This window comes from Bacillus sp. Y3 (assembly GCF_008123875.1).
Classification (GTDB): Bacteria; Bacillota; Bacilli; order Bacillales; family Bacillaceae; genus Bacillus; species Bacillus altitudinis.
Window position 1 is genome coordinate 57672 of sequence record NZ_VSSC01000006.1, and the last position, 57671, is coordinate 115342.

Genomic DNA, 57671 nt, shown 5'->3' on the forward strand with positions numbered 1-57671 from the left:
AATCCATTGTCAAAGGTGTAGCTGACGGATGCGAGCAGTCTGGTTCAGCGCTTGTCGGCGGAGAGACAGCAGAAATGCCGGGTCTTTACACAGAAGAAGAATATGATATTGCTGGATTTTCTGTAGGTGTCGTTGAAAAGGATGAAATCGTCACAGGGGAGAATATCAAGGAAGGGCATTTGCTGATTGGACTCAGCTCTAGCGGAATTCATAGCAATGGCTATTCTCTTGTACGAAAAGTATTGCTTGAAGACGCAGGTCTAGACCTTCACCAAACGTATGAACCTTTTACAAGACCGCTTGGAGAAGAGCTGCTGGAACCGACGAAGATTTATGTCAAGCCTGTTCTTAAACAAGTGAAAGCTGGCAAAGTTGACGGTATGGCACATGTGACAGGCGGTGGCTTTATTGAGAATTTACCACGTATGCTACCTGAAGGACTTGGTGTTGAGATTGATAATGGTTCATGGCCAGTTCCGCCTATTTTCTCCTTTATTCAAGAAAAAGGGCAATTGAAAGCAGAAGAGATGTTCAATGTATTTAATATGGGTATCGGCTTTGTCCTAGCCGTCAAAGAGGATGATCTCGTCGATGTGATTAGCGGACTTGAACAAGACGGAGAGAAAGCCTTCCTTATCGGACGAGTTCAAAAAGGAGAAGGCGTCACTTTCGGTGGTGGAAGCCTCTCATGAAAAAGTTTGCGATCTTCGCCTCTGGAAGCGGGACAAATTTTCAAGCTATTATTGATACGTTAAAAGAAGAACAGTGGCCGGCAAAAGCCGCCATTGTGATCTGTGATAAACCGGGTGCGAAGGTGCTGGAGCGGGCAGAGAAAGAGGGCATTCCGTCCTTTTCTTTTACGCCGAAGGCTTTCCCGAGTAAAGCCGCTTTTGAGCAAACCATCATTGAACAGCTGAAGCTGCATGAAGTGGAATGGATTTTCCTCGCTGGGTATATGCGACTGATCGGTCCGACATTACTTGACGCATTCAGAGGGAAAATCGTGAATATCCACCCTTCTTTATTGCCAGCATTTCCTGGACTCGATGCGATTGGACAAGCCTATCAAGCAGGAGTCAAAGTGGCTGGCATCACGGTTCATTATGTCGACGAAGGCATGGATACCGGCCCGATTATTGACCAAGCAGCCATTCATATTGAACAAGGGGAAGACCTTGAATCCATTGAAAAAAGAATGCATGAATTAGAACATACACTATATCCAAAAGTGATCAAATCACTTTTAGAATTATCTTAATGAGGTGACAAAGGCATGACGATCAAACGCGCATTAATCAGTGTTTCCGATAAAACAAATCTTGTACCTTTTGTGAAAGAACTAACAGAACTTGGCGTTGAAGTGATTTCAACTGGTGGTACACACAAACTTCTTCAAGAGAACGGCATTGATGTCATTGGTATTTCTGAAGTGACTGGCTTCCCAGAAATCATGGACGGACGTCTCAAAACGCTTCATCCGAACATTCACGGTGGACTATTAGCAGTGAGAGAAAACGAGGAGCATATGGCACAGATTGAAAAGCACGGCATTCAGCCGATTGATCTTGTCGTTGTGAATCTATATCCATTCAAAGAGACCATTTCCAAAGACGATGTCACGTATGAAGAAGCGATTGAAAACATTGATATTGGCGGACCGGGTATGCTTCGTGCTGCTTCTAAAAACCATCAGGACGTCACTGTGATTGTAGACCCGCGTGATTATGATTCTGTCGTTCAACAAATCAAAGAAGGCGGCGTCTCACTAGAGAAAAAACGTGAGCTTGCAGCAAAAGTATTCCGTCATACAGCTGCTTACGATGCCCTGATTGCGGATTATTTAACGAACTTTGTTGGCGAAACAGAGCCAGAACAGTTCACAGTCACATTTGAGAAAAAACAATCTCTTCGTTATGGAGAAAACCCGCACCAAGCGGCGACGTTCTATGAAAATGCGCTTCCAAGCAAAGGCTCTTTAGCTACTGCAACGCAATTACATGGAAAAGAACTTTCCTACAACAACATCAAAGATGCAGATGCAGCACTTCAAATTGTACGTGAATTTACGGAGCCCGCGGCTGTGGCTGTAAAGCATATGAACCCATGTGGTGTTGGGACAGGAGAAACGATTGCAGAAGCATTTGATCGTGCATTTAAAGCAGATGAAACGTCTATTTTCGGCGGCATTGTGGCGCTTAATCGTGAAGTAGACAAGCAAACGGCTGAGGTGCTCCATACGATTTTCTTAGAAATCGTCATCGCACCATCGTTCAGCCAAGAAGCACTTGATGTGCTAACAGCGAAAAAGAACCTTCGTCTACTAACATTAGATGTAGAAGCAGATCTTGGGAAAAAAGAAAAGCAGCTCACAAGTGTTCATGGTGGATTGCTCGTTCAGGATATCGACACATACGGTTTAGAGGAAGCAACGATCTCTATCCCAACGAAAAGAGAGCCGACTGAAGACGAATGGAAAGACTTAAAGCTCGCTTGGAAAGTCGTCAAGCATGTGAAATCAAATGCCATCGTTCTAGCGAAGGATCAAATGACAGCAGGTATCGGCGCTGGTCAAATGAACCGTGTTGGCTCGGCTAATATTGCGATTGAGCAAGCAGGTGAAAAGGCAAAAGGCAGTGCACTAGGTTCTGATGCATTTTTCCCAATGGGCGATACAGTGGAAGCTGCTGCAAAGGCAGGCGTTACAGCGATCATCCAGCCAGGTGGATCTATTCGTGATGAAGAATCGATTCAAAAGGCAGATGAATACGGCATCGCCATGGTCTTCACTGGCGTTAGACATTTCAAACATTAAGGGGATGACAGTGTGAACGTATTAATTATCGGCAGAGGTGGAAGAGAGCATACCATCGCATGGAAAGTGAATCAAAGTGAACTTGTCAGCCAAGTATTTGTCGCACCCGGCAATGATGGAATGACAGACGCAGCAAAGCTTGTACCGATCGACGAAGGTGATCATGAGGCGTTAATTCGTTTTGCAAAAGACAATAACATCGGCTTAACAATTGTTGGTCCAGAGGTTCCTTTAATTGCAGGTGTCGTCGATGCATTTGAAGAAGCAGGTCTCAAGGTATTTGGACCGAATGCAAAAGCCGCAGTCATTGAAGGCTCAAAAGAATTTGCAAAAGACTTAATGAAAAATTATGATATCCCGACAGCCGCTTACGCCACTTTTACATCGTTTGAAGAAGCGAAGGCATATGTAGAAGAAAAGGGTGCCCCAATTGTGATTAAAGCAGATGGGCTTGCCGCAGGAAAAGGCGTGACAGTGGCAATGACGCTTGAAGAGGCGATCAACTGCCTGCATGACTTTTTAGAGGATGAAAAGTTTGGCGATGCGAGTGCATCGGTTGTCATTGAAGAATTTTTAACAGGTGAAGAGTTTTCTCTGATGGCCTTTGTCAATGGAGAAAAGGTGTATCCGATGGTGATCGCACAGGATCATAAACGGGCATTTGAAGATGACAAAGGACCAAACACCGGCGGGATGGGCGCTTATTCACCGGTTCCACAAATTTCAGATGAAGTCGTACAAAAAGCGGTGGAAGACGTTGTCAAACCGGCAGCCCGCGCGATGGTGCAGGAAGAGCGTCCGTTTACAGGCATTTTATATGCAGGCTTAATGCTAACACCAGAAGGCTCAAAGGTCATTGAATTCAATGCACGCTTTGGCGACCCTGAAACGCAGGTGGTGCTCCCTCGTCTAGAATCAGATCTAGTCCAAGTATTCCTCGATATTCTAGATGGAAAAGATGTGGACTTGCAGTGGAAAGACACAGCCGCTGTCAGTGTCGTTCTTGCATCAGAAGGATACCCGGAAGACTACGCAAAAGGCACACCAATCGGTGCTTTGCAAACAACGGTCTCTGATGTCGTCACCTTCCATGCAGGAACGAAAAAGGAAAACGATCAATTCGTCACAAATGGCGGCCGTGTAGCAAATGTGACCGCATTTGACGACACATTTGAAGCAGCAAGATCAAGAGTGTATGAAGCGGTTGAAGAAATCATTCAGCCAGGTTTATTTTATCGCCGTGACATTGGCGCCCGTGCGCTGAAGGCTGCGGGGAAAAACGTTTAATCAAAACACCTTTCTATCTGACGAGATGGAAAGGTGTTTTTTCTTCTTCTGTTCATAGAGGGATGCGGGCAGATGATGAAGAAGTAGTATGGGATTACGAATAGATTTAGGGAGGAAACATGGAAATCAAAGCATTTATCATCTTTGCAAACGTCATGCTTGTTTTATATCTCATAACTATAAATAACATCATGGTGACTGCCATTAAGCAGAATAAATTGAAAAAAGGCGTAGCCATTAGTTATATGATCCTATCCATTTTTTCTGGCATTGCTATTTCTTCATTTTTAATTTGGAAGTTTTTCATTAGCTAAGAGGGGAATGAGTGTATGGTGCAATTGAAGAAGCTTGCAAACGAGCGTTTTTCTGCTTTGATCTGTATGGATCCATTTAATGAGCGAATTCGTTTGGATGACTATAGCGGCAGGGTGCAGGATGTGATTCAGTCCGTGCTTCAGGAAGCGGCGGACTGCAAGGCGTCTAAGGTCATTGTAAAAGTAAGGCGTGAGCATATGCCGCTTTTTTTAGAAAAAGGCTTTCGGCTTGAAGGTGTGTTTTCTCATTATTTCCTCGGAAGTGATGCATACGGCATGTCGCTCTTTCTGACCGAAGATCGAATGAACAGCCCGTTTTGGCTGAAGGAAGATGAAATCGTTACGTCTATTCAAGAAAAGCCGATTAAAAAAAATCAAGGCGTGTGGCAAGATGAGTATGTGATGAGGAAAGCCGGTCCAGAAGATGTGCACAAGCTGGCAGCGCTCTATGATACGGTCTTTGAAACGTACCCCACACCAATGAATGAGCCAGATTACATCCGAAAGGTAATGGAGGAAGGGACGGTTTTTTATGCCGTTGAACATGACGGTCAACTTGTAAGTGCCGCTTCTGCTGAAATCAATGTACCGTATGGTCATGCAGAATTAACAGATTGTGCAACCCTTCCCACATACAGAAAACTAGGATTCATGCATCATTTGATTCTAGCCCTCGAACAAGAGCTTCAATCCATGCACATTTATGTCTTTTATTCTCTTGCCCGTGCACTGTCCTATGGAATGAATCAAGTATTTTATCAGCTCGGGTATACATACACTGGGCGCTTTCAAAACAACTGCTATATTTTTGACAAAATTGAAGATATGAATCTATGGGTCAAAACGCCAAATGAATCATGAAATGGTTCTCATCTGATCAAGCAGACCAGATAGGCGGTACGCCATGATACTGAGCTGCAGCTTCATTCGATCATCAGTGGATTTGAGGCTGCAGCCTGTTCTCGTTTCAATTTGTTTCAACCGGTAGCTTAACGTATGCCGGTGAATAAACAATTCCCCCGCTGACTTTTGAATATTTTCATTGTGTGCCAAATACACTTCGAGTGTATGAATGAGGTCAGCTCCTTGTTTTTTTGTATAAAGCAGCGGGCTTAACAGCTCCACATAAAAGTCATGCAAATTCATTCCGGCTTCGTTCATTTCAAGCAGCATCCCATATAGACCGAGCTTCTGATAATGAATGATGCTGTCATCTGTTTTCAAAAGAGGAAGAAGCCTTGCTGCATACTGGGCTTCTTTTGCACTTTTGGAAAAGAGGCTGATCTGGTCGTAGGCTCTTCCAATGCCAATCACAATCGGATGGACGGGGAAAAAATAAGACCAAGTACTGCGGCATTCTTCTGATGCGCGATACCAAATTGTTTCTTGATACGTGCTTTTCCCTGCGGGTGTCAAGACGAAAATGGAATCAAGCCTTGCCTTTAATAAAAAAGGAATTTGTCTGCGTTCAAAAATGGATGTGAGCAATTGGGATAGGCGCTGCACCATTTGATGATCGAGCTGTGTGTGCTGATGCTGAAATTGAAAGTAGATGACGACTTGTTCCTCACTCATATCATATTGCAGCTTTCTTGCTTGTTCGATGACATAACTTTCTTCTGTGTATTGCTGTTGCAGCATATCATCCAATAAATGCCCCTGCATTTGGTTTTCTGTATCTTGAATGGCTTTTTGTTTCAACCATTCAATCGCATACACCGCACCGGCATGCTCAATGGCGATGGCATCGAGATGGTGCCACGTCTCTTTTTTCTTTAACGCCACAATGAACCCGAAAATATCCCCCATTGCAATCACGGGGCATGCCGCTAGAACAAACGCACCATATGTGTCATAGACGAGCCGGCCTTTTTCCTCTGCCTGCTTGAGCAGAGAAGAGGTTTCAATCGGTTCGTCATCTGTTAGAAAGCCAAAAGCAGGGGAATAGGTCACTTCGTCTGTTTCGAGATGAGCTGCTGTTTGGTGCAAAAACACATCCAGTACGACGATATTTGCCGCTGTGAGATGTGCCAGTTCATCCGTAATTTGCGTGACATTTTTATTGCTCACATTTAAATGGGTCAGTCTTTGATGAATCGCGGAAGAATATTTGAGCTGATGGAGCTGACTGCTGACGATTTGTTCTAGAACGGCTTTTGTGATGTCTGAAAAATTGACATGAGGCGGAATCTCGATGAGCGGAATACCGCTATTTTCGGCGGCTTCAATGAGTGATGCGGGAATTTCCGTTAAGTACACGCCTTTATAGATGGCAATGGCTGAAAGACGATGAGATTGAATCAATTCTTCAAGCCGGATGCGTCTTTCTTTATTTTCTGTCAGTCCAAACCCAGTTGTAACAAGTAATTCTCCTTCGGAAAGTCTAGACGTGTCTTCAATAATTTCCACAATGGTCACCCACTGGATAAGACGATCCAGTCCATTTTCTCCAGCAAGCAGTTTGGTTTCTTTCATCATATCGAGCGAGAGTGCATCTTTGACGAGAATCGCCATAGACTCATGACCTCCTTTTGAACACTCTTATACACCATGTATAAAAAACACATGTGAAATTCGGGCATATGGCGAATGGAGGATGACTGCCCTCTTGATTAAGCTAATCTTATACCAAGTATACAAAATTTTCTTGCGATTCATGTAAAAAGAAAAGTGCAGCTGCTGACAAGAGAGGGAGGAATGACAAAGTGGAGACCCGGGATTACTTAATCAAACCGATGTTAAATCAGCAATATCCTGTGGCTGTGAGAGGAGAGGGGATTTATTTATATGATCGGGACGGAAAAAAATATATAGATGGCTCATCAGGGGCAGTCACGGCAAGTATTGGACATGGCATACAAGAGATTATTGATGCGATGACGGAGCAAGCGAAAAAGGTGAGCTTTACGTACAGGTCACAATTTACGAATGAACCAGCGGAAGAACTAGCGTATGAATTGAGTACACTTTGCCCAGGTGATCTGAACTGGTCTTTTTTTGTAGGGAGCGGTTCAGAGGCAACGGAGACTGCTATGAAAATGGCGATTCAGCATTGGCAGGAGCAGGGGAAGACGGAAAAAAATCATATCATCTCAAGGTGGATGAGTTACCACGGTATTACATTAGGGGCGCTGTCAATGTCAGGTCATATTGCAAGGAGAGAGCGCTTTGAACCACTGCTTGAAAAGCATCCAGTGCTGTCTCCGCCCTATAGCTACCGGTCATGGCTGCCAAAGGAAGACAGCAAGCAGGTCGAGTGGTATGTTCAGGAATTTAAGACCGTCATCCAGCGTATAGGAAAAGAGAGGATCGCCGCATTGATTGCTGAACCGATTGTTGGCGCAGCGGGAGCGGCGCTCCTGCCGCCAGACGGTTATTTCGAAGCAATGAAGCGTGTCTGTGAAGAAAACGACATTTTAATGATCGCAGATGAAGTCATGACGGGCTTTGGACGAACTGGGAAAATGTTTGCGATGGAACACTGGGGCACGGTACCAGATATCATGGTTCTTGGAAAGGGCATGAGCGCAGGTTATTCTCCAATCGCAGCAGTTGTCTCAACGGATCGTGTGATGGCACCAATTATCAGCGGCTCCGGCTCTGTCATGGCAGGGCACACATATAGTGCCAATCCGCTTTCAGCAGCCGTTTCATTAGCGGTCATTCGATATATGAAAAAACATCAGCTTCCCGACCGGGCTGACCTTTCTGGGCGATATCTGATGAATGCTTTAAAAGATCTGCAAGTCAATCATTCCATCATAGGAGATGTGAGAGGGAAGGGATTGCTGATTGGCATTGAGTTTGTCGCAGATCGTTTATCCAAAACGCCATTTCCTGCACATGCTCAGATAACCAATCTCGTTGTTGAAACGGCAAAACAAAAGGGACTGCTTGTGTATCCAGCAAGCGCTGGAGAGGATGGAGTCGGAGGCGCAGCGGTTATGATCGCACCGCCGCTTTCCATCACACAGCAGGAAATGGATGAACTGATTGATTTATTCGGTCAGACCATCACACAAGTCGAACAAGAAGTGATCAATCGAGGATTTTTCCCATCTGCTATGTAAGGAGGAACGAACATGAACAAAACTGTGGGTTTGGATGAAGTGATGACGCGATTAAAAGATGGCATGACCATCATGTTTGGCGGATTTGGCGGCGTGGGTTCACCACCATCGTTGATTGATGCCATTTTGGAAGCAAATATTCAAGATCTGACATTGATCGGAAATGATGCAGGTTTCCCGCAAATTGGTGTGGGCAGGCTCATCACAGAAGGAAGAGTGAAAAAAATCATCGCCTCTCATATCGGCTCAAATCCCATTGCCGGACAGAAAATGCAGGCTGGTACATTAGACGTTCATTTTTATCCGCAGGGCATTCTTGCAGAAAAAATCAGAGCAGGCGGAATGGGGCTGGCGGGCATTGTGACAGATGTTGGGATGGATAGCCTGAATCTCGATGAGAAACAATTGGTTGAGCTGAATGGGAAGAATTATATGTTAGAGCCTGCGCTCACAGCGGATATTGCCATCGTCAATGCCTACAAAGCAGATGAAGTGGGAAACCTCATTTTTGATAAAAGCGCACGGAATACAAACCCGATTGTGGCGATGGCAGGAGACTGGACCATTGCGGAGGCAGAAGAAATTGTGGCAGCGGGGCAGCTCGATCCAGAAGAAATCGTGACGCCAGGCGTATTTGTGAATCAAATCGTGCAATCAAAAGGAGTGAACTGGACATGGGCATGGGAGACATCGATTTAAGACACCGCATTGCCAAAAGAGCAGCTCAAGAAATTGAAGATGGCATGATTGTGAATCTTGGGATCGGTATTCCGACCCTAGCAGCAGATTACATTCCATCAGATTATGAGGTGTGGCTGCATGCAGAAAACGGCATTATGGGTGCAGGAGCCTCGCCTTTGCAAGGGGAAGAAGATCCGAATTTATGCAATGCCGGCGGTTTTCCCATTACGTTGACAAAGGGCGGCTCGTACATGGACAGTACGACTGCTTTTGGCATCATCCGAAAAGGCATGCTGGATATGACGATTTTGGGTGCACTTGAAGTAAGCAGCCAAGGGGATCTTGCCAATTGGATTGTACCGGGGAAAAGAGTACCGGGTATGGGCGGAGCGATTGAGCTGGCGCAAAAAGCGAAAAAAGTGGTAGTGGTGATGAGCCATCTGGATAAACACGGTCGATCTAAAGTGAAAACGGCTTGTACATTGCCATTAACCGCTAAAGCGTGTGTCGATTTGATTATTACGGATATGGCGGTCATTGAGGTTAAGTCTCAGCTGCTCATTTTACGTGAAGTCATGCCGCCATTTCAGCCGGAAGATGTCATCAGGGCGACTGAAGCGCCATTAATTTTAGCGCCTGATGTCAAATCTGTTGTGTAGAAAGGATGAACGACTTGCAGCCAATGACACGTATCAGAAACTGGATGAAAGAGCATCAGGATGAAGCCATTACGCTTCTTCAGCAAATGGTGCAATGTGACAGCACCCAAGGAAATGAAGAAGAGGTTCAGCAGATCGTGGCCAATAAACTGTCCGCCATTGGCTTTGATGTAGACGTTTGGGAAATTGGCGGCGATGAATTACTAGAGCATCCTTATTTTTATTCCCCGCGCCGATCTTTTCAAGGGAGTCCCAACGTTGCTGGGCGATTGAAAGGAAAAGGTGGCGGCAAATCGATTTTATTAAACGGGCACGTAGATGTGGTTCCGGCAGGAGATAAGAATCAATGGACATATCCGCCTTACAGCGGGCATATCATAAACGGGAGACTTTATGGACGCGGGGCAACAGATATGAAAGGTGGAAACGTTTCTTTACTCTTTGCGCTTGAGGCACTGCATGCGCTTCAGATTCCCCTGAAAGGAGATGTGGTGTTTCATAGTGTCGTCGAAGAGGAAAGCGGCGGAGCAGGCACACTTGCAGCAATATTGAAGGGGTACACAGCGGATGCTGCCATCATTCCAGAGCCAAGTCATATGAACATTTTTCCGATTCAGCAAGGGTCAAAGTGGTTTAGGTTGCATATTAAAGGAAGGGCAGCTCATGGCGGAACAAGGTATCACGGTGTTTCTGCTATTGAAAAGAGCACGGTGGTCCTTTCTCATTTAGCGGCACTAGAAAAAGAAAGAAATCAGCGAGTGACGGAGCCGCTGTTTCAGCATATCCCGATTCCAATTCCTATCAACATTGGGAAAATTCAAGGCGGTGATTGGCCGTCCTCTGTCGCAGATCTTGTCACAATGGAAGGCAGGCTTGGTGTGATGCCAGGTGAGACAGTTGAGCAGGCAGAGAAGGAATTAGAAAATTGGATGACTGGACTCGCTGAAAAGGATGATTGGTTTCAAGAACATCCTGTGGAGGTGGAGTGGTTTGGTGCTAGATGGCTTCCAGGGTCAATCGACTCTGATCACCCGCTTTTAGGTCTATTGAAGGAACAATATGAAGAGGTCATGCAGCACCCGCCAAAGGTGGAAGCCGCCCCTTGGGGGACAGACGGCGGATTACTGTCACAAGCAGCGGATATCCCAATCATTGTGTTTGGACCTGGAACGACAGAGCTTGCCCATTTCCCGAATGAATCCATTGAAATCAAACATGTCATTGAAGCAGCAGAAATCATTGCTGGTACGTTGGTCAAATGGTGCGAAGCAGCGGAGTGATTCACACACAAAAAAAGAAGGCTGTCTACTCAGCCTTCTCCAGCGTGCAGATAAACCCTCGCATTCGCCCGCTGGTCTGTGCGCCGGTGCTCACGAATGTAACATTCGCTCCGCTCCGGTGCTCGCCCTTCCTAGACTTCAAAGGTTTTCATGTCACGCTGAAAGGAAGACAAAGAGTTAAAATAAAATTCATTTAAGCCCTTTGTCAACAATCTGAAGAAGGCTGTTTACTCAGCCTTCTCTTTATGTGTATTCTGCTGTTCACACATATAGGTCACTGGACAAAAACGAAGAATACCAGAACCCAATTTTAATCCGCCGAGCATGATGCTAAAAAGCAGCATTTTACTCCATGGTTTTCGAGCATATAAGGATCCAGCTACAGTACATATCGTCATTCCGCAGGCAATTCTCATGAGCGCTTCCATTAAGCCAAGATTAGGTTTCATTGCAAGTAATTCTCCTTTTTTAAATTATTTTAAGTGTGATTTCAAGAAATTGTAACGTTTCATTAATGCGTAACGTGGTTCGTTATGTTACGATAGGGCTAATACAAATGAAGGAGAGTATGTGAATGTCCGAACGTACTTTTAATTGGAGAAACAATGACATCCGCACACAAATCGATGTAGTCGACTCAAAAATAGTTCCAACACTCCTTTTAACGAATGGACTCGTGCTAAACCCGTTTTTGAAGCAATGGGTGAAGGCAAATATTTGGATACATGATGATCGAATTGTTTATGTCGGAGCAGAGCTTCCTCAAAATAAATCAGCTAAACGTGTGATTGATTGTGAAGGTAAATACATTGTGCCGGGGTATATTGAACCTCACGCGCATCCGTTCCATATTTATAATCCCCAATCACTTGCAGAATATGTGTCTCAATTTGGCACAACAACGATGGTCAGCGATAACTTATTTCTTCTTTTGCAAAGCAATGAAAAGAAAGCGCTTTCCACTCTATGTGAATTAAAAAAGCAGCCATTTCAGTATTTCTGGTGGTCCAGATACGATCTTCAAACCGAGGTCAGGTATGAAGATGAGATGCTTCCTATTAACTATCGGAAAGAATGGATTGATCATCCCGACGTCCTTCAAGGCGGCGAATTAACGAGCTGGCCAAGATTAATGGACGGTGATGATCTCATTTTATATTGCATGCAAGAAACGAAGAAGCAGAGAAAACGAATTGAAGGACATTTCCCTGGGGCTTCTGAGAAAACGCTAACAAAAATGAAGCTGTTTGGAGCGGACAGTGATCATGAAGCAATGAATGCAGACGATGTGCTCAAACGCTTGTCTCTTGGCTATCATGTGTCCTTGCGTCATTCTTCCATCCGCCCAGATTTAGTGAACATTTTAAGAGAGTTGCATGAGCGTGACTTTAGGCACTACGATCACTTTTTCTATACAACAGATGGATCAGCACCTCATTTTTATGAAGAAGGCATGATCAATCGTCTCATTTCCATTGCCCTTGAAGAAGGCGTGCCTACTATTGATGCGTACAATATGGCGACCTTTAACATTGCGAAATACTATCAAATTGATGACTTATTAGGCGTGGTCGGTCCTGGCCGATTGGCTTCTTTGAATATTTTAGATGATCCGATGAATCCAAATCCAGAAACGGTGATTTCTAAAGGGATAATCCTGAAATTAGAAGGGGAGAACCAGCATCAATTCCAAGAGACAAAATGGGAAAATGGCGGGCTTGAACCATTAGATTTAAGCTATGACCTGACAATGAGTGACTTGCAATTCTCAATGCCTCTTGGTGTCAAAATGCGAAATTCTGTCATCATGGAGCCTTATACAGTGGAGATTGATAACTCTGTCAACCAGCTGTCCTGTGACCATGATCAAAGCTTCTTCAGTCTGATTGATCGAAAAGGCGAGTGGCGCGTGAACACAATGTTAAAAGGATTTGCAAACAAGGTGCAAGGATTTGTCAGCTCATTTTCAACCACTGGTGACATTTTAGTGATTGGGAAAAATAAAGATGATATGATGCTTGCTCATAAGCGAATGAAAGAAATTGGCGGGGGAATTGTGCTCGCAGAAAACGGAAAGATTTTGCATGAAATCCCGTTGCAATTATCAGGCTGTGCATCAGCTGAATCGTTTGAAACGGTTCTTCAGCAGGAGCAAACGTTACGCGAGTTACTCATTGAGCGCGGGTATCCATTTGACTGCCCAATTGATACACTTGTCTTTTTCCAAAGCACACACTTGCCGTATATTCGAGTGACACCAAGAGGAATATTTGATGTCATGAAAAAAACTGTACTCTTTCCGTCTATAATGCGTTAAAATATAACAGAGTGGAGCTGTATCATATTTGCTAGATTTCTGACCGCTGTTATAGGGCAGGAGTGAGCAATGGATCTCTTCACTGCTAGATATGGTGACAAAGCATAGGGCTTTGACATGACGAATGAAGTGCCCAATTGTAAAATGAATCTGTCGGTTACGCTGGCCGACCAACATATTTTGAATAATTAAGCAAGGCGGGGCGCAGGTTTGTCGTCTCGCCAAGCTTTCTACACATACTGTTTTTTTAGGGAAAGACTTAACAGAGCAGAAGTGTTCTAGATATCGGAGGCAAACAAGTTTGTCAGATTGTCGCACAAGGAATATGACAAAACTTGTCGAATTTGTTTACGATAAAGAAGCTTCGGCTTACGAAAGAACCTGATGGCATTTTCAGCGTAGAACCAAACCTGTCATGATTCGTTCAAAGCTCATTGCTGAGGTTGAAAAAAATGAGTCAGGAAAGATACCGCTTTCTCGGAAAAGTCAGTGCGGAGCGGTGTGCCAATAGTAAAGGAGAAGATGTATAAAGATGCAAATTGATAAATTAAGGGGCAAAAGCTTAGATCAGCTATTCAACTCCATCTTATCCCTTAAAGACCTGGAAGAATGTTATCGATTTTTTGATGATTTGTGCACCATCAATGAAATCCAATCTTTATCACAGCGTCTTGAAGTAGCACGTATGCTTCGCGAGGGAAACACGTATCATAAAATTGAGACGGAGACAGGTGCAAGCACTGCAACTATCTCACGTGTCAAACGCTGCTTGAACTACGGAAATGATGCCTATACGATGGCACTTGACCGCGTAGCAGAGCAACAAGCAACGGACGAAACAAAATAAAGCAGCTTTCACTGCAAACATTCTTTATGATTTGTCGTTTTGAAGTTGAACAAAAAGAGCCATTTCATTTGAAATGGCTCTATTAGATATCATCAAGTTCCCCCATAAACCATCGTTCACCTTCATAGGACACTTCATCGTCATCAGTGATTACTTCCTTAAAACCGATGGTTCGCATATTTTGTGCAACAGATAAATCCCATTCTTTTTGAATATTTCTCTGATCAGAAAGGGGAAGCCATGTCTGATACTTATCTTGTCTGTTGAAGAAATCTTTCACATAAGAATCCCCTTTAAACACAATGATTTGTGAATGCCATAATCCAGGCAGATCGACTGCGACCACGACACGATATATGTCCCCGTCGTTTGGTTTCAAATCAATGAGATGCTCCGCTCTATTCAATAGAGTTTGAATGCATAGACGTTTGATCTTTTTCGGTGTTCTGTTGGACGTCATAAAATCATAAGCCGCTGGTAGAGGCAGGTGCCAGTAGTCAGAAACATTCGCCGGAAACGACTGCGTATGTGCGTTCATTTCTTTTATGATCTGTTGAGTCTTTCGTTTCATACCGCGGACCTTTTTTTCACGCATACTCTTTCTCCTTATCATAGATCTATTAAGTTCTTTATACGTGATTGAGCAAGAATGTCAACGAAAAAAGGTGCGGAAACGCACCTTTTTAAACTAGACAGACTGCTCTGTGCCTGAGAACATAGGGACTTCACTTGTCTGACCGTTTTCTTGTCTAAAAATAATATGTTTTTCGTTAAAATGAATAGGTGATTCAATTCCAGCTGCTGCGCATAAATTAAACAAACCTTCTCTAAGGGACAGGATATAATTGCAGACGCGGTATTTCTTTTCTTCAATGGATAAACCTTTTTGCAGCTTTGGATCTGTGGTGGCAACCCCAACAGGGCATTTATTCGTGTGGCATACTTGCGCCCGAATACAGCCAACCGAGAACATCAAGCCCCGTGCGATATTCACAAAATCCGCTCCCATGGAAAGGGCAATGGCGATTTTATCAGGGGAGAGAAGTTTACCAGACGCAAACAGCTTGAGTTGATCTCGAACCCCGTATTTCTTCAAAATTTGATGGACCATCGGCAGTGCGGTGAAAATGGGCAGGCCGGCGGAATCAGCCAGTTCATGAAAGGAAGCACCTGTGCCACCTTCTCCGCCATCCACTGTAATGAAATCAGGATGTTTTCCGCTTTTTTTCATATAGAGAGCAAGCTCCTCGATATCTTCTTTATGTCCAACAACTAGCTTGATTCCAACTGGTTTTCCGCCGATGTTTCGCAGTTGTTCAATAAAATCAAGCATGTCAGGAATGGAGTGAAACATCTCGAACCGGTTCGGACTGTCAATGGATTGGTGTGGCGGCAGTTTACGGATTTGGGCAATTTCTTCTGTGACTTTTTCACCGTCAATGTGTCCCCCGCGTGTTTTCGCTCCTTGTGCTAGCTTGAGTTCAAAGGCTTTTACTTCATCATGCTCACTTTTTTTCTTAAACTCTTCAAACGAAAATGCGCCATCCTCCGTTCGAACCCCAAATAAACCAGGTCCAATCTGGCAAATGATATCGGCGCCCCCTTTGAGATGGTAAGGCGAAAGCCCGCCTTCACCTGTGTTCATCCATGTGCCGCCAGCCATTTTTAAGCCGGAGGATAGAGCCGTAATCGCCCGGTCGCCTAATGAGCCGTAGCTCATGGCTGATTGACCGATTAATCCTTTGACGTGGAAGGGTTTTTGGCACGTATGTTCACCAATGATTTGTACATCTTCTTCATGGAGATAATAAGGTTTTGCTTCGACTTCTTTCGTGTGTTCACTTCTTCTCAGTAAATTGTCTTGATCGATCTGATACACTTTTGTTTGGATTTTTTCAGATTGATCGATGCGTAACTCATCTCGCTGCTTTGGAAATAGGACGTTGCGAATATAGTAACCAGGCTTGTCAAAATCACGTTTTGATCCAAAGCCCATTGTCCGGCTTTTGTACTTCCCAGACATGACAGCTTGCTCGTATTCTCTTCTTGAGAAAGGAAGCTCCTCTCGATCATTTAGAAACAGATATTGACGAAGCTCAGGTCCTATTTTTTCAAAAATGAACCGCAATTTTCCAATGACCGGATAATTTCGTAGGACAGAATGCTCTTCCTGTTTTTCATCTCGCATCCAAATCCAGATGAATAAAATGATTGGTATGATGAAAAAAATCACTAATAATGCGCCAATGACAATGAAAGTTGTTGTCACGAAAATCCCCTCTTTTCTCTATCATTACTGTTGTTATTCCACTTTTCATTGAAAGAGAAACCACTTCAACAGATTGTGACGTTTAGAAATGAAAAGGCGGGGTAACTTACAAATAAGATCATAAGGGGAGGGAACATACATGAATAAGCGTCCGAATGCGTATGTACTTGCAGGATTAGGGGTTGGTGGTGCAGTGTTATTAGCAGTGAAAAATAAACAGCATCTCAAAAAATGGGCAAGCATGTTCCGATCAGATGAAAAGGTTCCTGAAAAAGCTGGACACCCTGATCCATTAGATATTCAAGACAACAAGATGGTCGATGAAGGGGCCATGACATCTGTTCATTATTTTAATGAAGTGAGACAATAGCTTTAAAAAACCGTTTTGACCATTCAAAACGGTTTTTTCTTGTCTTTTTTTTGATGTGATATCGAAGAGGATCGACAATCGTAAAACCGATCAACCCTTCGTGATCAGGCGTCGAGAAAAGAAATTCAATGCCCGATAAATGATAGGTTGAGAGAACTTCCTGATCCGTAAAACGTAAGGAAAGCTCGTCTTCATAAACGGGTGTGTGTTTCAACACCTCTGCTTCTTCTGCAAATAACTCCAGCCCAGCCACTCGGTCCTCTTTGTCGATGTCTACGTTCACACATTCATTCACGTCTAATTCAATGGTTTCTTTGATTGTCCCGATTCGAGGCGGGATGAGATAGATGTATCCGATGTCGATCGTTTGATCATATGTGATGGTTCTTTTCAAATCATTCACCTGCTTGGTCGATAGTCAAATGTTCCTTTCATGTATAATATCATGTGATGAGATGAAGTAGCTCTCATTTCAGTTCAGTATCCATCTATTGATCTCCCTCCGCTCCTATTGAAGTGGAGCTTTTCATATAGTCTCCATTCACCTCGCCTAAAGTGAAAATCGACTATTTTCAAAAGAATGAAACTTTTAGCTGAAGGAGGTTACCCATTTTTTGCGGTGTCTGATTTTGTTATAATATTTAAATGGAATGAAACGAATGGAGGAACGTTTTTCATGTATGATGTTACCGAGTGGAAGCATGTCTTTAAACTCGATCCAAATAAAGAGATTTCCGATGAACAACTTGAAGCGATTTGTGAATCCGGTACGGATGCCATTTTAATTGGCGGCAGTGACAACGTGACAGAAGACAACGTGCTGCAACTGATGTCAAAGGTGCGCCGCTTTCTTGTGCCATGTGTCCTTGAAATCTCGACACATGAGATGATTGTGCCTGGCTTTGACCTGTATTTTATCCCCACTGTGTTAAACAGCGCTCATCCTGATTGGATTGTTGGTCTGCATAAGGATGCGATGAAGGAATACGGTGATTTGATGTCAATGGAAGAGATTGTGCCGGAAGGATATGTCATCTTAAACGAAGAGTGTAAAGCGGCTAAGCTGACAGAGGCAAATACGGCACTGGATATAGATGACGTAAGGGCATATGCGAGAGTGGCAGAGCACTTGATGAAACTACCCATCTTTTACTTAGAATACAGCGGGACGCTTGGAGACATAGAGCTTGTGAAAGAAACCAAAGCAGTGCTACATGAAACGGTTCTATTTTATGGCGGCGGTATTGAAAGCGAAGAGCAGGCGAAAGACTTTGCACAGCATGCAGACGTTGTCGTCGTGGGGAACGTCATTTATGACAATTTTAAAGAAGCGTTAAAGACAGTCGACGCAGTGAAAAAGTCATCATAGTCAAACAAGACGAAACGGGTTAAAATAGAACATAAGTTCGAATTGGCGGTGAATGAAATGAATGAAATATCGAATCATCTATTAGAAGGGCTGAATGACGCGCAGAAAGAAGCGGTCAAAGCAACAGACGGGCCGCTGCTACTGATGGCAGGAGCAGGTAGTGGAAAAACACGAGTGCTCACGCATCGAATTGCGTATTTAATGGCAGAAAAGCATGTGGCACCGTGGAATATTTTAGCGATTACCTTTACAAATAAAGCAGCAAGAGAAATGCGTGAGCGTGTACAAGCCATTTTAGGGCCTGGTGCGGATGACATTTGGATCTCTACGTTCCACAGCATGTGTGTACGCATTTTACGACGCGATATTGACCGTATTGGTGTGAATCGCAACTTTTCTATATTAGACACATCTGACCAGCTTTCAGTCATTAAGAACATTTTAAAAGAACGAAATATCGATCCTAAAAAGTTTGATCCACGTAGCATTTTAGGTTCAATCAGTAGTGCAAAAAACGAACTCATTGACGCAGAGGAATACGCAAAAACAGCCGGTGACTTTTACGATCAAGTCGTGAGCGATGTCTACACAGATTATCAAAAACGATTACTCAAAAACCAATCACTCGATTTTGATGATCTTATTATGATGACGATTCGTCTGTTTGAGCGAATTCCTGAAGTATTAGAACACTATCAGCGAAAATTCCAATACATTCATGTCGATGAGTATCAGGATACGAACAGAGCGCAGTACATGCTTGTGAAATTGCTCGCGCAGCGTTTTCAAAATATATGTGTGGTCGGTGACTCGGATCAGTCCATCTACCGCTGGCGTGGAGCGGATATTACAAACATTCTTTCCTTTGAAAAAGATTATCCGTCCAGTGAAGTGATTTTGCTTGAGCAAAATTACAGATCGACTAAACGTATTCTGAATGCCGCAAACACGGTCATTCAAAACAATTCAAACCGCAAGCCAAAAAACCTTTGGACAGAAAATGACGAAGGAGCGAAGATTGCCTATTACCGTGCGGATAATGAATTCGGTGAAGGTCAATTTGTCGCTGGAAAGATTCGTCAGCTTCATCAGAGCGGCAAGCGTAAATTATCTGATTTTGCGATCCTCTATCGAACGAACGCTCAGTCACGTGTCATAGAGGAAACGTTAATGAAGGCGAACATTCAATACAACATCGTCGGTGGCACGAAGTTCTATGACAGAAAAGAGATCAAGGACATTTTGGCATACTTACGCCTTGTGGCAAATCCAGATGACGATATTAGTTTTGCACGCATTGTCAACGTACCAAAGCGTGGAATTGGGGCGACTTCTGTTGATAAAATTGCCGCATACGCAGAAATGAATGATCTCTCTATGTTTGAAGCACTTGGTCAGGTGGATTTCATTGGACTCAGTGCAAGAGCAGCCAATGCACTTGATGAGTTCAAACAGCTCATTGATCAAATGACAAATATGCAGGATTATTTATCTGTCACTGAATTAACGGAAGAGATCCTAGAGAAAACAGGTTACCGTGAAGCGCTGAAGATCGAAAAAACGATTGAAGCACAAAGCCGTTTAGAAAATATTGACGAGTTTCTATCGGTCACTAAAAACTTTGAAGAACAAAATGAAGATAAATCACTTGTCACCTTCCTGACAGACCTCGCCCTCGTCGCAGACATTGATAAGCTGGATGAGGCAGAGGAAGAAGATCAGGATGCGGTCATTTTAATGACCCTCCACGCAGCAAAAGGACTTGAATTCCCTGTTGTGTTCTTAATGGGAATGGAGGAAGGCGTCTTCCCGCACAGCCGTTCATTAATGGAAGATGCAGAGATGGAAGAAGAGCGCCGTCTTGCTTATGTAGGGATCACACGGGCCGAAGAAGAGCTTTATTTATCAAGTGCAAAAATGAGAACGTTATTCGGCCGGACGAACATGAATCTGGAATCACGATTTATCAGAGAAATACCAGCTGATTTATTGGACAACCTAAATGAGAAAAAAGAAACGAAAACACCGTTTGGCCAAACGAGAGAAAGACCGCAAAGACGAGGGCCTGTCTCACGTCCACAAACGCAAACCATTCAAAACACAGGCGGCGGCAGCATTGGCTGGGCTGTCGGTGATAAAGCCGCTCATAAAAAATGGGGCGTTGGCACGGTTGTGAGTGTAAAAGGTAGTGGAGATAGTACAGAGCTTGATATTGCCTTCCCAAGCCCTACAGGCATTAAGCGTCTCCTTGCCGCATTTGCGCCAATCGAAAAGCAATAAACTGATAGGACTGACAAAACGGATGAAGTGAAAGGAAGAAGCAGATGGATAAAGAAGCAGCGAAACGCCGGATCGAGGAACTACACCAGATTTTGAATCAATACAACTACGAATATCACACACTGGATCGTCCAAGTGTTCCTGACGCTGAATATGATGCGCGGATGCGTGAGCTGATCTCTCTGGAGGAAGAATACCCTGATTTAAAAGCAGCGGATTCACCCTCGCAAAGAGTAGGAGGTGCTGTTTTAGACGCCTTCCAAAAAGTACGTCACGGTACACCGATGCTTAGTCTCGGCAATGCGTTTCATGAACAGGACCTTCTTGATTTTGACCGCCGGGTTCGTCAAGCAGTCGGTGACGACGTCGCTTACAATGTCGAGCTGAAAATTGACGGACTCGCTGTTTCTCTCCGTTATGAAAATGGCGTGTTTGTCCGGGGTGCCACGCGGGGTGATGGGACAACAGGTGAGGATATAACCGAGAACCTCAAAACCATTCGTTCCATCCCGCTCAAAATCAATCGGCCTCTGTCGATTGAAGTGAGAGGCGAGGCATTTATGCCAAAACCTTCTTTTGAAGCCCTTAACGAAAAAAGATTACAAAACGAAGAAGAGCCGTTTGCGAACCCGCGTAATGCGGCTGCTGGCTCACTTCGTCAGCTCGATACGAAAATTGCAGCGAAACGAAACCTTGATATCTTCGTCTACAGTATAGCGGAGCTTGATGAAATTGGTGTTAATACGCAAAGCGCAGGACTTGATCTTCTCGATGAGCTTGGCTTTAAAACGAACAAAGAAAGACGGATGTGCCAAACCATTGAAGAAGTGATCGACCTCATTGAAACACTGAAAACAAAGCGTGCTGATTTCTCATACGAAATCGATGGCATTGTCATTAAAGTCAATTCATTGGCACAGCAAGAAGAACTAGGCTTCACAGCAAAAAGTCCACGCTGGGCTGTTGCGTACAAATTTCCGGCCGAAGAAGTCGTGACGAAGCTGATTGATATTGAACTAAGTGTGGGGCGTACTGGTGTCATCACCCCAACAGCGATTCTTGAGCCTGTAAAAGTGGCAGGGACGACAGTACAGCGTGCTTCTCTTCATAATGAAGATTTGATCAAAGAGAAGGATATCCGCCTTTTTGATCAAGTGATTGTCAAAAAAGCGGGCGATATTATCCCAGAGGTTGCAGGGGTTCTTGTTGATCAGCGAACAGGAGAAGAAAAGCCGTTTCACATGCCGACTGAATGTCCAGAGTGTCAAAGTGAGCTGGTCAGAATTGAAGGAGAAGTGGCGCTTCGGTGCATCAATCCACAATGCCCCGCTCAAATACGTGAAGGACTCATTCACTTTGTGTCTCGTAATGCGATGAATATTGATGGGCTAGGCGAGCGAGTCATTACACAACTTTTCAAAGAACAGCTTGTCTCTCGTGTATCAGACCTTTACCGTTTAACAAAAGAAGAGTTGATTCAGCTAGAACGAATGGGCGAAAAGTCAGTTGATAATTTACTGCGTTCGATCGAGCAATCGAAAGAAAACTCTCTTGAACGTTTATTGTTTGGACTTGGTATTCGATTTATTGGTTCTAAAGCAGCGAAGACGTTGGCCATGCACTTTGAGGATATCGATCAGTTAAAACAAGCAACGAAAGAACAATTACTTGAAGTAGATGAAATTGGTGAAAAAATGGCCGATGCAGTTGTCACGTATTTTGAGAAAGAAGAAATTCTAGATCTGCTAAATGAACTAAAAGAACTTGGGATCAATATGACCTACACTGGGCCAAAACCGGTGAAAGTAGAAGAAAGTGATTCCTACTTTGCAGGAAAAACGATCGTGCTGACGGGGAAATTAGAAGAAATGTCTCGTAATGATGCAAAGGCAGCGATCGAAGCATTAGGCGGCAAGTTAGCAGGTAGCGTGAGTAAAAAAACAGACTTAGTCATTGCCGGCGAAGCAGCTGGAAGTAAGCTGACAAAGGCAGAAGAACTCAATATTGAAATTTGGGACGAAGCCAAAATGCTCGAGGAGCTAAAGAAATAAGAGGAGTGTTTTCTATTGAAAAAGTTGCTATTGCTGCTGACAATGCTCACACTGGTATTGTCAGCGTGTGCACCTTTTGGGGGAAAGGATGAGGAAGAGGTCACACAAAAAACGGATGAAACGAAAGAAACAGCGATCATCCCAATGTACAACATCTCTGATTCCTATTACAAAATGGTGCTGCCGTTTAAACAAGGAGCGGCAAGAGGACTAACAGCAGAGCGTCTCAATACACGCTTAGACATTGATGAATTTGAAACAGGACTCATGCGCCTGGCAACAGAATCATTCAATACAAACGACTATCTGTTCCAAGAAGGACAGCATTTAGATGAAGATACTGTTCTCAGCTGGCTTGCCCGCAAAAAAACAGGCAGTGATCTGAAAAAAGCTGAAAAAGAAGACAAAGACTTTAAGAACTTAGGCTTAAACCCTGCTCTTCCAAACTCAGGTTCAACAAAGTCAAAAAATGAAAATAGTCCAATCTACTTAGCTTCCATGCTAGAACATAATTACTTAATCAGAAAAGATAAAAATAGCTTACAGCTTGGCGGGGTTGTTATCGGTCTTGCGCTTAACTCTGTCTATTATTATCGCGAAAATATCGGAGATCCTCAGCAAGAGGTGACCATCGATTCATCGAAAAATTCAAAGAAACTTTTAGCAGAGGGCGAAAAAATTGCGGAACAAGTCATTAAACGACTTCGTCAAATGGACGGACTGCAAAAAGTCCCAGTCATGATTGCTCTTTATAAACAAGCACCAAAATCATCTATTGTTCCAGGAAACTTTATCGCTAAAACTGATGTAAAAGCAGGATCAGCTGATATTGGCAGTTGGGATACGATTAAAGAAGAGAATGTCTTCTTCCCTTCAGATAATGCCAAGAGCAGCTACAAAGATGATTCAGAGCGATTTGACCGCTTCAAGACAAAGGTAGAAGACTACTTCCCGAATTACACAGGTGTGGTAGGCAAAGGTTTCTATAAAAACGGGAACTTGCAAAAAATGAAAGTAGAAATTCCAATGCAATTCTACGGAAAAACAGAAGTCGTGGCATTCACGCAATACTTAACAGGTGAAGTCATGGATTACTATAAGAGCACCAATATAGAAATCAACATCACCTCTTCTGATCAGCAAGAAGCCCTCATCACAAAAAATGCTGAAGACAAAGAACCAACGGTCCATATATATGACTAAATAAAAACCGCCTTTTGGCGGTTTTTTATTTCTAATTAGAGGAATCTTTCAACTTTTGTCAAAGTATGTGAGGAAATCAAAAGGAAAGGCAGGTATGTTGATGCTCGTATAAATGCTGATTACCGTCATGTATAAGTAAAAAGACGATAAAAGGAGAATCAGCATGCATAAAGAAGTAAAAGCACGATACGATGAACAAATGGTCTTAAAGAAAGCGGCTCTACTCTATCATTTTCAGCCAGAACAGGTCACATTTCTAGCCGATGCAGAAAATTATGTGTATGAATATACGGATGAAAAAGGGTCGAGTTATATATTGAAAATTACCCATACCATACGCCGCTCTCGCACATATATCTTAGGAGAAATGGACTGGATTCGGTATTTATCTCAACATGGAAGCTCAGTAGCTAAACCGATTTTATCCGCAAGAGGAAAAGATGTTGAAGCGATTCCCGATCAAGCAGGAGGCGCTTTTTTGCTGAGAGTGTACGAAAAGGCGCCCGGCAGAAAAGTGACCGAAGCAGATTGGAATGGACAGTTGTTTCAAGCGTTAGGAGCCTATACAGGGCGTATGCATCAAACGACTAAACAATATCAAGTGAAAGATCCTCGCTATAAGCGTCAAGAGTGGTATGAGGAGGAGCAATTAAAGCTTGAAACGTATATTCCTTCTGATCAAACGGTTGTGTTGCAGAGAAAAGATGAACTGATGCAAAAGCTTCACCAGCTCCGAATATTCAAGAATGTCTATGGACTGGTGCATGCGGATTTACATCACGGGAACTTCCATTATCATCAGGGAGAAATCATTGCATTTGATTTTGATGATTGTGGGTATCACTGGTTTATCAACGATATGAGCATTTTGCTATACAACGTTCTTTGGTATCCGGTGATTCCGTATGAGGATAAAGCTGAATTTACGGGTGAATTTATGAGCCATTTTCTCAAAGGCTATCGACAGGAGAATGAGCTTGATGACGCATGGCTGGCGACAATACCAGATTTCCTTATGCTGCGTCATATGCTTATTTATGGGCTTTTACATCAAGCATTTGATCTCCGAACACTAAGCGCTGACGAAAGTGCCATGCTGGCGCGTTTTCGAAAGGAGATTGAGGACAAAACCCAAATTACGCCTTTTGACTTTCATCAGCTAACAACATAAATCAAAAGCCCCTTGCTGTTTCACATAGCAAGGGGCTTTTTACCCTAAACCGTATCACACTTCACACCAACTACGCCTTCTAAATCTTTAATATCAAAGTACACATCGGTTGTATAGCGGTCTTTATGTACGCGAACACGTACTTCCATGATCGGATAGTCTTTTTCCTTTAAATCATCAATACGTACAGAATGAATACGAATATTGAGTGCTTTCATTTCTTTTAAAATTTCTGTCATGCGGTTTCGGTCAGAAAGTGACATTCTGATGCGGATTTCTTTTTCCTGTAAGCGAATGGGTCCAATCCGCTGGAAGAGCCAAGGTAAAAATTCCACACTGACAAGAATAAAGAAAAGACTGAGGAAGGCTTCTTTATAAAAACCTGCACCTGTTGCAACCCCAAGTCCTGCTGCTCCCCAAATCATCGCAGATGTCGTAAGACCTGAGATGACGTCATTGCTTTTGCGAAGAATCACACCTGCTCCAATAAAACCAACACCAGATATAATTTGCGCCGGTAACCTGAGTGGGTCCATTTGAAGCTTAGAGACTCGAGGGAAATTGTAGGCTGCATCAATGCTGATGATGGTTAATACGCAGGAGCTGACAGCAATGACAATACACGTTTTCAGCCCAAGCGGCTTTTTCTTAAGTTCGCGTTCAAGACCGATGATCAAACCGATTAAGGTGGCAACGGCTAATTTTAAGACCGTATCCCATTCAATTGTCCAAAACATGCGTATCGCTCCTTTCACTTCATGTACGTTTCACATCATGTATATGATCTTCTCACAGCCCATATGGCTGCACAACTTCTATTTTATTCAGAAACGGGAGAAAGAAAAGCATTTTATTGAAAAATAAAGAGAGTCATCCGCATAATGCAGATGACTCCTCATGTCTGGTTATTTTGTTTCTTCTTCGAGATGGTCTTCCATTTTGCTAAATAGCTTTTTAGAAGCTTTAGACGGTTTATTTGTTAAGAGGCTGACAATAATAGCAGTCAAACCACTTAAAATAAATCCAGGAACCATTTCGTACAATCCAGTCGTGTTGTTTAAGCCTGTTGAAATCCAAACGAGAACGACAACAGCCCCAACAATCATTCCGGCTAAAGCGCCATGATGATTCATTCGTTTCCAGTATAGACATAACAAGATGACGGGACCGAATGAAGATCCAAATCCAGCCCAAGCATAACCGACAAGGTCAAGAATGGTATCACTTGGGTTTAGAGAGAGACCAATGGCAACAATCGCTACGACTAGTACAGAGATACGTCCAATCATCACAAGTTCTTTGTCAGAGGCTTTTCTTCTAAAGAATGTACGGTATAAATCCTCTGTCATCGCACTTGCAGTGACAAGCAGCTGAGAAGAAATTGAACTCATAATCGCAGCTAAAATGGCTGAAAGTAAAAATCCAGTAATATATGGATGGAATAACACTTTAGAAAACACAATAAAGATGGTTTCTGGGTCTGCCAAAGTGGTGCTTGTTTCATGAACATACGCCACGCCGACTAAACCGACAGATAGTGAACCAATGACAGACACAATCATCCAGCTCATACCGATACGACGTGCTGGCTTTAAATCTTTTACAGTCGTAATCGCCATAAAGCGAACAATAATGTGCGGCTGTCCAAAGTAACCGAGTCCCCAAGCGAGGAAGGAAATAATGCCAATGACGCTCGTTCCTCTAAAAATATCAAGCAATTTAGGGTCAATCTGTTGAATATCATTGAATGTGGCAACAGGTCCACCTAATTGAGTAAAGGCAACGATCGGCACGAGCACTAATGCTAAAAACATAATAGCTCCTTGAACAAAATCAGTTAAACTAACTGCCAAAAAGCCGCCGAATAGTGTGTACAAAATCACGATACTAGAAGTTAAGATTAAACCAAACATATAATGAGCACCAAACGCTGATTCAAATAAGCGTCCGCCTGATACCATACCTGATGAGGTGTAAAGCGTAAAGAAAATCATAATGATGACAGCTGAGACAGCTTTCAATAAAGTAGATGAGTCTTTAAACCGTTTGTCAAAAAAGTCTGGAATGGTAATCGCATCATCAGCAACTTCTGTATATGATCTCAATCGTGGCGCTAGGAATAGATAGTTTAAGTAAGCCCCACTAATTAAACCAACAGCAAGCCATCCAGATGAAAGACCGGTTGTATACATAGCGCCTGGAAGCCCCATCAGCATCCACCCACTCATATCAGCTGCACCAGCAGATAGAGCCGTTACATAAGGACCTAACCCGCGTCCGCCTAACATATAATCATTCAAGTCATTTGTTTTTCTGAATGCATACCAGCCAATAGCCAGCATTCCAATAAAATAAATAGATAGAGAAATTACAATCTCAATACTCATGTTTCCATATCACCTTTTTCGTATTAATTTGACATCACCTCAATCAAAATATACAAAGAACAGCCTATTGAACTGCCTGCTCACTGCTATGGTTACTTAACCTATCAGAGTATTCCCAAGTGATCAACCTTCTTAAACATCCTCATCAGACAAAAAAAATACGTGTATGCGTGATAAGCGTCTATATGTAAGCGCTTACTAAATTAAATAAAAGAAAAAATTTTCTGAAAAATAAAAAGTCAACTTGATGAATATTTTAGACACTGGCTGCACCACAATGACATATTAGTGGACAAAGCCTTTCTGGGCGTCCTCGTAAAGTTGCTTTAGAACAGTAAAATTTGATATGATAAAGTGTATATGACTTATGATCATGACCACGAACACGTATCATTTTGGAGGTGAACCTGCATGTCAAGAATTTCAATAGAAGAAGTAAAGCATGTTGCGCATTTGGCACGGCTTGCGATTACAGAAGAAGAAGCTGAGATGTTTACAGAACAGCTTGATAGCATCATTTCATTTGCAGAGCAGTTAAACGAGGTAGATACGGAAAACGTTGAACCAACAACACACGTATTAAAAATGAAAAACGTCATGAGAGAAGATGTTCCGAATAAAGGTCTTTCCATTGAGGCAGTCATCAAAAACGCGCCTGATCATAAAGACGGCTATATTCGTGTGCCATCAATTTTGGACTAAAGGAGGCCTGAGGCATGTCACTGTTTGACCACAAAATTTCTGAATTAAAAGAGCTTTTACATAAAAAGGAACTGTCTGTTTCTGATTTAGTGGACGAGTCTTATAAACGAATCCATGAAGTAGACGGGAAAGTACAAGCATTCCTAGCGCTTGACGAAGAGAAAGCACGTGCGTACGCAAAGGAATTGGACGAGGCAGTTGGTGAAAAGGACGAGCTTGGTCTATTGTTCGGTATGCCGATCGGTGTCAAAGATAACATCGTGACGAAAGATTTACGTACAACGGCATCAAGTAAAATCTTGCAAAACTTCGATCCTATTTACGATGCAACCGTTGTGAACCGCTTAAGAGAAGCGGAAGCTGTCACAATCGGTAAATTAAACATGGACGAATTTGCGATGGGATCTTCTACGGAGAACTCGGGCTTCAAAGCAACGAAAAACCCGTGGAATTTAAACACAGTTCCAGGTGGGTCAAGTGGTGGCTCAGCAGCATCTGTTGCAGCTGGAGAAGTACCATTCTCTCTTGGATCAGATACAGGCGGCTCCATTCGTCAGCCGGCATCATTCTGTGGTGTTGTTGGTCTTAAACCAACGTATGGCCGTGTATCTAGATACGGTTTAATCGCATTTGCTTCATCATTAGATCAAATTGGGCCGATTACGCGTAATGTTGAGGACAATGCATATGTTCTTCAAGCGATTTCTGGTGTTGATCAAATGGACGCAACGAGTGCAAATGTCGATGTCCCAGATTTTCTTTCTTCATTAACTGGCGACATCAAAGGCTTGAAAATCGCTGTGCCAAAAGAATATCTTGGCGAAGGTGTTGGCGAAGAAGCAAAAGAGTCTGTTCTTCAAGCGTTGAAAGTATTAGAAGGACTTGGTGCCACATGGGAAGAAGTATCTCTTCCGCATTCTAAATATGCGCTTGCGACTTACTACTTGCTTTCATCTTCAGAAGCATCTGCAAACCTTGCTCGTTTTGACGGTATTCGCTATGGCTACCGTACAGACAATGCAGACAACCTGATTGATTTATATAAAAATACCCGTTCTGAAGGCTTTGGAGACGAAGTCAAACGCCGCATCATGCTTGGCACATTTGCTCTAAGCTCAGGATATTACGATGCATACTATAAAAAAGCGCAAAAAGTCCGTACACTGATCAAAAAAGACTTTGAAGATGTTTTTGAAAAGTATGATGTCATTGTAGGACCAACAACACCAACTCCGGCATTTAACATTGGTGAAAAGACAAGCGATCCACTGACGATGTATGCAAACGACATTTTAACGATCCCTGTTAACCTTGCAGGCGTCCCAGGAATCAGTGTGCCTTGTGGATTTGCAAATGGTCTTCCGTTAGGACTGCAAATCATCGGTAAACACTTTGATGAAGGAACCGTTTACCGCGTGGCTCACGCTTTCGAACAAGCAACAGATCATCATAAAGCAAAACCTGAACTGTAAGGGGTGAATCAGAATGAACTTTGAAACGGTAATTGGACTTGAAGTCCACGTAGAGCTCAAAACACAATCAAAAATTTTCTCAAGCTCACCGACGCCTTTTGGTGCGGCTGCCAATACGCAAACAAGTGTCATCGATCTTGGTTATCCAGGCGTACTGCCTGTGCTGAACAAAGAAGCGGTGAACTTTGCGATGAAAGCAGCAATGGCACTGAACTGTGAGATTGCAACTGATACAAAATTTGACCGTAAAAACTATTTCTATCCTGATAACCCAAAGGCGTATCAAATTTCTCAATTTGATAAACCGATCGGTGAAAACGGCTGGATTGAAATTGAAGTAGACGGCAAAACAAAACGAATTGGTATTACACGTCTTCATTTGGAAGAGGATGCAGGAAAACTGACGCACACAGGCGACGGTTATTCACTCGTCGATTTCAACCGTCAAGGTACACCACTTGTTGAAATCGTATCTGAGCCTGACATTCGTACGCCAGAAGAAGCGTATGCTTACTTAGAAAAATTAAAATCCATTATTCAATATACAGGCGTTTCTGACTGTAAGATGGAAGAAGGCTCACTGCGCTGTGATGCCAACATTTCTCTTCGTCCGATCGGCCGTGAAGAGTTTGGAACAAAAACAGAGCTGAAGAACTTAAACTCATTTGCTTTCGTCCAAAAAGGTCTTGAGTTCGAAGAAAAACGTCAAGAGCAAGTATTGCTTTCTGGCGGCTTGATCGAACAAGAAACTCGCCGCTATGACGAAGCGTCTAAAAAGACGATCCTCATGCGTGTCAAAGAAGGTTCTGATGATTACCGCTACTTCCCAGAACCAGATTTGGTGGAGCTGTATATTGATGACGAGTGGAAAGAACGTGTAAGAGCATCCATTCCAGAGCTTCCAGACGAGCGCCGCAAACGCTACATTGATGAACTTGGACTTCCTGCATATGACGCAATGGTACTAACGCTGACAAAAGAAATGTCTGATTTCTTTGAAGCGACCATTTCAGAAGGTGCAGAAGCGAAGCAAGCATCAAACTGGCTCATGGGTGAAGTATCTGCGTACTTAAACTCGGCCCAAAAAGAGCTGGAAGATACGAAGCTAACGCCGCAAGGACTGGCTGGCATGATCAAGCTTATCGAAAAAGGAACGATTTCTTCTAAGATTGCCAAAAAGGTATTCAAAGAGCTTATCGAAAATGGGGGCGACGCAGAAACAATCGTCAAAGAAAAAGGACTTGTCCAAATTTCTGACGAAGGTGCACTGCTCAAACTTGTCACAGAAGCTCTTGATAACAACCCGCAATCCATTGAAGACTTCAAAAATGGAAAAGACCGCGCAATTGGTTTCTTAGTCGGACAAATTATGAAAGCATCGAAGGGCCAAGCAAACCCGCCGATGGTCAACAAGATTCTTCTCGAAGAAATCAAAAAACGATAAATCGCAAAAACCGCCTCATGGAAGAGGCGGTTTTTTTGTTGATGGATATGACAGGGTCTTATCACAGATTCAGACCACCGCCGTATATCAATTCATTGGTTCTTTTTTTATAATGAAGCATAAGCTTTAGCACATATTCGAAGGGGATAAAGGTGAACTAAAGTGAACATCGCCACGTATTGTCATTGGAGGAATAGCTTCAATTGTTCCACAGCTCTTTGGACAGCGGAGTCCTCACACGTTTCTAAATTTGTCAGCATCCCTTGAATGACCGGCTTGCGAGGCTCATTTTTGGCCAATTCTTCTTCAATGACTTCAATGGATACAAGGGTATCATCCGAAAGCAGATGCTCAGATTTTAACAATCGAAGCTCTTCTTGAAGAGTAGCGGCATTTGGCGTTTCATCATCCCAAATGTTTTGCTTTAGAATCGGCTTCGCATGAGAACGGAGAAGCCCATGCACCAAATCATCAAATCGGTCGAGAATAAAGGATGAGAGCTCATCACATGATAATTGCATCTGATCTTGTAAAAGCAGTACCTGCACATAAGATTGGATGATTCCTTGAATCATGACTGACAGGTCAGTTATGTATGGTTCGATCTCCTGTCCATACGTGGTCAAAATAGAAATTTGGATTTCATCATTCATCTGCTTTTTAACCGTTTTGGAATACTTTTTAATTTGCTGGTTTTCCGGAATAATGTTCTCGCTGAGGATCAAAATGATAAAATCCTTGTTCTCAGCAAAGTGCTGGAACTGTTCAGCGATTTGTTTCTGAAAGATATCTCTAGGCGCAAGATGTTGATTTTCTTTTCGAATCTTTTCAATACTTTGCATAGACGTGTCGATATAATATTCAAACGCTCTGTTGAAAAGCTGTTCTTTTGATTTGAAATGCAAATAAAATGCACCTTTAGAAATTCCACATTCATCTGCAATTTCCTGAATGGTCGTAGAAGAAAAACCTTTTTTCGCAAACAACTGAATGCTTGCTTTAATGATTTTTTCTTTTTTTTCGTTCATGAAATAAGGCCCCTTCAGCTTTAGAATGTTACGTCAAACGCAAGTGAAATGGTTGACGGCATTGTATATCACCGTTTATTATGATATAGAATGACCAGTCAGTCAATACATAAAGGAAAATGGAGGACATAATGAATTCGATCATCAATTTTGTATTAAAGAACAAGTTCGCTGTATGGCTCATGACGATTATCGTAACAGTTGCTGGTCTATATGCCGGATTGAATATGAAACAAGAATCAATCCCGAATATCAACACTCCAGTCATTACGGTTTCTACAACGTATCCTGGCGCAACGCCGGACGAAGTATCAGATAAGGTGACAGATCCAATTGAGAAGTCGATACAAAATCTCAATGGGGTGAATGTGGTCACTTCTAATTCTTTTGAAAATGCCTCATCGATTCAAATCGAGTACGATTACAATAAAGATATGGATGAAGCAAAGAAGGAAATTGAAGATGCCATTAGCAATATCAATTTTCCAGAAAATGCAGAAAAACCAAAAATCACACGTTTTAGCATCAACGCGATTCCAATCTTAGCTCTAAGTGTCTCCGGTGATAAAGAATCATTACAAGACCTGACACAAAAAGTGGAAAATGATCTTATTCCTTCTCTTCAAAGCTTAGAGGGTGTCTCGTCTGTCGAAGCTTCTGGACAACAAATCAAAGAAGTAGAATTTTCTTTTAAACAAAAGAAATTGAAGGAATATGGTTTAGATGAAGAAACTGTCCAAAACATGATCAAAGGCTCTGATGTCAATGTACCTTTAGGGTTATACACATTTGGCAACAAGCAAAAATCAGTCGTAGTGGATGGCAATATTTTAAGTGTTAAAGATTTGAAAAACATGCGAATTCCTGTTACACCAAGTGCAAGCGCAGGAGCTGGTGCATCTGCTAGCGGCTCAGGAAATGCAGGAGCTCAAGGTGCTGATCAGCAGGCTGGAAGTGCAAGTCAGCAGCAAGCAGCAGCAGCTCAGCAACAAACAGGTGCAGGTGCAGCAAGCGGTCAATCGGTAGAACTGCCGACGATCAAACTTTCTGAGATAGCAGATATTAAAGTCGTGAAAGATGCAGAATCAATTTCTAGAACGAACGGAAAAGACAGTATCGGTTTGCAAATTGTCAAAGGCTCTGATGCCAACACAGTGAGTGTAGCAGAAGCAGTCACAAAAGAACTTGATACATTCAAAAAAGACAATAAAGGAATCAAAGTCAGCACGACATATGATCAAGCAGAGCCGATTAAAGAATCTGTCAGCACAATGCTGAACAAGGCGATCATCGGAGCAATCTTTGCGATCATTATCATCATGTTGTTCCTTCGAGATATCAAATCAACATTAATTTCGGTCATCTCCATTCCGTTATCCCTGTTGATTGCTGTTTTATTATTAAATCAGCTCGATATCACATTAAATATCATGACACTCGGTGCCATGACAGTCGCCATTGGGCGTGTTGTCGATGACTCGATTGTCGTCATAGAAAACATCTATCGACGAATGGCGTTAAAAGATGAACCGTTAAAAGGCAAAGCACTCGTTAGAGAAGCAACAAAAGAAATGTTTATTCCGATTATGTCTTCGACGATTGTCACAATTGCGGTATTCTTGCCATTAGCGCTAGTGGGTGGAATGATTGGTGAACTATTCATCCCATTTGCATTAACCATTGTGTTTGCTCTAATGGCTTCACTACTTGTTGCCATTACAATCGTTCCAATGATGGCTCACAGCCTATTTAAAAAGAACCTGTATGGCAAAGCGAAAAAGGTGAAAGAACACAAACCAAGCAAACTTGCTGGTGGTTATAGACGTGTACTCAATTGGACATTGAACCATAAATGGATCACGTCAGGAATTGCGATTCTGATGCTGGTCGGAAGCTTATTCCTCGCACCACTTGTCGGTGTCAGCTTCTTACCACAGGAAGCAGAAAAAACGGCAATGGTGACATACACGCCAGAGCCTGGACAAACAAGAGAACAAGCCATTGCTGAAACGAAAAAGGCAGAAGATTACTTAATGAAACGTGATCATGTCAATACGGTTCAATATTCATTAGGCTCTTCAAATGCAATGACAGCAAGTGTTGGCGGAAACTCTAACGGTGCATTATTCTTCGTACAATACGACGAGGACACACCGAACTTTGATAAAGAAAAAGATCGTATGGTTAAAGCCCTTCAAGACAAAACGTCTAAAGGGGAATGGAAATCACAAGACTTCTCATCTGCTGGCGCAAGCAATACAGTGACGTACTATGTGTACGGTGACAAAGCAAGTGATATTGAAGGCACAGTCAAAGATGTCGAGAACATTTTAAAAGATGAAAAGAACTTGAAAAACGTCAGCACAAGCTTATCTGAGAAATATGACGAATATACGTTTAATGCAGATCAAGAAAAACTGGCGAAACTAGGCTTAACCGCTTCACAAATCGCACAGGCGATCGCTCCTCAAAGTAATGAAACAACGTTGACGAAAGTAACAGAGGACGGCAAAGAACTAGATGTGAAGCTTCAAACGGAAAAAGATGAATACAAGAGTAAAAAAGATCTAGAGAATAAAAAGATCACAACACCAACAGGACAACAAGTCCGAATTGGCGATGTGGTGAAAGTGAAAGATGGCACAACAGCAAACACTGTGACAAAGCGTGATGGGAAGATTTACGCTGAAGTATCTGGTGACATGACAACAGACGACGTATCAAGTGTGACACAAGATGTTCAGAAGAAAGTTGACAAGCTTGATTTAAAATCTGGCGTTACGATTGATACAGGCGGTGTAAGTGCGGATATTGAGGAATCCTTTACACAGCTAGGACTCGCAATGCTTGCAGCGATTGCGATTGTATACCTCGTTCTCGTCATTACATTTGGCGGAGGTCTTGCACCATTTGCGATTCTGTTCTCACTTCCATTTACGGTTATTGGGGCACTCGTTGGATTGTTTGTAGCGAAAGAAACCATCAGCTTAAATGCCATGATTGGATTGCTGATGCTAATCGGAATCGTTGTAACAAATGCCATTGTCTTGATTGACCGAGTGATTCATAAAGAAAAAGAAGGTCTTTCAACAAGAGAAGCTTTACTTGAAGCAGGTACAACAAGATTACGCCCAATCTTAATGACGGCACTTGCGACAATTGGTGCATTGCTGCCACTCGCATTAGGTTTTGAAGGCGGAAGTCAGATCGTATCAAAAGGACTTGGCGTCACCGTCATTGGCGGTTTAACAAGTTCTACACTTCTCACATTGGTCATCGTGCCAATCGTGTATGAAATCTTAAGCAAGTTTAGACGTAAGAAAAAGTACGCTGAAGAAGAGTAAGAGGAAGCCCCGCTAATGAGCGGGGCTTCAGCGTGTAGACAAACACTCGCATTCTTTGTCAATCCTGCGTTCCGGTGCTCACGAATGTCAAATTCGCTCCGCGCCGGTACTCGTCCTTCCTAGGGCTGCAAAGGTTTTCTATCACGTTGAAAAGAAGACACAGGGCTAAAAAAGTATAATTTAGTCCTTTGTCAACAATCTGAGCCCCGCTAATAAGCGGGGCTTTTTTATGATGAAATCTGACAAACCGCTTTTCTCATCAGCTCTTCAAAGGCCTCGAAAAAGGCATCCCGATCGACGTGGTCAATGACTTGAATCAATTTTCCATCTGGATGTTCTTCAGTACGTCCTTGTCTTGGTGTTTCGGTATAAACAATTGCATTCATTTCTTTTGAACGGGTAAATGAGGTGGATGCAAGAGTGATCGTTGTCAGCACATCCCATAAGTAGTAAGTCGAGTTCGTTTCGTGATGAATGAGAGGCGGACAAAAGGCATAACATTGTCCAATAAAGTCAATCCCGATGTGAGAGCGAAGGGAAGCCCAGCGTTGACGGACATCGAGTGTGAGCGGGACTTGATTCGTGCTTTCCAGTGCGACCATTTCAATTGGAAAACGCTCTTGAAATACGGTGCTCACAGCATAAGGGTCCCAAAAAGCATTCCATTCTGCTGTTCCATCATGCTCGGGTTCTTCGACATTGCCTTTTTCAAGGAATGTGCCGCCCATCCACACCAGTTTCTCAATTTTATTTGATATGGAAGGATCTTCTTCTAAGGCGCGTGCAAGGTCTGTGAGCGGTCCTGTAAAGAGCAGCGTAACAGGTTCGGTTGACTTTTTCACCGTTTCAATCAGGTGAAGATGTGCAGGAAGCTTAGATACTTTTGTATCAACAGCACCTTTTTCGTTTAAAATCGGCAGGGCATCTACATAAAAGGCATGCATACGCCATTCCTTTGGAAATGGATTCACACCTCTAGAATTGGAAGCGGCGACTTCAATCTCATATGGGCTAAAACGATCAATAATTTTCTGAGAAGCGCTCAGCGCAGGCTCTAAATAACAATCAGCAGGAATCACAGACATTCCGATCACTTTCAGGTGTTCCATTTGAAGAAGTAGAAATAAGGACACAAGATCATCAACACCGCCGTCATGGTTGAAATAGACAGGCTTTTTCATGGCATACCATCCTTTTCATCGTTTTCTTTTATCTTATCAGAATGTTGATCTGCTCAGGGAAACGTGCCATGAGATTTCAAATATTAGGGGGGTGTTCTGTTGCCATTTTCAAATCTCATAGTATAATTAAAGGTTGTTAGTGGTGAAAATAGATTGCATAATGATAATAGGATGATGATGAATGAAACGTGCTCGAATTATATACAATCCGACATCTGGACGTGAACTCTTTAAGAAGAATTTACCGCAGGTTTTGCAAAAATTTGAACAGGCTGGCTATGAAACATCTTGTCATGCGACGACATGTGCAGGAGATGCAACACAAGCAGCCGAAAAAGCCGCACAGAGAGACTTTGATTTAATTGTAGCAGCTGGTGGAGACGGCACGATTAATGAAGTCGTCAACGGATTAGCGCCGCTTGAAAAAAGACCAAAATTAGGAATCATTCCAGTTGGAACGACCAATGACTTCGCAAGAGCACTTGGCATTCCAAGAGAAGATATTTTAAAAGCGACAGATGCCATCATTGATGGTGTAGCAAAGCCGCTTGATATTGGTAAAGTGAATGGACAGTATTTCATTAATATTGCGGGAGGCGGCCGATTAACAGAGCTGACCTATGAAGTGCCTAGTAAGCTGAAAACCATGCTAGGACAACTTGCGTATTATTTGAAAGGCATGGAGATGCTTCCTTCCATTCGCCCGACAGAAGTCGAAATTGAATATGACGGCAAATTGTTTCATGGAGAAATCATGCTGTTTCTTGTTTCACTAACAAACTCAGTAGGCGGCTTTGAAAAGCTCGCACCAGATTCCATTCTAGATGATGGGATGTTTGACCTGATCATTCTAAAGAAGGTCAATCTAGCAGAAGCCATTCGAGTGGTCAGCCTTGCACTTCGAGGCGAGCATATTCATGATAACAATGTCATCTACGCAAAAGCGAATCGCGTGAAGGTAGATGTAAAAGATAAAATGCAATTGAATTTAGATGGTGAATACGGCGGCATGCTGCCAGGTGAATTTGAAAACTTGTATCGCCATATTGAATTTATTGTGCCAAAAGCAACAGCTGAAAAAATAGGGTGAAGACTAAACTTGGTTCCTTATGGCGACCAAGTTTTTCTTTGCAAATGAGGTGATAAAATTGGTGAAAATGAAACCGCCTGTTGAAAAGAATGAATACTACAATGTAACCTTCGAAGATTTAACGCACGAAGGTGCAGGTGTAGCGAAAATTGAGGGTTTCCCTGTGTTTGTACCGAATGCCCTTCCTGAGGAACAAGGGAAAATCAAAGTCACACGTGTCAAAAAAGGATTTGCTTTTGGACGACTTATGGAGCTGACAAAGGAAAGTCAGCACAGGCAAGATGCGCCATGTCCTATCTATAAGCAGTGCGGAGGCTGTCAAATTCAGCACATGAGCTATGAAGGCCAGCTGCTTTTTAAACAGAAACAAGTAAAGGACGTTTTAGAGCGGATCGGTAAGCTTGATATGAGCCGTGTAAAAGTTCATCCTGTACTCGGCATGGAAGACCCTTGGAATTACCGAAACAAAGCACAAGTACCAGTTGGCGAACGCGAAGGCGGACTTGTTGCAGGATTTTATCAGCAGCGTACCCATGAAATCATTGATATGGAAAAATGTTTGATCCAGCAATCAGAAAATGACGAAGTGGTACAGGCAGTAAAAGACATCTGCAATGCGTTTGGCATCAAAGCATATAACGAAGAACGTCATAAAGGCTGGCTTCGCCATGTCATGGTTCGTTACGGTATTGCAACAGGTGAAATGATGGTTGTGTTTGTCACAAGAACGGCTGATTTTCCGCAAAAGCAGCAGGTGATTGAACAGATTATAGCACGCTTCCCACACGTTCGGTCAATTGTACAAAACGTAAATTCAAAGAAGACAAATGTCATTTTCGGAGACGAAACGACCGTTTTATGGGGAGAAGAATACATTTATGACACGATTGGCGACATCAAATTTGCCATTTCAGCCCGCTCGTTTTATCAAGTGAATCCAGCTCAAACAAAGGTTCTTTACGATAAAGCCCTTGAATATGCCGAGCTGCAAGGAGAAGAAACCGTGATCGATGCGTATTGCGGAATCGGTACAATTTCCTTATTTCTCGCACAAAAAGCAGGCAGAGTATATGGCGTGGAAATTGTGCCAGAAGCGATTGAAGATGCAAAACGCAACGCTGCCTTAAACGGAATCAACAACGTTGAATTCGCAGTCGGCGAAGCAGAAACCGTTATCCCAAACTGGTACAAAGAAGGCATTAAAGCAGACACTCTTGTCGTTGATCCACCAAGAAAAGGCTGTGACGAAGCACTGCTTGATACGATTTTAAAGATGAAACCGAACCGTGTTGTGTATGTGTCCTGTAATCCAGGGACGCTTGCTCGTGATTTGCGTATTCTTGAAGATGGTGGGTATGTGACGGAGGAAGTGCAGCCTGTGGATATGTTTCCGCATACGAGTCATGTTGAATGCGTTGCTAGTCTTGTGATTCAACAGTCATAATGTATTGAAGCATCCCGATTTCGTGATATAACACCGATATCGGGATATTTTTATTTTGGCTGCCTTTCACTTGAATACAAAGCGGTAATTATAGGTCGAAAATTAATCTTTACCCCTTATTTGGTTTTGAAATGTCCTTTTTTGCAATTTTGCCTAGTTCATATTAAAGTATATAATGATAAAAATTGCTGAAAGAATTTACAGAAGGACAAGCCCTTTAGGCGCTATGTCATGAGAGGAATTGGATGAAAGATGAGTAAAAATTTCTGGCGTGATTTACCACGGCCATTTTTTATATTAGCACCAATGGAAGAAGTGACAGATGTTGTGTTTCGTCATGTTGTGAGTGAGGCGGCGAGACCGGATGTGTTTTTTACAGAGTTTACAAACAGTGAGAGCTACTGCCACCCTGATGGCATTCAAAGTGTGAAAGGCCGCTTAACGTTCACCGAGGATGAGCAGCCGATTGTTGCTCATATTTGGGGAGATAAGCCTGAGAACTTTAGACAAATGAGTATTGGAATGGCGGAGTTAGGATTTCAGGGGCTTGATATTAATATGGGTTGTCCTGTCCCTAATGTTACGCAAAACGGAAAGGGCAGTGGATTGATTCTTCGTCCAGACGTTGCGGCAGAGCTGATTCAAGCGGCAAAAGCAGGGGGATTACCTGTCAGCGTCAAAACAAGACTTGGTTTTACTGAGGTCGATGAATGGCGCGGATGGCTCAGACACATTTTGGAGCAAGATATTGTGAATTTATCGATTCATCTTCGTACAAGAAAGGAAATGAGCCAAGTAGATGCGCATTGGGAGCTCATTCCTGAAATTAAAAAACTACGTGATGAAATAGCACCTGATACGCTTTTGACAATCAATGGTGATATTCCTGATCGTCAAACTGGTTTAAAGCTCGCTGAGCAATATGGGATAGACGGAGTGATGATTGGGCGCGGAATTTTCCATAACCCATTTGCCTTTGAAAAAGAGCCGAAAGAGCATACGAGTGACGAACTGCTAGGTCTTTTAAGATTGCATCTTGATCTTCATGATCAATATTCTTCATTAGGTTTGCGACCATTTAAGGCACTGCATCGTTTCTTTAAGATTTATGTAAAAGGATTCAGAGGAGCGAGCTTCCTAAGAAACCAATTAATGAACACATCATCAACAGATGAAGTGCGTGCAATGCTAGATGAATTTGAAGCGAGAAATCAAGAACAATCATGATCAACAAGAGGAGGGAGAACCCTTCTCTTTTTTTATGAATAGGACTATTAAACTAGTTTTCTTAAATGGTAAAATGAGATAGAAATAACAATTGGAGGTATATTATTTGAAACCATTTTGGGACACAAATGAATTCAAAATGAGATTTTATTAATTTTGATTTTTTTCTAGATTGTCGATATAAAGGTTGGAGGTGAAAAAAATGACTAGAGATTACGGAGAATCTAAATACGTTTCAAATTATCTTAGTGCTAGGTATGGAGAAATTTATGAGTTGAATTTTAAAGACCAAAAAGAACTGAGAGAATCAATAATACTAGATCATGATAAGTCTGAATTAAAAAGAATGTTAAGACGTTCAGAATCTCAAATTAAAAGGGCCAAAGATATACAGCCTCTCCATAATATTGTTTTCAACTTTATAACAGTACTTTTGCCAGTATTAACTACAGTTATAATTGGAATGATTACTGTGACTTTTACTATGTTTAATACCCTTCTTAAAAATCATTTAGGGGAAGAAAAAATAAGTAAAGATGAGCTATTTGAATGGTTAAAGAGTCTAGACCCTTCACCGGTCTTTCAACTTTCACTCTATATGATTTTAATTGCATTTGTGATACTTGGCGTATTTTACATTCTTTATGTGAGGAATAGAGAAAAAAACATGGATAGAAGATATTATTTAAGTGACTTACTTAAAGATTGTATTATTGAATATAATAAAATCAGTAATGAAAACAGGCGTATCTAAGTTGAAAATTTCATATATAAACACCTTAAGTTTATTAGACATTAGTCATATTTAACATAAGGTGTTTACTATAGTTTATAACTTACTCCGCACTCTCCTCAACATCACGGCTATCTTCTGTTTCACCAATATAAATAGGACCGTTTGCATGGTCGATTCGGATGGGCCATTCGTATGGGACTTGCAGGCGTCGTGCGATGGCTCTCCAAAATTTTGCAGAATCAAATTCTAGTTCTTGAAAGTCTTTAAGCAATTCTTTATAAGAAGATCCATCAAATTGAATGTACGAGTCTTGCAGACGCATAAAGGCGTAATGTCTCACTTCTAATGCTGCCGCAGCTTCCATTTCTTCTTCTGTTGCTTCGCCAATGATTGTTCCTGCGGGTGGAAGCATGTCGTATACGTTAAATTCCTCTTCTTCTTCGTGTGCTGCATTGTGCTGTTGATCTGACATTTTTTTCACTCCTTCTAGTCTTCATCAAGCTTTTATTCGTGCTTACTTCTATTATCGGAAGGAAATGCGAAATGTGGAATGAAAAAAGAAGCAGATCCACAATACTTGCTTTTTCTTCTCGAATCTTTTATGATCAATTACAGATATAAAAGGTCTACAATAGATAGAAAGGAATGTTTTGATGAAATATTCTAAAGCGACCAACTATGCCCTGCATACGATGGTTTTTTTAACCCTTGCACCAAAGGGGAAAGCAATAGGCGTTGAGCCTCTCGCCAAGATGCAAGATCTTTCACCCACTTATTTATCCAAAATTTTAACAAAGCTTGTGAAGGCGGGATTGATTGAATCAACACCTGGCGCAAAAGGTGGTTACACCATTCTGAAAAAGAAGGAGGACATTTCGTTTTTAGACGTCATTCAGGCGGTAGAAGGACAAACCCATTTATTTCGTTGTTCTTTAGAACATGATTCTTTCATGCCTCACGATGGCTGTTTGATTGAACAAGTCATGCAGGATGTTGAAATGAAAATGCAGGAGACGTTAAGTCAAAAGCGGTTAGTTGATATTGCAAGCCAAATAGAGCAGACAGAAAAAAATCCATTTTTCAAGATGTGATTTTTTTTGAGTAAATTATAGATATTAAAAGTCTTTAAAGTCTTGGATAAAAAGGAGAGATTTATATGTTATTAGATTGTGCCATTATTGGAGGCGGGCCAGCCGGATTAAATGCAGCTCTTGTTGTGGGGCGGGGCAGAAAACAGGTCATGGTATTCGATGATGAGATGCCAAGAAATCGAGTGACTCAGGAATCACATGGATTTATTACAAACGATGGAATGACACCGTTTGAGATCAGACAAGCAGGAGAAGCGGATCTCCAAAACTACCCCAATATCCAAATCAAACGAAGCAGAATGGTGGAGATACAAAATCATGAGGACAACTTCGCGTTACTGACACAAGAAGGAGAAAGATTCGAAGCGAAAAAAATCATTTTGGCAACTTGACTTAAGGATATATTGCCAAAGATCAACGGGATTCATGATGTGTATGGAAAGACGTTGTTTAGCTGTCCTTTCTGCGATGGCTGGGAGCTGAAGGACAAGCCACTTGCCCTGATTGCAGAGAACCAGCGTGCTTTGCATATGGCGAAACTTCTTTCCAATTGGACAAAGGATTTGATTGTGTTTACAAATGGACAGCAAGTGTTAGATGAAGAGGAGAAAGCACTGCTATCAGCGCATTCTATTCAAGTCATTGATGTACCAATTGTAGCGATCCATCATGACAATGGGCAGCTTCACTCTCTTCACCTTGCGAATGGGGAAACTGTGAAAAGAGAAGGCGGATTTGTCGCAAGTGATTTCAAGCAGTCAACCCCTTTTGCTGAAAAACTAGGCTGTCAAATGACGAAAAATGGGGGCATTGAAACAGATATTCTTGGGCGTACAACCGTCAGCGGTATTTTTGCATGTGGTGATAATTTAGGCGGACTTGCTCAGCTTGTTCTTGCAGCAGCAGCCGGAAGTCAGGCAGGAATGGGTGTGATTCATGAACTTGTGCAGGAAGAGTTTCAACAAAAAACATCTCTGTAAAAAGAGATGTTCAGCGATGAGCGATTTTCCGTTTTGCTAAGACGTGAGCAGCCCATTCAAAAAGTGCGTAGATGACAAAGAAGATTAGGATCCAGCTGCTGACATCGACCCATACATTGGTGATATGAATGATGTTCGCCTGATCAAGTCCAGTCTGTATCCACATCGTGATCAATGCGGTGAGGAACACTTGTAAAAACCATTTTTTCAATTGGTCACACCTCCATCTCTTTCTATCATATAAGAAATGACAGTTTATTTCCAATTGAATTTCCATTAGTTTCAACGGTAAAATAAGAAATAAAACCAATGGAAGGACATGAGATGAGCGATCAAACCAATCGTTTTTTAAAAAGTCATTTTCCTGAACTTGTCCTTGCGCCGCCTCTTTTTTATAAGTGGCCTTTTGGTCTTCGCTTTGAAGTGGCAGATTGGTCATTAGGAGAAGAATCGGTTGTATTAGAAAAAGCAGGCGATCGGGCTTTGAAAATCGTCAGATATGCTTTTGATTCAGAAGACGATATTCTATTTGTCACAGATGTCTATACGCAGCATGAACATGAATTAATGAAGCAAAAGCTCCTTGTTTATCAAAAATATGCCGACCGACAAGTGCGTCACCGATTGCTTCACGAGCGTTTGACCTATGTACAACCAAAACAAGAAGAAACAATGAAAATAGAGAGATTTACACTCAAGTGTCAGCTGCAAGATATTCGATTGCGCCCGCTAGTACAAGCCATATGCCAAGAGGATTTTTGCAAACCGAATCAAATCTTGAAAGGAAAGCTTGGTTATGACATTTATCTCATCAATCTCTCAAAACAGATGATTTTCCACTTATATGATGATCGAGGCTGTGATCTTATTGCGGCAGATCCAGAACATCTGCGTCCAGTTTATGAAGGTTTACAGCACTGGCTCTTAGACTATGACCGTGCTCAGATGGATCAGTTGTTTGCTGGGAAATAAGAAAAACCGCACTTTGACAAGTGCGGCTTCTTTTTATGCTTCGACTTTATTAAAAAATTGTGGTAGATATTCTTTATGTGCTTCTAGCATTTCATCTAGGATGCTTTTTGCAATGGCATCTGATGGGACGAGCGGATTGATGGTCATGGCGACAAGTGCTGTGTTGTAGTCGCCTGTCACGGCTGCTTCAGCGGCTACACGTTCAAAGGATTTAATTTGAGAAATAAGTCCTTTGACAGCGACCGGCATTTCACCAACAGCGATTGGTTTTGGGCCGTCTTTTGTGATGACACAGTTCAGTTCAACGGCAGAATCATTTGGAATGTCACTGATGGCGCCATTGTTGATTGTGTTTACAGGCTGAATGTCATGCTTGTCGTTATAAATGGATGCGATCAAGTTACATGCTGCATCACTGTAATAAGCACCGCCTCGTTTTTCAAGCTGTGGTGGCTTAATATCAAGATCAGGATCTTTGTAAAGCTCGAACAGGTCATTTTCTAGTGCACGAACGACTTCTGCACGAGTTCCTTCATTTTCTGCTGCTTTCTTCTCTTCAGCCAGCATATCACTTGTTTTGTAATAGTAGCGGTGGTACGGACAAGGAATCACACCAAGCCCTTTTAAGAAATCTGCATCCCACGGAATCGCTTGAATGTTGTTCATGGACATGGTGGAGTTTGGATCTGCCATGTCTTCGATCACTTGATCCATGATGCTTCTGCCATCTAAGAACACGTTCAGTCCAAAGACCATATGGTTTAATCCAGCAAAGCTGACTTCGACTCTGCTTGCGTCGACATCAAGTCCTTTGGCGATGCCCATGCGAATGCCGATTGGTACGTTACATAAGCCAACGACTTTGCGGTGGTTTGAATAGCGAAGTACGGCTTCTGTGACCATACCAGCTGGATTTGTGAAATTCACAAGCCAAGCATCTGGGCATAATTCTTCAATATCTTTCACAATATCAAGAATGACAGGGATGGTGCGCAGACCCTTGAATAGACCGCCTGGACCGTTTGTTTCTTGACCAATGACATCATATTTTAAAGGAATGCGTTCATCCTTCATACGTGCTTCCAGTAATCCGACGCGGAATTGTGTTGTGACGAAATCAGCGTCTACCAGTGCTTTCCGGCGATCTAAAGTTAAATGAACCTCGATTGGAAGTCCCGCTTTTTTCACCATGCGTTTTGCAAGATTTCCGACGATCTCAAGTTTTTCTTTACCTGCTTCGATATCGACGAGCCAAAGTTCGCTAATTGGAAATTCATCGTACCGTTTAATGAATCCTTCGACAAGTTCTGGTGTATAGCTTGATCCTCCGCCGATTGTGACAACCTTTAATCCTTTTGTCATGTTCTGCACCTCCGAATAATGTAACGCACAATGTTATAATAGAGTGAATCAATCTTTTATCATTTGTTTGTACATTTATAGCTTATCGTGAGAGTACCTTGTGCGTAAACGGTTTCAGCGTCTTTAGGCAAGGGTGCCCTATTTAGAGATTTGTTACATAAAAGAAACGTCTTGTGTCATGTTGTTGGAGAAAGGGGAAGTCAGATGTTTTCAAGTGAGGTCATTTCCAGCTTTAATGAACTAGAAAGCGCTTTATACCGATACATTATGGAAAACAGTGAAAAAGTCGTCTATATGAGAATTCGTGATTTGGCAGATGCCGCACATATATCGACCTCATCTGTCCTTCGCTTTTGTCGAAAAGTGAATTGTGAAGGCTTTTCAGAATTTAAGGTGAAGCTCAAAATGTATTTAGAAGCAGAACAAACACCTTCTTTGAAAAGCACGCAGCATTTCCTGTATGAATTTATCGAACGGACACTTAAAGGAGATTTTGAAGAGAAGATTAAAGAGGCAGCGAAGCTCATTGCGGATGCAAAAAATGTGCTATTTATCGGGACAGGCAGTTCTGGTATTTTGGCGCAGTATGGGGCAAGGTACTTTTCAAGTCTTGAGAAATTTTCATTCTACATCAATGATCCGTTTTTCCCGATGAATATGCAGTATTTAGACAATAGTGTCACCATTGTGCTGTCGGTATCAGGAGAGAACAGTATTACGATTGATCATATTTCGAAACTAAAAAGAGAAGGCAGCACGATCATTAGTATTACAAACAATCAGCACTGTACAATTTCTCGTATTTCTGACTTGAATATTGCTTATTACGTCACAGACGAACGAGTCCATAGAGCCAACATTACTACACAGACACCCGTTGTGTATATCCTAGAAGCAATGGCGCGTGACATGTTTACGATGTTAAAAGAAAAGTAAAAGAGCCGCTGCCTTAAACAGTGGCTCTTTTTTTCTGCATCATGAAAGCGGTGATGGCAATCCCGGAACAGATGAGTACAAACAGTCCGCCTAACAAATACACAAATCTCGCTCCGAATGTATCCGCAATTAATCCAACAAAGAAAATAGATAAACTGACAGACATAGAAGAGAGAACGTATTGAGCCGAATACACCTTTGATAACTCATGGACTGGCGTTTCCGTTTGGAGAATGGTTTGCTGAGAGACATCTCGAATTTGATAGGCAGGCCCCATTAAAATACAAAGCAGCAATGCAAGCCATGGCAGGCTGTTTAGCGAAAATAGGATCGTCAGCACTGCATAAATAAAAGAGCCCGCTGCCATAAAGAGGAGAAGTTGTTTTTGAATAAACTGGCTTAGCCATGCAGCCATGAGTCCGCCTATAATGGCACCTATATAATATGCGGCATTGATATATCCCCACCATTCCGCACCTTCATTTAAAACAAGTGTGACAAAGGCAAGCGTAACCGGTCCGACCCACAAAGCACCTGCAATATTTTCACTAACATCCATGAAAGTCAGGATGCGAACCGTTTTGTTTGTCCAAATGATCTTCCAGCCATCTTTGAACCCGTTCATCTTATTTTCTTTTTGAACCGTGTCTTCTTGCTTGAGTAGAGAAAAAACAGGGATGATCAATAGATAGGACAACACAATCATGAAACAAGAGGCCCACAATAAATAAGATGGACCAATCAACAGGACGAGCATTCCAGTAAACGAATAGCCGGCGATTTGAACAGATTGATAAAAAACGGAGGCTGTACTGTTCGCTTTCACAAGCTGATTTTCTGGCACAATCATCGGCATGATGGCTTGCAATAAAGGACTGATGAACCCGCCTGTGATGGAAATCAAAACGAACGCACTAAACAGCCAGATCAGGTGCTGCTGAAAGAAATCAAATTGGGTCGTGAATACGACGAGCATCCCAATACGTAAAAGAGGGACCCATTTCAATAGACGCTTGGCTTGAAAGAGTTCTGTCAAAACAGGAGAGAGGAGCCCAGCCAATAGCTGACATAGTGTTCTTATGAGCGGAAATACAGCCGCATAAGCGACAGATTGTGTATCTTGGTAAATAACCAATGTGACTGTCATCAAAAATAGAATATCACTTAGCATGAGAAGGCTTTTACTGCCTGTATAACACCAAAACTTATTACCCATATCCAACCGACTCCTTTTCAAAAACAAGTTCAGTATAGCATGTTGGCGAAGTGTGCAGAGGTTTTCCATTGAAAAATACATCTTAAGGATGAGAGGATTGTGATAATCTAAATGAAAGGACATTGTAAGGAAAGGGGTTCAATCCATTGAGAACATTACCAGCACATGACTTTTTGGACAAGCATGGCATCCCGTATGACATCAAAACATTTTCTGCCGACACAGAGAAGGGCGCAGCGAATGTAGCGGCAGCTCTTGGTTTTAGAGAAAGACAAATGATCAAAACATTGATCTTTGAAACAGGGGAAGGCGAGCAGCTGCTTGTAATGGTGGGTGCTGACCAGCACATCAAATCAGGGAAACTAAAGAAAGCCGCAGGCTCTCGTAATATCAAAATGGCTTCACCTGACACGGTGCTTGAAGTGACGGGCTATCGGATTGGCTCTATTCCGCCATTTTGCTGGCAGCCGGAAGGGTTCCGCACGATTATCGAAGCATCGCTATTAGAAGAAGAGATATTAGGCGTTGGAGCGGGAGAATGGGGAAATGAAATCCTCATCACACCAGAACAGTTAGTGATAGCCTCAAAAGCGGTCCCATTTGATCTTGTTCAGCCATCCGAATAGAAAAAGTGCCTGTTGCTGAAGCAGGCACTTTTTTAATTGGAGTCAGGTGCTATAAAGGGTCCGATGTCTTTCATTTGCAGAAAAGCATTCACCGTCCTATTTTCCTCAAGGTCATTCGCCCGTTTGCAGACCACAACAGGTCTGATAATGTCAATTCCTTCGATATACACACGCCCAATTTCTCCACGTTCTAAGCTTCGCTGAACAGCGTCACGAGGAACAAGGGTAATGCCATAGCCAGCTTTGATCATTTGAATGGCTTCGTGGACACCACTGAATTGTAAATCAACGGTCGGTTTTTTAATTCCTTTAGCGGTAAAAAGGGAAAAAAGTTTGTCTCTCGTCGAACTGCCTTCTTCTCGCATTAAAAAGGGTTCATGGCTTAGGCGTTCTAGGGGGACGGTTTGTCCATTTAACGGGTGATCCACAGGCACGATAAAGTCATAACTTAAATCAGTTAAGTGAGAGGTGTGAAGATCTTCGTGGTGCAGGTCCTCTATTACGGCGATCGCCACATCTGATTGATATTGAAGCAGGCTTTCGATCACTTGAGCGGAGTTTCCGCTTTTTAATTCAATGTCTGTCTGTGGCGATGCCGTTTTAAAAGAGGCAAGCCAATCAGGCAGCAAAAAGTTAAGTGGTACGTAGGTAGAAGCAATTCTAAGTCTTCCTTTTTTTCCGTTTTGCAGAAGGGTGATCTGATATTCTACTTCTTTTTCCGCCTCGAATACTTGCCGGGCATATGGATACAGGATCTTTCCCATCTCCGTCAGGGTAATCCCCCGGCCGTTTCGTTTGAAAAGACGAAAGCCGATCTCTCGTTCAATGCTTCGTAATTGTGCTGTCACAGCCGGCTGCGTCAAAGACAGCACGTCTGCCGTTTGTGTGACACTTTTTGTTTCGGCTACCTTTGCAAAAATACGGAGGGCATGTAAATTCATCTTTGCACCGCCTATCAATTATTTTGATGATTCAATCAAAAACATTCATTAGATTTATTATAAGGTATCCCTTATCGTAAAGGTAGCGAAGGGGGAAGAAAAAATGGATCGTCGTCAAAAACAAGTGGTGTCAATTGCGCTCATCACAGCATTTGCCCTTATTGGGGATTCAATGCTCTATATTGTTCTCCCGGTCTATTGGAAAGAGATTGGTTTATCATCCATTTGGGAGGTGGGGTTACTGCTGTCTATCAACCGATTCATTCGTATCCCGCTAGCACCTGTCGTATGGTGGCTTTATCGATATATTCCAATGAAGACCGGTGTACTGATCGCAATTTTGATCGCGTCAGTGACCACGATATTATATGGTATGAGTGGATTTTGGCTGCTATTGATTTGCCGCTGTGCATGGGGTCTCGCTTGGACGTTACTCCGTATGAGTGGGATGAGGGTCTTGGCTGAAATGGACGAAGTCTCACAAGGACATTTGACGGGTCTTTATAATGGGCTTTACCGGCTTGGCAGTTTATTTGGCATGTTATTTGGTGGAATCCTTGCCAGCTTGATCGGTTTTCAGTCCATGACGCTTGTCTTTGGCTTACTCACATTAATGGGCTGCATTTTTTATGTATCGTTAGAAGAAATTGAAAAGAGAGAAGGCACGCAGGTGTATCATGGCATCAAACAGAAGTGGTTGACACGAGATGTGGTAAAAGTACTGATAACAGGCATGCTGATCGCACTGATCATCCAAGGTTTATTCGCATCCACGCTGAGTCATGTCATTGAAGCAAAGATTGACCAAGATGAATTGACTTTGTTTGGCTTTGTCATCGGAGCTTCGGCTTTAAGCGGTGTTATTCAAGCGCTCAGGTGGGGATGGGAACCATTTCTCGCACCGAGAACGGGTAAATGGTTTGATCGTCTTGTGATGAAGGAACGAATGTTAAGCTGGATGTTTCTTTCATTTGGAGGGCTCAGTTTTCTTGTGATCATGCTGAAGGTAAGCGGCTGGTTCCTATTGATGCTGCTTTTGATTCAACTGATGGCAACAATAGTCACAACGTTCACCGATACACTTGCCTTTCAAAAAGCTTCTGCTCAAACAGATAAGAACCGCTTTCTCGCCAGCTATTCTTTTGTTCAAGATATGGGGGCTGCTTTAGGACCTTTGTGTGGGTATACGTTGATCCAGTTTTTCGGAACAAACAGCGTCTTTTGGCTGATGCTTATCATAAGTTTAATGCTCGTCAGCATGTGGATAAGAAGCGGGCAGCATGTTTCTTCTAGTGCAGTGTAAAAAATAAAGCGTTATATAAAAAAACTGCCTCATGCAGCTGATCGCAGGAGGCAGTCATATTCTCTTATTCTAAGTCTGAATCATAGGCTTTTTGCGTGAGTTGGCTGACGACCTCTTTCAAGCCATTAGGTTTATGGAATTCAACAGGGGTGCTTCCTTTTTCAAATACAATTTGATCTGCTTCAACGAGCACGACATATCGATTGTTGACCTTTGCGATATGAATCGAGTGGCCGAAGTCGGCTAAAAGTCCTTTAATTTCTGTTTCGCCTAGACGCATCTTCATCGTGATATCAGGGGTTTGTTCCACAATATGAGAAGCTGCTAGCGTGACCTGTTCTGTATCGAGTGTTTCCCGAATCTCCCGTTTTTCACTTGCTTCCCATATTTCAAGGTCCTCTTCAAATTGTTTTAATTCTTCACTTTCATCCTGAAATGTTTCAAATACATGTTCCTGCACCATATTCATGACCTGTGATTTCATGATTTCAGGCATCGATTCTCCGTATTCGACGAATTTTAGAAAGTCTTCAAAATAACGAGCGTGTGAGGATTGATGAATTTTCACTTCAGCTTCCTCTGTCATACCTTCTTCTGGCATAAACGGGTATTGAATCGATTTCATGTTTTTTGTTGTAATCGCCATTTCTACTTTTTTGATCAAGGTAGATGTATCAGCAATAGAAGCGACTTTCTGTTCAAAATCGCATTTCATGATAAAGACAAAAGAGTCATCGAAATATTTTTTAGGAACCGCAGATGCAACCAAAAACACGCCGCCTCTAACAGCACTTGTATCTAAATAGGTGCGAACAAATTGTTCACTGCATTCGTTAAATACTTCTTTTGTATCTGCAAATCTCGTCTGATGAAATAAATTGTAGTTTGGATTTGAATCGAGTTCATGGCCGGGTTCGACAATGAAACGTCCGATTTTAGTCGGTACTTGCTCAGACTTAGGGTGTCTGTCCACTTTTCGTTTGACGATTTTTTTTAGCTCACCGTCTAGAAAGTCCTTCAGCTCACTTTGTTCAAATTCTTCTTGGTTTAATGTTTGGTAATGTTTAAACCGTTTATTTGCTTGTTCCTCTTTGCCTTCTACTTCAACCACATAGAATGATAGGAAACGTATCGTAAAATCCACTGATTGGTCACCACTTTTTCTTCTTTGGATATGTTGAGTATAGAAAAAGGAGTGAAAATCGTCAACGAATGGAGAAATATCGTGTCATTATTTCCCGAGAAATGTTTCGTGAAAAACGCTTGATAATAATTATCATTCTTGATAGAATGATAAAAGAAAAGAAGGAACCTGCCAGTTCCTTCATCTCAGAAAATCATGTATTATTTTGTTTCAAATGTTTCGCAATCCGTTTCAGCATTGCGAGTCACGTCAGTCATTGTGCTTTTACCAATTTTAATTGTAGAGGCTGTACAGCTGTTGTCAGCCCAAAAACGGCAAGAGTTCACTTCACAAAGTACATTTTGTGCCATGGGAATTCACCTCCGTGATTCATATTAAGAATGAAGCAAGCTGCCACTTGAGTTCATTCAATCTAGTAGTCTCTTTATCAAAAGAGGCTGTTTGTGCTGTATATGCACATGTTTATCATACCATCTACCCTGAAAATATACAATTTAAACTTTGAAAGAGCGAGAATGCAAATCTCGCTCTTTTTTGTTTGTAAAAATAGTTAAATGCTAGGTGGCACCCTCTCTTATTCCGACATATGAATAGAGTAGATTCAAAACCTGATGTCGGACAAAGTATAAGGGTACATGTACTGATTTTCCGCATGAAGATAGGGTTTTCAATCAAAAATTTTCATAGAGAGATGAGGGGAGAAGATGAAAGCAGTCATTCTCTGCGGAGGAAAGGGAACGAGAATGAGTGAGGTCACACAAGCGCTTCCTAAACCACTTGCTATGATCGGAGATCGGCCTATTCTATGGCATATTATGAAAATCTATCAGTATTACGGTGTAGACGAGTTTATCTTATTGCTTGGATATAAAGGAGAGAAAATCAAAGAGTATTTTCTCAACTACGACTGGCGGCATCACAGCATGCAGCTGGATATGTCGACAGGGGAAATGAAGCTTTTAGGGAAGTCGGAGAACTGGAAAATCACCTTTTTAGATACGGGTGAGAATACGATGACAGGCGGGCGGCTAAAGCAGGTACAGGATTATATTGGTGATGAGACATTTATGATGACGTACGGTGACGGACTTGCCAATATCAATATGTTTCATTTGCTCAAGCGCCATCAAGAGCTTGGAGCAGCTGCCACTGTCACAGGAATTGAAAAGAAATCACAGTACGGCACGCTGAAGGTGTATAACGGGATGGCACAATCCTTCTCTGAGAAGACAGACAGTATCGGGATGATCAATGGAGGATTTTTTGTGTTGTCTCCAAAGGTTTTTGATTATTTAACAGATGATGATCAATGTGTGTTCGAAGCAGAGCCTCTTCAGAACTTGGCGAATGATGGAGAGCTAGCAGTCTATGAGCACCACGGATTTTGGACAGCAATTGATACGTATAAAAACTTGAAAGAAATCAACGGCATGTGGACTGAAGGAAAACAACCATGGAAGGTTTGGTGACAGCATGAGCGGATTTTGGAATGGGAAAAACGTATTTGTGACCGGGTGTACGGGATTGTTAGGGAGTTACCTCGTCAAGGAATTGATAGATCAAGGAGCAAACGTAACAGGGCTTGTACGTGATCAGGTGCCAAGATCGAACTTATATCAAGGCAGTCAATTTGAAAAGATGAATGTCGTCCAAGGCGCACTTGAGGACATGCAAACGATAGAACGTGCGTTAGGAGAATATGAGATTGATACAGTCTTTCATTTGGCCGCCCAAGCGATTGTTGGGGTCGCAAATCGTCACCCAGTCTCTACATTTGAAGCCAATATTTTAGGAACATGGAATGTGCTGGAGGCATGCAGAAGGCAGCCGCTTATCAAACGAGTGATTGTGGCATCGAGTGATAAAGCATACGGGGATCAAGAGCAGCTTCCTTATGATGAAGACATGCCGCTTAACGGTAAGCACCCATATGATGTGTCAAAAAGCTGTGCAGATTTAATTTCTCACACGTACTACAACACATATGGTCTTCCGGTTTGTATTACGCGCTGCGGTAATTTATATGGAGGCGGGGATTTGAATTTTAACCGGATCATTCCGCAAACCATCCAGCTTGTGTTAGAGGGAAAGGCGCCAGAAATTAGAAGTGACGGAACCTTTATCCGTGATTATTTCTATATTGAAGATGCGGTCAAGGCTTATTTACTGCTAGCTGAAAAAATGGAGGAAAAAGGGCTTGCAGGAGAAGCATTTAACTTTAGTAATGAAATTCAGCTGACCGTGCTTGAGCTCGTTGATAAAATCTTAAAGGCGATGGGCAGTGAACTAAAACCTCGTATTTTGAATCAAGGAACGCATGAGATTAAGCATCAATATTTATCAGCAGAAAAGGCGAGAAAGCTGCTTGATTGGAAGCCTGATTACTCCATTGATGAAGGGTTAGAAAAGACAATTGAATGGTATCGTGAATTCTTTCAAAAATAGAGGTGTATACAGATGAACAGCATATATTGTACGGTTCTATCAAGTGGAAGACTTTATCAAGCCATTGCGTTTTTCTTATCGTTGAAGCAAGTAGAAGATGATGCTGTCATCAAGACGTTATGTATGGATGATGCTGCATTTGATTTGCTTCATCAAATGAATTTCCCACATGTCGATCTTGTTCATGTACGTGATCTTGAAACGCCGGAACTTCTAGAGATCAAAAAGGAACGAAATGATTCGGAATATTGCTGGACATTAAAACCGATTTGGATTGAGTGGCTATTTAAGCAGGGCCAGGCGGAGGAAGTGACGTATCTTGATGCGGATTTGTTCTTTTATGAGCGTCCACAAGTGATTTTTCAAAATCAGCCTGATGCCTCTGTGCTTCTATCAAGAGGGGATATTGTCATTCCAAGCTTTGATCGAGAGGAAGTGAAAATGCTTCAGAAACTTTTAGGGCGCTATAATTCAGGATTCCTGCATTTTAAAGGAGATGAAGCCGGCCGGAAGTGCCTGAGCTGGTGGAAAGAAGAATGTCTAAAGGAATGCAAAAATGCGCCTGGAGAGGGGAAATTTGGCGATCAAGGGTATTTGGATCATATGCCGATGCTGTTTGAAAAAGTAGAAGATATTCAAACAAAGGGTGTGAATATTGGTCACTGGAATTATGGCCAGCATTCTTATCAGGAAGAGAATGGACGTATTTTGCTTGAGGATGGAAGCCCACTCATTTGCTATCATTTCAGTGGTTTTCGGATCTTAAGCAAAGATGATATGCAGCAAATCCATGAAAAAGGAAGAGATGACTTGCCATTTTTCCAAGAAGCCTATCGAGAAGTGCTGCGTCATGTGATTGAATCGGTAGAACAAGTCAATCCGATGTTTAACGGCTATGCCAAACTGGAGGAGGATGGCGCATGAATGAAAAGCCGAAGGTCAGCGTCATTATTCCGAGTTATAATGCGAAAGAGCGTTTAGAAGGGAGCCTCTTTTCCTTAACGCTTCAGGAAACCGATATTCCATTTGAGGTCATTGTTGCTGATAATGGGTCAACGGACGGCACGATGGAAATGCTCGAAAACATTGAGGTGAACTTTCCATTCAAAAAGGTGCGTATTCCTGTCAATCAAGGAATTGCCAAGGGGCGCAATCATGCCATTCGTGAGGCAGAGGGAGACCTCTTAATATTCCATGACAGCGATATGTTGGCAGAGCCCCAATTTATTCAAAAGCACGCAGAGGCACATGCTGATCATGAGGACCGTGTCATTTGCGGTGTATGCTGGAAGCGAATCTACCGTTATTTTTACACCGGTTTTGATAAAGATCATGTGAAACGATTAAAAAAACAAGGGCTATATCAGCGGAAAATGAAAGACAAAACGTCTCTTGTGTCGATGGAGGAAATAAAAAACGGCGCATTTCTAGAGAGAAGCTTCGACTTGCAGTCCGAATTTATTGATATTCTGAAAGACATTTTAAACACGTACGACTATGATTTAAGTTCTTATCAATTGCCGTGGCGATTTTTTATCACAAATAACTCTTCCGTCAAGCGAAAGCATGTTATGGAACTAGGGATGTTTGATGAAAAAATCGTTCGATACGGGTTTGAGGATTATGATTTAGGCATTCGTCTGCATCAGCTTGGCCTCTCATTTGAGCTGCGTGAGGATATTTTAAGTGTGCATCAGGAACATCCAAGTAATTTAACGTCATTCGATGACATCAAATATAACATTTTGTATATGTGCGAGAAGTACAACAATATTGATTCGATTGATGTTCATCTGGCTTTCTCTGGACCATTTTCTCATACCGTGACAAATGATATCGTGAAAGACATTCGCCAGCTGCGTAAGAATGCAGCATATGATGATCTGCTTGCTTATTTTTTGGAGCTACTTCATATGATCACAGAGCGGAATGTGGGCATTAAACGTGATCAAAAGGACGTGCTGACGGCAAAGCATTTCCCTTTGAAAAAGCTGTCAGAGGCGGCCCAGCTTGCCAAGCAGGAACATGGATGCACGGTGCTGGTAGAAGCCATTCAAGGGCTCACAAAAGAGCTGCTGCATGTTGACTTGTTCCAAGTGGATGTGTTGTAGATGGCATCCTATCATTTCACAACCATTGTGTCCAATACCCATGTATTTAAGCTGCTGGCGCTGATTCATTCACTTGAGCAGACGGCTCAATCATACAAACTTTCTGTCTTATGTGCTGATCCTTTGGCTTACAAGGTGTTAAGTCAGTTTCCTCATCCACATGTCCAATATGAACAGCTTGAAGATGTGGAAGATGATTCGCTGCGAAAAGCAAAGGCGGATCGTACGTTCCACGAGTATTGCTGGACGCTTAAGCCTGCGTTTCTACTCAAAATTCTTGAGTCCTCTGATGCAGATTATCTCGCTCATTTGGATACGGATTTGTATTTTTATCATGATCCAGAGGCGATATTTGCAGAAAATCCACTTGCTCATGTATTTTTGACAGATCATATGAATTCCAAGCGATTCTATCGTTATTACGAGTTGTCTGGCCGCTTTAATACTGGGTTTGTAGGCTGTCGTAACACAGATATTGCCAAACAGGCAGTCACGCAGTGGAAAGAGAACTGCATTGCGCATTGTACAGTAGAAATGGATACGGAAAAAAAGACATATGGTGATCAGCGGTATGTTGAAAGATGGGTCGATGATTTTGAGGGTGTCTATGTGGTGGCATCTAAAGGTGCCAATGCAGCAATTTGGAATATTGAAAACTATAAGCTCTCCGTTGTGAAAGGAGATATGTATCTCGACGAATGTCCACTGCTGTTCTATCATTTTTCTGCCTTTACGATCATTGATGAAAAGAACTTTAATCTGAATTGGTATTACTATATGACAGAACACACTCTTGTGGATCATTTGTATATTCCGTATGCGGATTTGATTCATCTGAAAATTAAACAGGTGCAAAAGGTCTTTCCAGACTTTCAGCAGGGGTTTATTGCAAAGAAGCATGTTCCTGACACGCATTTTTATAAGATATGAAAAAACCGCTCATTTATTGAGCGGTTTTTACCTTTTATGATTCATTCCATTTCGCTATGGTCTGATCGCTTGGCAGTAAAAAGGCTAGGATGCCTAATATCGGTAAAAAGGCGACACCAATCATGGTAGGCGTTAAACCGACTGCATCAATTAATGAGCCGAGGGCAACCGACCCAATCGCTCCCATACCAAACGCAAGCCCAACAGTTAAACCAGACATTGTGCCAATTTTCCCGGGAAATAGTTCTTGGGCATAGACTACGGTGACAGAGAAGCTTGAAGTCAGAATGATCCCAATAAGTCCAAGTAAAACATAAGCAACAACCGGTCCGGCAAATGGGAGAAGTAGGGCAAGCGGAAAGGATGCCAATAAGGAAATTAAAATCACGGTTTTCTTGCCAAAACGGTCTGCAAGCGGTCCGCCTAAAAATGTCCCAATCGCACCTAATATAAGAAATAAGAAAATATAAGTTTGTGATTCTTTAATCGTCAGACCATATTGTTCAATCGCATAAAACGCATAGAAATTCGAGATCGCATTTCCATACCAAGAACGCGCGAAAATAAGAAAGACGATAA

General features: G+C 42.3%; 53 protein-coding genes and 1 pseudogene (2 of these 54 cut by a window edge). 37 read left to right on the forward strand and 17 right to left on the reverse strand.

What is annotated here, in order from left to right; genetic code table 11:
• From purM to ablB, 6 genes are all read left to right on the forward strand, one after another.
• A protein-coding gene (purM, locus tag FXF70_RS14915; RefSeq protein WP_017366751.1) for a phosphoribosylformylglycinamidine cyclo-ligase crosses the window boundary here: on the forward strand, positions 1-692 show its 3' portion. The gene continues 349 nt to the left of window position 1, outside the view; the window shows 692 of its 1041 coding nt (coding positions 350-1041); its start codon lies beyond the left edge, outside the window; it ends in the stop codon at positions 690-692.
• Positions 689-1258 (forward strand): phosphoribosylglycinamide formyltransferase, encoded by a 570-nt coding sequence (gene purN, locus FXF70_RS14920; protein ID WP_008344288.1) that lies wholly within the window; start codon positions 689-691, stop codon positions 1256-1258. Before purM ends, purN begins: the two co-directional genes overlap by 4 nt.
• Positions 1259-1273: 15 nt before the next feature.
• Positions 1274-2812, forward strand: coding sequence for a bifunctional phosphoribosylaminoimidazolecarboxamide formyltransferase/IMP cyclohydrolase (gene purH, locus FXF70_RS14925; protein ID WP_035703537.1), 1539 nt, complete (start codon positions 1274-1276; stop codon positions 2810-2812).
• A 12-nt stretch (positions 2813-2824) separates the two neighbouring features.
• Positions 2825-4099: a phosphoribosylamine--glycine ligase gene (purD, locus tag FXF70_RS14930; RefSeq protein ID WP_148780537.1), complete on the forward strand. Its 1275-nt coding sequence runs from the start codon at positions 2825-2827 to the stop codon at positions 4097-4099.
• 119 nt (positions 4100-4218) lie between these two features.
• The gene (locus tag FXF70_RS14935; protein ID WP_035703540.1) at positions 4219-4413 is read left to right on the forward strand and encodes a hypothetical protein; all 195 of its coding nucleotides are present in this window, start codon (positions 4219-4221) and stop codon (positions 4411-4413) included.
• Positions 4414-4428: 15 nt separating this feature from the next.
• Positions 4429-5274 carry a putative beta-lysine N-acetyltransferase gene (ablB, locus tag FXF70_RS14940; protein ID WP_148780539.1) on the forward strand — a complete coding sequence of 282 codons (846 nt, stop codon included), beginning with the start codon at positions 4429-4431 and terminating at the stop codon, positions 5272-5274.
• Here the strand turns inward: ablB and FXF70_RS14945 are convergent.
• The gene (locus tag FXF70_RS14945) at positions 5269-6927 is read right to left on the reverse strand and encodes a PucR family transcriptional regulator (RefSeq protein WP_148780541.1); all 1659 of its coding nucleotides are present in this window, start codon (positions 6925-6927) and stop codon (positions 5269-5271) included. The genes ablB and FXF70_RS14945 overlap by 6 nt on opposite strands.
• Positions 6928-7118: 191 nt before the next feature.
• Between FXF70_RS14945 and FXF70_RS14950 the strand changes: the two genes are divergently transcribed.
• Genes FXF70_RS14950 through FXF70_RS14965 form a run of 4 tightly spaced genes read left to right on the forward strand, consistent with a single transcriptional unit; the run spans position 7119 to position 11103 of the window.
• Complete coding sequence (locus tag FXF70_RS14950; RefSeq protein ID WP_008344279.1) at positions 7119-8483, forward strand: aspartate aminotransferase family protein; 1365 nt, start codon at positions 7119-7121, stop codon at positions 8481-8483.
• Positions 8484-8495: 12 nt separating this feature from the next.
• Positions 8496-9182 (forward strand): CoA transferase subunit A, encoded by a 687-nt coding sequence (locus tag FXF70_RS14955; protein WP_008344277.1) that lies wholly within the window; start codon positions 8496-8498, stop codon positions 9180-9182.
• Complete coding sequence (locus tag FXF70_RS14960) at positions 9158-9823, forward strand: 3-oxoacid CoA-transferase subunit B (RefSeq protein WP_148780543.1); 666 nt, start codon at positions 9158-9160, stop codon at positions 9821-9823. Before FXF70_RS14955 ends, FXF70_RS14960 begins: the two co-directional genes overlap by 25 nt.
• Positions 9824-9837: 14 nt before the next feature.
• Entirely contained in the window at positions 9838-11103 is a 1266-nt protein-coding gene (locus FXF70_RS14965) for a peptidase (protein WP_048002159.1), read from the forward strand.
• Positions 11104-11330: 227 nt separating this feature from the next.
• Here FXF70_RS14965 and FXF70_RS14970 read toward each other — a convergent pair whose 3' ends face one another.
• Complete coding sequence (locus FXF70_RS14970) at positions 11331-11552, reverse strand: YgaP family membrane protein (RefSeq protein WP_148780545.1); 222 nt, start codon at positions 11550-11552, stop codon at positions 11331-11333.
• Between the two features lie 125 nt (positions 11553-11677).
• Here FXF70_RS14970 and FXF70_RS14975 point away from each other — a divergent pair, with 125 nt between their 5' ends.
• Positions 11678-13420 carry an adenine deaminase C-terminal domain-containing protein gene (locus tag FXF70_RS14975; RefSeq protein ID WP_148780547.1) on the forward strand — a complete coding sequence of 581 codons (1743 nt, stop codon included), beginning with the start codon at positions 11678-11680 and terminating at the stop codon, positions 13418-13420.
• Positions 13421-13952: 532 nt separating this feature from the next.
• Complete coding sequence (locus tag FXF70_RS14980) at positions 13953-14267, forward strand: YerC/YecD family TrpR-related protein (protein WP_007496879.1); 315 nt, start codon at positions 13953-13955, stop codon at positions 14265-14267.
• An 82-nt stretch (positions 14268-14349) separates the two neighbouring features.
• Here the strand turns inward: FXF70_RS14980 and FXF70_RS14985 are convergent, their stop codons facing one another.
• Both FXF70_RS14985 and FXF70_RS14990 read right to left on the reverse strand, forming a co-directional pair.
• Entirely contained in the window at positions 14350-14862 is a 513-nt protein-coding gene (locus tag FXF70_RS14985; protein ID WP_148780549.1) for a DUF3916 domain-containing protein, read from the reverse strand.
• A gap of 93 nt (positions 14863-14955) precedes the next feature.
• The gene (locus tag FXF70_RS14990) at positions 14956-16536 is read right to left on the reverse strand and encodes an FMN-binding glutamate synthase family protein (RefSeq protein ID WP_048002157.1); all 1581 of its coding nucleotides are present in this window, start codon (positions 16534-16536) and stop codon (positions 14956-14958) included.
• Between the two features lie 139 nt (positions 16537-16675).
• Here FXF70_RS14990 and FXF70_RS14995 point away from each other — a divergent pair, with 139 nt between their 5' ends.
• Positions 16676-16906: a hypothetical protein gene (locus tag FXF70_RS14995; RefSeq protein WP_017366762.1), complete on the forward strand. Its 231-nt coding sequence runs from the start codon at positions 16676-16678 to the stop codon at positions 16904-16906.
• On the opposite strand, the gene FXF70_RS15000 is transcribed toward FXF70_RS14995, so the two are convergent.
• Positions 16887-17300: a DUF2283 domain-containing protein gene (locus FXF70_RS15000; protein WP_048002156.1), complete on the reverse strand. Its 414-nt coding sequence runs from the start codon at positions 17298-17300 to the stop codon at positions 16887-16889. The genes FXF70_RS14995 and FXF70_RS15000 overlap by 20 nt on opposite strands.
• Positions 17301-17582: 282 nt before the next feature.
• Between FXF70_RS15000 and pcrB the strand changes: the two genes are divergently transcribed.
• The 5 genes from pcrB to FXF70_RS15025 all read left to right on the forward strand — a co-directional run bounded on the left by pcrB (position 17583) and on the right by FXF70_RS15025 (position 24980).
• On the forward strand, positions 17583-18275 hold the full coding sequence (gene pcrB, locus FXF70_RS15005; protein ID WP_008344257.1) for a heptaprenylglyceryl phosphate synthase: 693 nt from the start codon (positions 17583-17585) through the stop codon (positions 18273-18275).
• Between the two features lie 57 nt (positions 18276-18332).
• Complete coding sequence (pcrA, locus tag FXF70_RS15010) at positions 18333-20555, forward strand: DNA helicase PcrA (protein WP_017366764.1); 2223 nt, start codon at positions 18333-18335, stop codon at positions 20553-20555.
• 44 nt (positions 20556-20599) lie between these two features.
• A complete protein-coding gene (ligA, locus tag FXF70_RS15015; RefSeq protein ID WP_148780551.1) occupies positions 20600-22606 on the forward strand; it encodes an NAD-dependent DNA ligase LigA in 2007 nt (668 codons plus the stop codon).
• Between the two features lie 15 nt (positions 22607-22621).
• Entirely contained in the window at positions 22622-23809 is a 1188-nt protein-coding gene (locus FXF70_RS15020; protein ID WP_008344253.1) for a CamS family sex pheromone protein, read from the forward strand.
• A gap of 163 nt (positions 23810-23972) precedes the next feature.
• A complete protein-coding gene (locus tag FXF70_RS15025; RefSeq protein ID WP_148780553.1) occupies positions 23973-24980 on the forward strand; it encodes a phosphotransferase enzyme family protein in 1008 nt (335 codons plus the stop codon).
• A gap of 44 nt (positions 24981-25024) precedes the next feature.
• Here FXF70_RS15025 and FXF70_RS15030 read toward each other — a convergent pair whose 3' ends face one another.
• A complete protein-coding gene (locus FXF70_RS15030) occupies positions 25025-25717 on the reverse strand; it encodes an MgtC/SapB family protein (RefSeq protein WP_008344247.1) in 693 nt (230 codons plus the stop codon).
• 168 nt (positions 25718-25885) lie between these two features.
• A complete protein-coding gene (gene putP, locus FXF70_RS15035) occupies positions 25886-27367 on the reverse strand; it encodes a sodium/proline symporter PutP (RefSeq protein ID WP_039168534.1) in 1482 nt (493 codons plus the stop codon).
• A gap of 411 nt (positions 27368-27778) precedes the next feature.
• On the opposite strand from putP, the gene gatC reads away from it, so the two are divergent.
• The 3 genes from gatC to gatB are packed head-to-tail and all read left to right on the forward strand — an operon-like array spanning position 27779 to position 30985.
• Positions 27779-28069 (forward strand): Asp-tRNA(Asn)/Glu-tRNA(Gln) amidotransferase subunit GatC, encoded by a 291-nt coding sequence (gene gatC, locus FXF70_RS15040; protein ID WP_003213898.1) that lies wholly within the window; start codon positions 27779-27781, stop codon positions 28067-28069.
• A gap of 14 nt (positions 28070-28083) precedes the next feature.
• On the forward strand, positions 28084-29541 hold the full coding sequence (gene gatA, locus FXF70_RS15045; RefSeq protein ID WP_007496857.1) for an Asp-tRNA(Asn)/Glu-tRNA(Gln) amidotransferase subunit GatA: 1458 nt from the start codon (positions 28084-28086) through the stop codon (positions 29539-29541).
• 13 nt (positions 29542-29554) lie between these two features.
• Positions 29555-30985: an Asp-tRNA(Asn)/Glu-tRNA(Gln) amidotransferase subunit GatB gene (gene gatB, locus FXF70_RS15050; RefSeq protein ID WP_007496855.1), complete on the forward strand. Its 1431-nt coding sequence runs from the start codon at positions 29555-29557 to the stop codon at positions 30983-30985.
• 182 nt (positions 30986-31167) lie between these two features.
• On the opposite strand, the gene FXF70_RS15055 is transcribed toward gatB, so the two are convergent.
• Positions 31168-32013, reverse strand: coding sequence for a TetR/AcrR family transcriptional regulator (locus FXF70_RS15055; RefSeq protein ID WP_148780555.1), 846 nt, complete (start codon positions 32011-32013; stop codon positions 31168-31170).
• Positions 32014-32144: 131 nt separating this feature from the next.
• Between FXF70_RS15055 and FXF70_RS15060 the strand changes: the two genes are divergently transcribed.
• Entirely contained in the window at positions 32145-35357 is a 3213-nt protein-coding gene (locus FXF70_RS15060) for an efflux RND transporter permease subunit (RefSeq protein WP_148780557.1), read from the forward strand.
• Positions 35358-35584: 227 nt separating this feature from the next.
• Here the strand turns inward: FXF70_RS15060 and FXF70_RS15065 are convergent, their stop codons facing one another.
• Positions 35585-36538 (reverse strand): nucleoside hydrolase, encoded by a 954-nt coding sequence (locus FXF70_RS15065; protein ID WP_048002028.1) that lies wholly within the window; start codon positions 36536-36538, stop codon positions 35585-35587.
• 181 nt (positions 36539-36719) lie between these two features.
• Between FXF70_RS15065 and FXF70_RS15070 the strand changes: the two genes are divergently transcribed.
• From FXF70_RS15070 to FXF70_RS15085, 4 genes are all read left to right on the forward strand, one after another.
• Entirely contained in the window at positions 36720-37628 is a 909-nt protein-coding gene (locus FXF70_RS15070) for a diacylglycerol kinase (RefSeq protein ID WP_007496845.1), read from the forward strand.
• A 61-nt stretch (positions 37629-37689) separates the two neighbouring features.
• Positions 37690-39072, forward strand: a complete 1383-nt coding sequence (rlmD, locus tag FXF70_RS15075) for a 23S rRNA (uracil(1939)-C(5))-methyltransferase RlmD (protein ID WP_148780559.1) — start codon at positions 37690-37692, stop codon at positions 39070-39072.
• A 252-nt stretch (positions 39073-39324) separates the two neighbouring features.
• Complete coding sequence (locus tag FXF70_RS15080) at positions 39325-40299, forward strand: tRNA dihydrouridine synthase (RefSeq protein ID WP_108611397.1); 975 nt, start codon at positions 39325-39327, stop codon at positions 40297-40299.
• 202 nt (positions 40300-40501) lie between these two features.
• Positions 40502-41053, forward strand: coding sequence for a hypothetical protein (locus FXF70_RS15085; RefSeq protein ID WP_017360436.1), 552 nt, complete (start codon positions 40502-40504; stop codon positions 41051-41053).
• Between the two features lie 82 nt (positions 41054-41135).
• On the opposite strand, the gene FXF70_RS15090 is transcribed toward FXF70_RS15085, so the two are convergent.
• Positions 41136-41507 (reverse strand): hypothetical protein, encoded by a 372-nt coding sequence (locus tag FXF70_RS15090; RefSeq protein WP_007496834.1) that lies wholly within the window; start codon positions 41505-41507, stop codon positions 41136-41138.
• A gap of 181 nt (positions 41508-41688) precedes the next feature.
• Between FXF70_RS15090 and FXF70_RS15095 the strand changes: the two genes are divergently transcribed.
• Both FXF70_RS15095 and FXF70_RS19380 read left to right on the forward strand, forming a co-directional pair.
• A complete protein-coding gene (locus tag FXF70_RS15095) occupies positions 41689-42126 on the forward strand; it encodes an Rrf2 family transcriptional regulator (RefSeq protein WP_017366776.1) in 438 nt (145 codons plus the stop codon).
• A 65-nt stretch (positions 42127-42191) separates the two neighbouring features.
• A pseudogene (locus tag FXF70_RS19380) lies at positions 42192-43106 on the forward strand (NAD(P)/FAD-dependent oxidoreductase).
• 10 nt (positions 43107-43116) lie between these two features.
• Here the strand turns inward: FXF70_RS19380 and FXF70_RS15105 are convergent.
• Entirely contained in the window at positions 43117-43317 is a 201-nt protein-coding gene (locus FXF70_RS15105; protein WP_041093156.1) for a hypothetical protein, read from the reverse strand.
• Between the two features lie 113 nt (positions 43318-43430).
• Here FXF70_RS15105 and FXF70_RS15110 point away from each other — a divergent pair, with 113 nt between their 5' ends.
• Positions 43431-44078 carry a DUF3885 domain-containing protein gene (locus FXF70_RS15110; protein WP_148780561.1) on the forward strand — a complete coding sequence of 216 codons (648 nt, stop codon included), beginning with the start codon at positions 43431-43433 and terminating at the stop codon, positions 44076-44078.
• A gap of 33 nt (positions 44079-44111) precedes the next feature.
• On the opposite strand, the gene FXF70_RS15115 is transcribed toward FXF70_RS15110, so the two are convergent.
• Positions 44112-45440: a 6-phospho-beta-glucosidase gene (locus tag FXF70_RS15115; protein ID WP_148780563.1), complete on the reverse strand. Its 1329-nt coding sequence runs from the start codon at positions 45438-45440 to the stop codon at positions 44112-44114.
• Positions 45441-45644: 204 nt separating this feature from the next.
• Between FXF70_RS15115 and FXF70_RS15120 the strand changes: the two genes are divergently transcribed.
• The gene (locus FXF70_RS15120; RefSeq protein WP_017360430.1) at positions 45645-46376 is read left to right on the forward strand and encodes a MurR/RpiR family transcriptional regulator; all 732 of its coding nucleotides are present in this window, start codon (positions 45645-45647) and stop codon (positions 46374-46376) included.
• 13 nt (positions 46377-46389) lie between these two features.
• On the opposite strand, the gene FXF70_RS15125 is transcribed toward FXF70_RS15120, so the two are convergent.
• Complete coding sequence (locus tag FXF70_RS15125; RefSeq protein ID WP_148780565.1) at positions 46390-47592, reverse strand: MFS transporter; 1203 nt, start codon at positions 47590-47592, stop codon at positions 46390-46392.
• Between the two features lie 146 nt (positions 47593-47738).
• Between FXF70_RS15125 and FXF70_RS15130 the strand changes: the two genes are divergently transcribed.
• A complete protein-coding gene (locus FXF70_RS15130; protein ID WP_148780567.1) occupies positions 47739-48218 on the forward strand; it encodes an aminoacyl-tRNA deacylase in 480 nt (159 codons plus the stop codon).
• Between the two features lie 32 nt (positions 48219-48250).
• Here the strand turns inward: FXF70_RS15130 and FXF70_RS15135 are convergent, their stop codons facing one another.
• The gene (locus tag FXF70_RS15135) at positions 48251-49159 is read right to left on the reverse strand and encodes a LysR family transcriptional regulator (RefSeq protein ID WP_057078352.1); all 909 of its coding nucleotides are present in this window, start codon (positions 49157-49159) and stop codon (positions 48251-48253) included.
• 103 nt (positions 49160-49262) lie between these two features.
• Here FXF70_RS15135 and FXF70_RS15140 point away from each other — a divergent pair, with 103 nt between their 5' ends.
• The gene (locus tag FXF70_RS15140) at positions 49263-50462 is read left to right on the forward strand and encodes an MFS transporter (RefSeq protein WP_148780569.1); all 1200 of its coding nucleotides are present in this window, start codon (positions 49263-49265) and stop codon (positions 50460-50462) included.
• Positions 50463-50526: 64 nt separating this feature from the next.
• On the opposite strand, the gene FXF70_RS15145 is transcribed toward FXF70_RS15140, so the two are convergent.
• Positions 50527-51606 carry a DUF3900 domain-containing protein gene (locus FXF70_RS15145; protein WP_148780571.1) on the reverse strand — a complete coding sequence of 360 codons (1080 nt, stop codon included), beginning with the start codon at positions 51604-51606 and terminating at the stop codon, positions 50527-50529.
• Between the two features lie 200 nt (positions 51607-51806).
• Entirely contained in the window at positions 51807-51956 is a 150-nt protein-coding gene (locus tag FXF70_RS15150; protein ID WP_008344201.1) for a DUF1540 domain-containing protein, read from the reverse strand.
• Positions 51957-52310: 354 nt separating this feature from the next.
• Here FXF70_RS15150 and rfbF point away from each other — a divergent pair, with 354 nt between their 5' ends.
• From rfbF to FXF70_RS15175, 5 genes are read left to right on the forward strand one after another with little or no spacing between them, the layout of a single operon-like run.
• Positions 52311-53075: a glucose-1-phosphate cytidylyltransferase gene (gene rfbF / locus FXF70_RS15155; protein ID WP_007496812.1), complete on the forward strand. Its 765-nt coding sequence runs from the start codon at positions 52311-52313 to the stop codon at positions 53073-53075.
• A gap of 4 nt (positions 53076-53079) precedes the next feature.
• Entirely contained in the window at positions 53080-54051 is a 972-nt protein-coding gene (locus FXF70_RS15160) for a GDP-mannose 4,6-dehydratase (protein ID WP_025092661.1), read from the forward strand.
• A 12-nt stretch (positions 54052-54063) separates the two neighbouring features.
• Positions 54064-54975, forward strand: coding sequence for a putative nucleotide-diphospho-sugar transferase (locus tag FXF70_RS15165; protein WP_148780573.1), 912 nt, complete (start codon positions 54064-54066; stop codon positions 54973-54975).
• On the forward strand, positions 54972-56162 hold the full coding sequence (locus FXF70_RS15170; RefSeq protein WP_017360421.1) for a glycosyltransferase family 2 protein: 1191 nt from the start codon (positions 54972-54974) through the stop codon (positions 56160-56162). Before FXF70_RS15165 ends, FXF70_RS15170 begins: the two co-directional genes overlap by 4 nt.
• Positions 56163-57092: a putative nucleotide-diphospho-sugar transferase gene (locus FXF70_RS15175; RefSeq protein WP_148780575.1), complete on the forward strand. Its 930-nt coding sequence runs from the start codon at positions 56163-56165 to the stop codon at positions 57090-57092.
• Positions 57093-57126: 34 nt separating this feature from the next.
• Here FXF70_RS15175 and FXF70_RS15180 read toward each other — a convergent pair whose 3' ends face one another.
• Positions 57127-57671 carry the 3' portion of an MFS transporter gene (locus FXF70_RS15180; protein WP_017360419.1) on the reverse strand. It continues 694 nt past the right edge of the window, so 545 of the gene's 1239 nt are visible here — the last part of the coding sequence; its start codon lies off the right edge, out of view; it ends in the stop codon at positions 57127-57129.

What these genes read in the sequence shown, in the direction of transcription:
- purN (WP_008344288.1), top strand. Translation starts at nt 689, where the DNA reads ATGAAAAAGTTTGCGATCTTCGCCTCTGGAAGCGGGACAAATTTTCAA.
- purH (WP_035703537.1), top strand. Translation starts at nt 1,274, where the DNA reads ATGACGATCAAACGCGCATTAATCAGTGTTTCCGATAAAACAAATCTT.
- FXF70_RS14935 (WP_035703540.1), top strand. Translation starts at nt 4,219, where the DNA reads ATGGAAATCAAAGCATTTATCATCTTTGCAAACGTCATGCTTGTTTTA.
- ablB (WP_148780539.1), top strand. Translation starts at nt 4,429, where the DNA reads ATGGTGCAATTGAAGAAGCTTGCAAACGAGCGTTTTTCTGCTTTGATC.
- FXF70_RS14945 (WP_148780541.1), bottom strand. Translation starts at nt 6,927, where the DNA reads ATGGCGATTCTCGTCAAAGATGCACTCTCGCTCGATATGATGAAAGAA.
- FXF70_RS14955 (WP_008344277.1), top strand. Translation starts at nt 8,496, where the DNA reads ATGAACAAAACTGTGGGTTTGGATGAAGTGATGACGCGATTAAAAGAT.
- FXF70_RS14960 (WP_148780543.1), top strand. Translation starts at nt 9,158, where the DNA reads ATGGGCATGGGAGACATCGATTTAAGACACCGCATTGCCAAAAGAGCA.
- FXF70_RS14970 (WP_148780545.1), bottom strand. Translation starts at nt 11,552, where the DNA reads ATGAAACCTAATCTTGGCTTAATGGAAGCGCTCATGAGAATTGCCTGC.
- FXF70_RS14975 (WP_148780547.1), top strand. Translation starts at nt 11,678, where the DNA reads ATGTCCGAACGTACTTTTAATTGGAGAAACAATGACATCCGCACACAA.
- FXF70_RS14980 (WP_007496879.1), top strand. Translation starts at nt 13,953, where the DNA reads ATGCAAATTGATAAATTAAGGGGCAAAAGCTTAGATCAGCTATTCAAC.
- FXF70_RS14985 (WP_148780549.1), bottom strand. Translation starts at nt 14,862, where the DNA reads ATGCGTGAAAAAAAGGTCCGCGGTATGAAACGAAAGACTCAACAGATC.
- FXF70_RS14995 (WP_017366762.1), top strand. Translation starts at nt 16,676, where the DNA reads ATGAATAAGCGTCCGAATGCGTATGTACTTGCAGGATTAGGGGTTGGT.
- pcrB (WP_008344257.1), top strand. Translation starts at nt 17,583, where the DNA reads ATGTATGATGTTACCGAGTGGAAGCATGTCTTTAAACTCGATCCAAAT.
- pcrA (WP_017366764.1), top strand. Translation starts at nt 18,333, where the DNA reads ATGAATGAAATATCGAATCATCTATTAGAAGGGCTGAATGACGCGCAG.
- ligA (WP_148780551.1), top strand. Translation starts at nt 20,600, where the DNA reads ATGGATAAAGAAGCAGCGAAACGCCGGATCGAGGAACTACACCAGATT.
- FXF70_RS15025 (WP_148780553.1), top strand. Translation starts at nt 23,973, where the DNA reads ATGCATAAAGAAGTAAAAGCACGATACGATGAACAAATGGTCTTAAAG.
- FXF70_RS15030 (WP_008344247.1), bottom strand. Translation starts at nt 25,717, where the DNA reads ATGTTTTGGACAATTGAATGGGATACGGTCTTAAAATTAGCCGTTGCC.
- putP (WP_039168534.1), bottom strand. Translation starts at nt 27,367, where the DNA reads ATGAGTATTGAGATTGTAATTTCTCTATCTATTTATTTTATTGGAATG.
- gatC (WP_003213898.1), top strand. Translation starts at nt 27,779, where the DNA reads ATGTCAAGAATTTCAATAGAAGAAGTAAAGCATGTTGCGCATTTGGCA.
- gatA (WP_007496857.1), top strand. Translation starts at nt 28,084, where the DNA reads ATGTCACTGTTTGACCACAAAATTTCTGAATTAAAAGAGCTTTTACAT.
- gatB (WP_007496855.1), top strand. Translation starts at nt 29,555, where the DNA reads ATGAACTTTGAAACGGTAATTGGACTTGAAGTCCACGTAGAGCTCAAA.
- FXF70_RS15055 (WP_148780555.1), bottom strand. Translation starts at nt 32,013, where the DNA reads ATGAACGAAAAAAAAGAAAAAATCATTAAAGCAAGCATTCAGTTGTTT.
- FXF70_RS15060 (WP_148780557.1), top strand. Translation starts at nt 32,145, where the DNA reads ATGAATTCGATCATCAATTTTGTATTAAAGAACAAGTTCGCTGTATGG.
- FXF70_RS15065 (WP_048002028.1), bottom strand. Translation starts at nt 36,538, where the DNA reads ATGAAAAAGCCTGTCTATTTCAACCATGACGGCGGTGTTGATGATCTT.
- FXF70_RS15070 (WP_007496845.1), top strand. Translation starts at nt 36,720, where the DNA reads ATGAAACGTGCTCGAATTATATACAATCCGACATCTGGACGTGAACTC.
- FXF70_RS15080 (WP_108611397.1), top strand. Translation starts at nt 39,325, where the DNA reads ATGAGTAAAAATTTCTGGCGTGATTTACCACGGCCATTTTTTATATTA.
- FXF70_RS15085 (WP_017360436.1), top strand. Translation starts at nt 40,502, where the DNA reads ATGACTAGAGATTACGGAGAATCTAAATACGTTTCAAATTATCTTAGT.
- FXF70_RS15090 (WP_007496834.1), bottom strand. Translation starts at nt 41,507, where the DNA reads ATGTCAGATCAACAGCACAATGCAGCACACGAAGAAGAAGAGGAATTT.
- FXF70_RS15095 (WP_017366776.1), top strand. Translation starts at nt 41,689, where the DNA reads ATGAAATATTCTAAAGCGACCAACTATGCCCTGCATACGATGGTTTTT.
- FXF70_RS15110 (WP_148780561.1), top strand. Translation starts at nt 43,431, where the DNA reads ATGAGCGATCAAACCAATCGTTTTTTAAAAAGTCATTTTCCTGAACTT.
- FXF70_RS15115 (WP_148780563.1), bottom strand. Translation starts at nt 45,440, where the DNA reads ATGACAAAAGGATTAAAGGTTGTCACAATCGGCGGAGGATCAAGCTAT.
- FXF70_RS15120 (WP_017360430.1), top strand. Translation starts at nt 45,645, where the DNA reads ATGTTTTCAAGTGAGGTCATTTCCAGCTTTAATGAACTAGAAAGCGCT.
- FXF70_RS15125 (WP_148780565.1), bottom strand. Translation starts at nt 47,592, where the DNA reads ATGGGTAATAAGTTTTGGTGTTATACAGGCAGTAAAAGCCTTCTCATG.
- FXF70_RS15135 (WP_057078352.1), bottom strand. Translation starts at nt 49,159, where the DNA reads ATGAATTTACATGCCCTCCGTATTTTTGCAAAGGTAGCCGAAACAAAA.
- FXF70_RS15140 (WP_148780569.1), top strand. Translation starts at nt 49,263, where the DNA reads ATGGATCGTCGTCAAAAACAAGTGGTGTCAATTGCGCTCATCACAGCA.
- FXF70_RS15150 (WP_008344201.1), bottom strand. Translation starts at nt 51,956, where the DNA reads ATGGCACAAAATGTACTTTGTGAAGTGAACTCTTGCCGTTTTTGGGCT.
- rfbF (WP_007496812.1), top strand. Translation starts at nt 52,311, where the DNA reads ATGAAAGCAGTCATTCTCTGCGGAGGAAAGGGAACGAGAATGAGTGAG.
- FXF70_RS15160 (WP_025092661.1), top strand. Translation starts at nt 53,080, where the DNA reads ATGAGCGGATTTTGGAATGGGAAAAACGTATTTGTGACCGGGTGTACG.
- FXF70_RS15165 (WP_148780573.1), top strand. Translation starts at nt 54,064, where the DNA reads ATGAACAGCATATATTGTACGGTTCTATCAAGTGGAAGACTTTATCAA.
- FXF70_RS15170 (WP_017360421.1), top strand. Translation starts at nt 54,972, where the DNA reads ATGAATGAAAAGCCGAAGGTCAGCGTCATTATTCCGAGTTATAATGCG.
- FXF70_RS15175 (WP_148780575.1), top strand. Translation starts at nt 56,163, where the DNA reads ATGGCATCCTATCATTTCACAACCATTGTGTCCAATACCCATGTATTT.